The 57,671-nt window shown below is 50.7% G+C and carries 43 protein-coding genes (2 of these 43 cut by a window edge); 31 read left to right on the forward strand and 12 right to left on the reverse strand.

The genetic code is table 11. The features are described 5' to 3' along the window. The 4 genes in view from mdtD to HHI26_RS11690 are tightly spaced (at most 4 nt apart) and all read right to left on the reverse strand, a layout consistent with a single transcriptional unit that may run on beyond the window. On the reverse strand, positions 1-1,027 hold the 5' portion of the coding sequence (gene mdtD / locus HHI26_RS11675; RefSeq protein WP_133841513.1) for a multidrug transporter subunit MdtD. Its footprint begins 380 nt before the window's first position; 1,027 of the gene's 1,407 nt are visible here — the first part of the coding sequence; the start codon lies at positions 1,025-1,027; its stop codon lies off the left edge, out of view. 4 nt (positions 1,028-1,031) lie between these two features. Beyond that, on the reverse strand, positions 1,032-4,106 hold the full coding sequence (gene mdtC, locus HHI26_RS11680) for a multidrug efflux RND transporter permease subunit MdtC (protein WP_171149124.1): 3,075 nt from the start codon (positions 4,104-4,106) through the stop codon (positions 1,032-1,034). Further along, complete coding sequence (locus HHI26_RS11685) at positions 4,103-7,219, reverse strand: MdtB/MuxB family multidrug efflux RND transporter permease subunit (RefSeq protein ID WP_171149125.1); 3,117 nt, start codon at positions 7,217-7,219, stop codon at positions 4,103-4,105. The genes mdtC and HHI26_RS11685 overlap by 4 nt, the downstream gene beginning before the upstream one ends. Next, on the reverse strand, positions 7,219-8,466 hold the full coding sequence (locus HHI26_RS11690) for an MdtA/MuxA family multidrug efflux RND transporter periplasmic adaptor subunit (RefSeq protein WP_171149126.1): 1,248 nt from the start codon (positions 8,464-8,466) through the stop codon (positions 7,219-7,221). The genes HHI26_RS11685 and HHI26_RS11690 overlap by 1 nt, the downstream gene beginning before the upstream one ends. Positions 8,467-8,721: 255 nt before the next feature. On the opposite strand from HHI26_RS11690, the gene HHI26_RS11695 reads away from it, so the two are divergent. Next, positions 8,722-9,684, forward strand: coding sequence for an aldo/keto reductase (locus HHI26_RS11695; RefSeq protein WP_167863841.1), 963 nt, complete (start codon positions 8,722-8,724; stop codon positions 9,682-9,684). 128 nt (positions 9,685-9,812) lie between these two features. Here HHI26_RS11695 and yegD read toward each other — a convergent pair whose 3' ends face one another. Beyond that, the gene (yegD, locus tag HHI26_RS11700) at positions 9,813-11,165 is read right to left on the reverse strand and encodes a molecular chaperone (protein ID WP_133841517.1); all 1,353 of its coding nucleotides are present in this window, start codon (positions 11,163-11,165) and stop codon (positions 9,813-9,815) included. A gap of 188 nt (positions 11,166-11,353) precedes the next feature. Between yegD and HHI26_RS11705 the strand changes: the two genes are divergently transcribed. Beyond that, positions 11,354-12,769, forward strand: a complete 1,416-nt coding sequence (locus tag HHI26_RS11705) for a hypothetical protein (protein WP_159336327.1) — start codon at positions 11,354-11,356, stop codon at positions 12,767-12,769. Positions 12,770-12,791: 22 nt separating this feature from the next. On the opposite strand, the gene HHI26_RS11710 is transcribed toward HHI26_RS11705, so the two are convergent. Then, positions 12,792-16,130, reverse strand: coding sequence for a diguanylate cyclase (locus HHI26_RS11710; RefSeq protein ID WP_159336328.1), 3,339 nt, complete (start codon positions 16,128-16,130; stop codon positions 12,792-12,794). A 160-nt stretch (positions 16,131-16,290) separates the two neighbouring features. Further along, positions 16,291-16,920 (reverse strand): phosphatase PAP2 family protein, encoded by a 630-nt coding sequence (locus HHI26_RS11715; protein ID WP_346775678.1) that lies wholly within the window; start codon positions 16,918-16,920, stop codon positions 16,291-16,293. Between the two features lie 272 nt (positions 16,921-17,192). On the opposite strand from HHI26_RS11715, the gene udk reads away from it, so the two are divergent. From udk to asmA, 3 genes are all read left to right on the forward strand, one after another. Beyond that, positions 17,193-17,834 (forward strand): uridine kinase, encoded by a 642-nt coding sequence (gene udk, locus HHI26_RS11720; protein ID WP_133841520.1) that lies wholly within the window; start codon positions 17,193-17,195, stop codon positions 17,832-17,834. 24 nt (positions 17,835-17,858) lie between these two features. Further along, on the forward strand, positions 17,859-18,440 hold the full coding sequence (dcd, locus tag HHI26_RS11725; protein WP_133841521.1) for a dCTP deaminase: 582 nt from the start codon (positions 17,859-17,861) through the stop codon (positions 18,438-18,440). A 228-nt stretch (positions 18,441-18,668) separates the two neighbouring features. Next, positions 18,669-20,516, forward strand: a complete 1,848-nt coding sequence (gene asmA / locus HHI26_RS11730; protein ID WP_171149127.1) for an outer membrane assembly protein AsmA — start codon at positions 18,669-18,671, stop codon at positions 20,514-20,516. 48 nt (positions 20,517-20,564) lie between these two features. Here the strand turns inward: asmA and HHI26_RS11735 are convergent, their stop codons facing one another. Next, positions 20,565-22,130 (reverse strand): TerC family protein, encoded by a 1,566-nt coding sequence (locus HHI26_RS11735; protein WP_133841523.1) that lies wholly within the window; start codon positions 22,128-22,130, stop codon positions 20,565-20,567. 813 nt (positions 22,131-22,943) lie between these two features. Here HHI26_RS11735 and wbaP point away from each other — a divergent pair. The 26 genes from wbaP (at position 22,944) to HHI26_RS11870 (ending at position 55,397) form a co-directional block, all read left to right on the forward strand. Beyond that, positions 22,944-24,377, forward strand: a complete 1,434-nt coding sequence (gene wbaP / locus HHI26_RS11740) for an undecaprenyl-phosphate galactose phosphotransferase WbaP (RefSeq protein ID WP_133841524.1) — start codon at positions 22,944-22,946, stop codon at positions 24,375-24,377. 115 nt (positions 24,378-24,492) lie between these two features. Further along, the gene (locus HHI26_RS11745) at positions 24,493-25,626 is read left to right on the forward strand and encodes a polysaccharide export protein (protein ID WP_133841525.1); all 1,134 of its coding nucleotides are present in this window, start codon (positions 24,493-24,495) and stop codon (positions 25,624-25,626) included. A gap of 15 nt (positions 25,627-25,641) precedes the next feature. Next, positions 25,642-26,076 (forward strand): protein tyrosine phosphatase, encoded by a 435-nt coding sequence (locus HHI26_RS11750; protein ID WP_133841526.1) that lies wholly within the window; start codon positions 25,642-25,644, stop codon positions 26,074-26,076. Between the two features lie 11 nt (positions 26,077-26,087). Beyond that, a complete protein-coding gene (gene wzc, locus HHI26_RS11755; protein WP_133841527.1) occupies positions 26,088-28,268 on the forward strand; it encodes a tyrosine-protein kinase Wzc in 2,181 nt (726 codons plus the stop codon). An 89-nt stretch (positions 28,269-28,357) separates the two neighbouring features. After that, the gene (locus tag HHI26_RS11760) at positions 28,358-29,263 is read left to right on the forward strand and encodes a glycosyltransferase family 2 protein (RefSeq protein WP_133841528.1); all 906 of its coding nucleotides are present in this window, start codon (positions 28,358-28,360) and stop codon (positions 29,261-29,263) included. 36 nt (positions 29,264-29,299) lie between these two features. Then, entirely contained in the window at positions 29,300-30,424 is a 1,125-nt protein-coding gene (locus tag HHI26_RS11765) for an EpsG family protein (RefSeq protein ID WP_133841529.1), read from the forward strand. 236 nt (positions 30,425-30,660) lie between these two features. Further along, positions 30,661-31,413 (forward strand): glycosyltransferase family 2 protein, encoded by a 753-nt coding sequence (locus HHI26_RS11770; RefSeq protein WP_133841530.1) that lies wholly within the window; start codon positions 30,661-30,663, stop codon positions 31,411-31,413. 18 nt (positions 31,414-31,431) lie between these two features. Continuing rightward, positions 31,432-32,466, forward strand: coding sequence for a glycosyltransferase family 4 protein (locus HHI26_RS11775; RefSeq protein WP_133841531.1), 1,035 nt, complete (start codon positions 31,432-31,434; stop codon positions 32,464-32,466). A gap of 89 nt (positions 32,467-32,555) precedes the next feature. Continuing rightward, positions 32,556-34,769: a phage tailspike protein gene (locus tag HHI26_RS11780; protein ID WP_133841532.1), complete on the forward strand. Its 2,214-nt coding sequence runs from the start codon at positions 32,556-32,558 to the stop codon at positions 34,767-34,769. A 144-nt stretch (positions 34,770-34,913) separates the two neighbouring features. Further along, complete coding sequence (gene wcaK, locus HHI26_RS11785) at positions 34,914-36,164, forward strand: colanic acid biosynthesis pyruvyl transferase WcaK (RefSeq protein WP_159336331.1); 1,251 nt, start codon at positions 34,914-34,916, stop codon at positions 36,162-36,164. Between the two features lie 4 nt (positions 36,165-36,168). Next, positions 36,169-37,392 (forward strand): glycosyltransferase, encoded by a 1,224-nt coding sequence (locus tag HHI26_RS11790; protein WP_133841534.1) that lies wholly within the window; start codon positions 36,169-36,171, stop codon positions 37,390-37,392. Beyond that, positions 37,389-38,729 (forward strand): lipopolysaccharide biosynthesis protein, encoded by a 1,341-nt coding sequence (locus tag HHI26_RS11795; RefSeq protein WP_171149128.1) that lies wholly within the window; start codon positions 37,389-37,391, stop codon positions 38,727-38,729. The genes HHI26_RS11790 and HHI26_RS11795 overlap by 4 nt, the downstream gene beginning before the upstream one ends. Before the next feature lie 148 nt (positions 38,730-38,877). Continuing rightward, a complete protein-coding gene (galF, locus tag HHI26_RS11800; protein ID WP_133841536.1) occupies positions 38,878-39,774 on the forward strand; it encodes a UTP--glucose-1-phosphate uridylyltransferase GalF in 897 nt (298 codons plus the stop codon). Between the two features lie 46 nt (positions 39,775-39,820). Continuing rightward, the gene (gene galE, locus HHI26_RS11805) at positions 39,821-40,834 is read left to right on the forward strand and encodes a UDP-glucose 4-epimerase GalE (RefSeq protein WP_133841537.1); all 1,014 of its coding nucleotides are present in this window, start codon (positions 39,821-39,823) and stop codon (positions 40,832-40,834) included. Between the two features lie 590 nt (positions 40,835-41,424). Further along, the gene (gene rfbB, locus HHI26_RS11810) at positions 41,425-42,516 is read left to right on the forward strand and encodes a dTDP-glucose 4,6-dehydratase (RefSeq protein ID WP_167863637.1); all 1,092 of its coding nucleotides are present in this window, start codon (positions 41,425-41,427) and stop codon (positions 42,514-42,516) included. Continuing rightward, entirely contained in the window at positions 42,513-43,412 is a 900-nt protein-coding gene (rfbD, locus tag HHI26_RS11815) for a dTDP-4-dehydrorhamnose reductase (RefSeq protein ID WP_171149129.1), read from the forward strand. The genes rfbB and rfbD overlap by 4 nt, the downstream gene beginning before the upstream one ends. Before the next feature lie 33 nt (positions 43,413-43,445). Continuing rightward, a complete protein-coding gene (gene rfbA / locus HHI26_RS11820; RefSeq protein WP_171149130.1) occupies positions 43,446-44,318 on the forward strand; it encodes a glucose-1-phosphate thymidylyltransferase RfbA in 873 nt (290 codons plus the stop codon). 4 nt (positions 44,319-44,322) lie between these two features. Next, entirely contained in the window at positions 44,323-44,877 is a 555-nt protein-coding gene (gene rfbC / locus HHI26_RS11825; RefSeq protein ID WP_171149131.1) for a dTDP-4-dehydrorhamnose 3,5-epimerase, read from the forward strand. Further along, positions 44,877-46,118, forward strand: a complete 1,242-nt coding sequence (locus HHI26_RS25675) for a flippase (RefSeq protein WP_346775679.1) — start codon at positions 44,877-44,879, stop codon at positions 46,116-46,118. The genes rfbC and HHI26_RS25675 overlap by 1 nt, the downstream gene beginning before the upstream one ends. Positions 46,119-46,197: 79 nt before the next feature. Next, on the forward strand, positions 46,198-47,181 hold the full coding sequence (locus HHI26_RS11835) for a hypothetical protein (RefSeq protein ID WP_171149132.1): 984 nt from the start codon (positions 46,198-46,200) through the stop codon (positions 47,179-47,181). 86 nt (positions 47,182-47,267) lie between these two features. Further along, a complete protein-coding gene (locus HHI26_RS11840) occupies positions 47,268-48,263 on the forward strand; it encodes a hypothetical protein (protein WP_171149133.1) in 996 nt (331 codons plus the stop codon). Between the two features lie 1,442 nt (positions 48,264-49,705). After that, positions 49,706-50,692 (forward strand): hypothetical protein, encoded by a 987-nt coding sequence (locus HHI26_RS11850; RefSeq protein WP_171149135.1) that lies wholly within the window; start codon positions 49,706-49,708, stop codon positions 50,690-50,692. A 3-nt stretch (positions 50,693-50,695) separates the two neighbouring features. Further along, positions 50,696-51,796, forward strand: coding sequence for a UDP-galactopyranose mutase (glf, locus tag HHI26_RS11855; RefSeq protein ID WP_171149136.1), 1,101 nt, complete (start codon positions 50,696-50,698; stop codon positions 51,794-51,796). Further along, positions 51,790-52,695: a glycosyltransferase gene (locus HHI26_RS11860; RefSeq protein WP_171149137.1), complete on the forward strand. Its 906-nt coding sequence runs from the start codon at positions 51,790-51,792 to the stop codon at positions 52,693-52,695. The genes glf and HHI26_RS11860 overlap by 7 nt, the downstream gene beginning before the upstream one ends. Before the next feature lie 139 nt (positions 52,696-52,834). Continuing rightward, the gene (gene gndA, locus HHI26_RS11865; protein WP_159336338.1) at positions 52,835-54,241 is read left to right on the forward strand and encodes an NADP-dependent phosphogluconate dehydrogenase; all 1,407 of its coding nucleotides are present in this window, start codon (positions 52,835-52,837) and stop codon (positions 54,239-54,241) included. Positions 54,242-54,386: 145 nt separating this feature from the next. Continuing rightward, positions 54,387-55,397, forward strand: coding sequence for a Wzz/FepE/Etk N-terminal domain-containing protein (locus tag HHI26_RS11870; protein ID WP_171149138.1), 1,011 nt, complete (start codon positions 54,387-54,389; stop codon positions 55,395-55,397). 41 nt (positions 55,398-55,438) lie between these two features. Here HHI26_RS11870 and hisIE read toward each other — a convergent pair whose 3' ends face one another. The 4 genes in view from hisIE to hisH are tightly spaced (at most 5 nt apart) and all read right to left on the reverse strand, a layout consistent with a single transcriptional unit that may run on beyond the window. Continuing rightward, entirely contained in the window at positions 55,439-56,050 is a 612-nt protein-coding gene (hisIE, locus tag HHI26_RS11875) for a bifunctional phosphoribosyl-AMP cyclohydrolase/phosphoribosyl-ATP diphosphatase HisIE (protein WP_159336340.1), read from the reverse strand. Next, a complete protein-coding gene (gene hisF, locus HHI26_RS11880; RefSeq protein ID WP_133841551.1) occupies positions 56,044-56,820 on the reverse strand; it encodes an imidazole glycerol phosphate synthase subunit HisF in 777 nt (258 codons plus the stop codon). Before hisF ends, hisIE begins: the two co-directional genes overlap by 7 nt. Continuing rightward, the gene (gene hisA / locus HHI26_RS11885) at positions 56,802-57,539 is read right to left on the reverse strand and encodes a 1-(5-phosphoribosyl)-5-[(5-phosphoribosylamino)methylideneamino]imidazole-4-carboxamide isomerase (protein ID WP_159336341.1); all 738 of its coding nucleotides are present in this window, start codon (positions 57,537-57,539) and stop codon (positions 56,802-56,804) included. Before hisA ends, hisF begins: the two co-directional genes overlap by 19 nt. Positions 57,540-57,544: 5 nt before the next feature. Continuing rightward, positions 57,545-57,671, reverse strand: the 3' portion of a protein-coding gene (gene hisH / locus HHI26_RS11890) for an imidazole glycerol phosphate synthase subunit HisH (protein ID WP_133841553.1). Its footprint extends 464 nt past the window's final position; the window shows 127 of its 591 coding nt (coding positions 465-591); the start codon falls outside the window, past its right edge; its stop codon occupies positions 57,545-57,547.

Genomic DNA, 57,671 nt, shown 5'->3' on the forward strand with positions numbered 1-57,671 from the left:
AGAGCACCACCAGCGCCAGTGCCAGTGTCGACCCCATCAACACATGGCGGTAGCCAAAGCGGTTAACGATCTGCACCACAATGCGCTTCATTCCCATATTGCCCAGCACCATCGGGATCATCATTAATCCCGCGTGCAGCGGGCTGTAACCCATGCCGATTTGCAGAAAAATGGGCGTCATAAACGGCAGCATGCCACTGCCGATACGTCCGGTCAGGCTGCCAATCAGGCCAATAGAATAGATGCGATTGTCGAACAGTTTCAGGCTGAACAGTGCGCCATCGTTGTGACGGGCATGCAGCAGATAAAACAGCAGGCTGAAGACGCCGCAGAGGATCAGCAGACACAGCAGCAGGGGGGAGAGACCGGAGCCGCGCTGGCCGTCCAGCGCCAGCGTGAGCGTGGCCATACCGGCTGCCAGCAGCAGATAGCCGGTAAAATCGAAGCGTCGGGTTTGCAGGGTAAAGTTTGACATCAATGTCAGCGTGGCAATCGCCCCGATAATCCCCACCGGGATGTTGATCAGGAAAATCCAGTGCCAGCTGGCGTACTCCACCAGCACACCGCCCAACGCCGGGCCGAGCAGCGGGCCAATTTGTCCCGGCAGGGTGACGAAGGTCATTGCGGCCATATAGTCGGCACGCGGCACCAGCTTCATCACCGTTAAGCGGCCCACCGGTACCATCATTGCCCCTCCGATGCCCTGTAACACGCGTGAGAGAATCAGCTGGTCCAGCGTGGTGGAGAGCGCACAGCAGAGCGAGCCCGCACTGAACAGCACAATGGCGCTGAAGAACACATTTCGCACCCCGAAGCGGTCTGCCAGCCAGCCGCTGATCGGCAGCATCACCGCCACCGTCAGCACGTAGGAGACAATCACCGAATGCATATTCAGCGGGCTTTGATGCAGGCTGGCCGCCATCGAGGGCAGCGCCGTATTGACGATGGTGGTATCCAGCGTCTGCATAAAGAAGCCGAAGGCCACTATCCACAATTGCCAGCGTACGGAGGCAGGAGGTGCGTTCATGGCATCAGCTTTCCCCGGTGACGGCATCAAAGCGCGGTTTACGCCGCAGTTTGTCCATATACAGATAGACCACCGGCGTTGTGTACAACGTCAGTAGCTGGCTCATCACCAGCCCGCCGACGATGGTGATCCCCAGCGGCTGGCGCAGCTCGGCACCGTCACCGCTGGTCAGCACCAGCGGCAGCGCACCAAACAGCGCGGCCAGGGTGGTCATCATAATCGGGCGGAAGCGCAGCAGGCTGGCCTGGAATATTGCGTCACGCGCCGTCATTCCGCCGTTGCGCTGGGCGTCCAGCGCGAAGTCGACCATCATAATGGCGTTTTTCTTCACGATGCCGATCAGCAACAGGATGCCGATCAGCGCGATCAGGCTGAACGGAGCACTAAACAGCTCCAGTGCCAGCAGGGCGCCGACCCCCGCGGATGGCAGAGTGGAGAGGATAGTCAGGGGATGAACGTAGCTCTCATACAGGATCCCCAGCACGATATACACGGTGGCAATCGCCGCCACAATCAGCCACAGCTGGCTGCTTTGGGTTTGCTCAAACACCGCCGCCGTGCCGGAAAAACTGCCGCGCACGCTGGATGGCACGCCCAGCGAGGTGACGCTGCGGTCAATGGCCTCTGAGGCCTGCGACAGCGATACTCCTTCGGGCAGGTTAAACGAGACAGTGGAGGCGGCAGACAATCCCTGATGATTCACCGACAGCGGTGAGTTCGCCGGCTGCCATTTTGCAAACCAGGAGAGCGGGATGGATTTCCCCTCGCTGTTAATCACATACATCTGGTTAAGGGCGCTGATATCCTGGGTGTAGCGCGGATCGACCTCCATCACCACTTTGTACTGATTCAGCGGTTGATAAATGGTGGAGATCTGCCGCTGACCAAAGGCGTTATTGAGCAGGTTATTGACATCGGCGACATCAATGCCGAGCCGGGCCATGCTGGCGCGATCGTAAGTCAGTGCCATCTCAGCGCCTTTGTCTTCCTGATCGGAGTTCACATCGGCCAGCTCGGGCAGGGCAGCAAAGGCGCGGCGGATTTTAGGCTCCCACTCACGTAAATCATCCAGGCTGTCTGAGAGCAGCGTGTACTGATATCCGGCGTTGGACTCGCGCCCGCCGACGCGAATATCCTGCACCGCCATCAGAAACAGGTTGGCGCCCGGTTCTTTTGCCAGCTTGCCGCGCAGTCGGGCGATCACCTGTTGGGCGTTTTCGCTGCGCTCACTGAGCGGCTTTAGTGAGATAAACATCGAGCCGCTATTGGTGCGAGAACCTCCGGTAAAGCCCACCACACTTTCGACGGCCGGATCGGCGTGGACGATACGCATAAAGTCTTCCAGCTTGCCGCGCATCGACTGGAACGAGATGCTCTGGTCGGCCTGAATAAAGCCCATCAGCCGCCCGGTGTCCTGCTCCGGCATAAAGGTTTTCGGGATGGAAACGTACAGATAGAGGGTCAGCCCGATGGTGGCGAGAAACACCAGCAGCGTCCAGCGCGCATGGTCCATCACCCGGTGCAGGGTGCTGCCATAGCCCTGTTGTACCGCCAGCAGCACGCGGCCAAAACCGCGAATGCGCGGCTGCTCATGTTGGGGTTTATTACGTAGCAGCCAGGCACACATCATTGGCGTCAGGGTAATGGATATCACGAGGGAGATGGCGATGGCCACCGAGAGTGTGACGGCAAACTCTCTGAAAAAGCGACCAATAATGCCGCCGAGCATCAGCAGCGGAATAAACACCGCCACCAACGAGATACTCATCGACACCACGGTGAATCCGACCTCGCGTACCCCCTGCAATGATGCCTGCAGCGGCTTCATGCCAGCCTCAACATGGCGTGAGATATTCTCCAGCACCACAATGGCATCGTCGACGACAAAACCGGTCGCCACCGTCAGCGCCATTAGCGACAGGTTGTTCAGACTGAAGCCACAGAGATACATCGCGGCAAAGGTGCCGATCAGCGACACCGGTACGGCCACTGCCGGGATCAGCGTGGCGCGGCCGGAGCGCAGGAAGGCAAACACCACCAGGATCACCAGGCCGACAGAGATCGCCAGCGACTGTTCCACCTCGTGCAGTGAAGCACGAATGGTCGGAGAACGGTCCTGCGCCACTTCCAGCTGAATCGAGGCGGGAATAATCTGGCTCAGCTCAGGGATTTTTCCCCGGATCCGATCGACGGTATCAATGATATTGGCTTCCGGCGCTTTACGGATTAGCACCAGGATCGCCGGGCGGGCGTTTGACATCCCGGCGTTGCGCACATCCTCGACCGAGTCAGTCACCGTGGCAACGTCCTGCAAACGTACCGCCGCCCCATTGTTGTAATGCACCACTAACGGCTGGTATTCGGCGGCGGTTTGCAATTCATCGTTGGTTTTCAGCCACCAGCGTTGGTGATGATCTTCAACGGCACCCTGAGGTTTACGCACGTTGGCGCTGGCAATGGCCGTGCGTACCGCGTCGAGCGACACGCCCTGATGGAACAGAGCTTGTGGATTGAGTGCAACACGCACCGCAGGCAGTGAACTGCCGCCGATGGTGACATCTCCCACCCCGTCGATTTGCGACAGCTTCTGCGCCAGCTGTGTCGAGGCGTAGTCATATAACTGACCCGGAGACCAACTGTCTGAGGTGAGCGTCATGATCATAATCGGCGCGTCAGACGGGTTCGCTTTGCGGTAGGTCGGTCGGCTGGGCATCCCGGTCGGCAGCAGGCTCTGCGCGGCGTTGATTGCCCCCTGTACATCGCGCGCCGCGCCGTTGATATCGCGTTCGAAATCAAATACCAGGATAATCCGCGTGCTGCCAAGCGAACTGGTGGAGGTCATTTCAGTGATGCCGGCCACCCGGCCCAGCGCGCGTTCCAGCGGCGTGGCAACGGAGGACGCCATGGTTTCCGGCGAGGCGCCAGGCAGCGATGCGCTGACCATGATCACCGGGAAATCCACCTGTGGCAGCGGGGAGACCGGTAGCAGACGGAAACCGAGGATCCCGGCCAGCAAGATCGCCACGGTCAGCAGGCTGGTGGCGATCGGACGATGAATAAACAGGGCGAAAAATTTCACTCTGCCTCCCGGCGTGCCAGGCGGCGGGTCGCGCGCGACAGACGATCAAACAGCAGGTAGATCACCGGCGTGGTAAACAGCGTCAGTACCTGGCTGACAATCAGCCCACCGACCATCGCGGTTCCCAACGGACGACGCAGTTCCGCACCGACACCAGTACTCAGCATCAGCGGCAGCGCACCAAACAGGGCGGCCAGGGTGGTCATCAGGATCGGACGGAAACGCAGCAGACAGGCCTGGTAAATGGCCTCATACGGCGTCATACCCTGTTCACGTTCTGCCGCCAGTGCGAAATCGATCATCATGATGGCGTTCTTCTTGACGATGCCAATCAGCAAAATAATGCCAATGATGGCAATCACATCCAGCTCGCTACCGCTCAGCAACAGTGCCAGCAGCGCACCGACTCCTGCCGTTGGCAGTGTGGAAAGAATGGTTACCGGGTGGATCAGGCTCTCATACAGCACGCCAAGCACGATATACATTGCGACAACCGCCGCCACAATCAGCCATACGGTACTGGAGAGCGCGGCCTGGAAGGCGAGGGTGCTGCCCTGGAACTGCGTCATGATTTCTGACGGCATCGAGAGATCTTTTTCCGCCTGGGTAATGGCATTCACCGCCTGCTCCAGCGAATAGCCATCGCTGACGTTAAACGAGAAGGTGGTGGACGGGAACTGGTCGAGGTGATTGATGCTCAACGCACCATGACGCTGCTCTACGCTGGCAATCGCGCTGAGTGGCACGCTGCCGCCATCGGTACTGTTCAGGCGAATGGATTGCAGCGCTGCCAGGCCTGGCGTGGCTGCCGTGTCATGCTCCAGCACCACGCGGTACTGATTCGCCTGGGTATAAATGGTCGATATCAGTCGCTGACCAAAGGCGTTATACAGCGCGTTATCCACATCGGCCAGGGAGATCCCCAGGCGACTGGCGCTGTCACGGTCAACGCGGATATACGCTTCCAGCCCCTGGTCCTGCCAGTCACTGCTCACCTCTTTGAGTTCAGGCAGTGTGGCCAGCCTGGCCTGTAACTTCGGTACCCAAAGGCTCAGTGAGTCCAGCGATCCGGCCTGCAGGGTAAACTGATACTGCGTGCGGCTGGCCTGGGTATCAATGGTCAGGTCTTGCACCGGTTGCAGCCAGAGGTTAATGCCAGGGATTTTCGCGATCTGCTGTTGCAGACGGGCCATCACCACCGGGATACGATCGTCACGTTGATCCAGCGGTTTCAGGTTGATTTGCAACCTGCCGCTGTTGAGTGCGGCGTTGGTGCCGTCCACCCCCACGAAGGACGTCAGGCTTTGTACCGCCGGGTCCTTCATGATCACCGAAGCCACTTCCTGCTGGCGCTGCGCCATATTGCTGTAGGAGACCGACTGCGGAGCCTGAAGGGTTCCCTGAATAATGCCGTTATCCTGCAGCGGGAAGAAGCCTTTGGGGATCACCATCCACAGCAGCACGGTCAGCGCCATGGTGCCGAAGGCGACACCGAGTGTCAGCCACTGATGTTTCAGTACCTTCTGCAACAGGCGGCCATAGCGGGCAATAATCCGTTCGAACAGGGCTTCACTGGCACGCGAAAAACGGTTCTGTTTGCGCAAAGACTCAACGCTTAACATGCGTGCGCACATCATCGGCGTCAGCGTGAGCGACACAATGGCCGAGATAAGGATCGCTACCGCCAGGGTAATGGCAAATTCGCGGAACAGGCGGCCAACGATATCCCCCATAAACAGCAGCGGGATCAGCACCGCAATCAGCGAGAAGGTCAGGGAAATAATGGTAAAGCCAATTTCACCTGCCCCTTTCAGCGCAGCCGTCAGCGGTTTTTCGCCTTTCTCGATATAGCGTGAAATGTTTTCGATCACCACGATGGCATCATCGACCACGAAGCCGGTGGCGATCGTCAGCGCCATCAGCGTCAGGTTGTTGACCGAAAAACCGAAGAAATACATCACCGCAAAGGTGCCCACCAGGGACAGTGGCACCGCCACGGCGGGAATAATGGTCGCCGCGACGTTGCGCAGGAACAGATAAATAATCATCACCACCAGCGCCAGCGCCAGTAGCAGTTCAAACTGTACGTCGTGGACCGAAGCACGGATATTGGTGGTTCGGTCGGTCAGCAGCTTCACGTCTACGGACTTGGGCAGTGAGGCGGTGAGGGCGGGCAGCATTTGACGAATATTGTCGGCGGTGGCGATGATATTGGCCCCCGGCTGACGCTGGATATTCAGCACAATGGCGGGCTGGCGGTTAGCCCATGCCCCGAGCCAGCTATTTTCGGCCCCTTGCTCTACGGTGGCCACATCCCCGAGCCGCACCGGCGCCCCATTCTGGAAACTGACAATCAGCTGGCGATAGCCTTCGGCGGTTTTGATCTGGTCGTTGGCCGAGAGCGTAATCGAGCGTTCCGGGCCATCCAGGCTGCCTTTCGCTGAGTTGACGTTGGCATTGCTGATGGCGGTACGCACCGTCTCACTGGTGATATTCATCGCCGCCAGCGCCTGGGCGTTCAGTTTCACCCGGACGGCCGGACGCTGACCGCCGGCGATCGTCACCAGCCCCACACCGGAAACCTGCGATATCTTCTGTGCCACACGGGTTTCCACCATGTCGGCAACCTGGGTCATTGGCAGGCTGGTGGTGGTGACGGCAAGGGTCATGATCGGGGGATCGGCCGGATTGACCTTGCTGTAAACCGGCGGGTTAGGCAGGTCGGAGGGCAGCAGGTTGGTGGCGGCGTTGACCGCGGCCTGCACTTCCTGCTCGGCCACATCCAGCGGCAGCGTCAGTTGGAACTGAAGGGTGACAACCGAAGCCCCGCCGGAACTTTGTGACGCCATCTGTTTCAGACCGGACATCTGGCCAAACTGGCGTTCCAGCGGTGCGGTAATGGCTGAGGTCACCACGTCCGGGCTGGCACCGGGATACAGCGTGACCACCTGAATTGTCGGATAGTCGACCTCTGGCAGCGCCGAAACCGGCAGGGCGCGATAGCCGATAATCCCCGCCAGCAAAATAGCGATCATCAGCAGCGTGGTGGCGACCGGGCGCAGAATAAACTGGCGGGATGGACCACCGCCTGGCGTTGGGGGCATAACCTGCATCAGTCGCTGGCTCCCTTCGCCGGTTGGGCGGTTTTACCGGATGTCAGCGGGGTGGCCTGCGGGGCGACCACTTCCACCGTTGCCCCGTCTGTCAGACGATCGATACCGTCTGTCACCACTTTTTCACCGGCTTCCAGCCCGGCCTTGATCACCACTTTTTCGCTGTCCTGGAATTCAATGGTGACGATTTTCTTACTCACTTTGTTGTCGCTGTTGACCACCCAGACAAAGCTGCCCTCATTACCCATTTGCAATGCGGCTGCCGGGATGACAATCGCATCCTGCAAGGTGCTGACCTTCAGACGGGCGTTAACAAACTGATTGGGGAACAGGCGGTCGTCCTGATTCTCGAAACGCGCTTTCAGCTTGACGGTGCCGGTAGTGGTATCGATCTGGTTATCCAGGCTCAGCAACGCCCCGGTGGTCAGCAGCGTTTTATTGCTGCGATCCCAGGCTTCTACCGGCACTGCACCCTGTTTTTGCGCACTGAGGATGGCGGAAATATCATTTTCCGGCAGGCTGAAAATCAGGTCGATGGGATGCGTTTGCGTGATCACCACAATGCCAGTGGTGTCGCCGCTGCTGACATAGTTACCAATATCGACCTGCTTCAGGCCCACGCGTCCGTCGATCGGTGACGTCACGCGGCTGTAGGTGAGGTTGAGCCGGGCGCTGGCCACGCTGCCTTCATCGGCTTTGATGGTGCCCTGGGTTTCACTGACCAGCGAACGCTGGGTATCCAGCTCCTGCTGTGAGACCAGGCTGGTTTTCGCCAGCTTTTCATAGCGTGCCAGGTCGCGCTTTGCATTGGCCAGCGTGGCGTTGCTTTTTGCCAGCTGCCCTTCGGCCTGGATCAGCGCCACCTGATAGGGACGCGGGTCGATCTCCGCCAGCAGTTGCCCGGCTTTCACTTCCTGGCCTTCGTTAAAATAGAGGGCGATAAGGTCGCCGTCGACGCGGCTGCGCAGCGTAACGGTGTTTGCCGCCGTTACGGTCCCCAGCCCGGTAAGGTATTGAGGCACGCTCTGACGTATGGCGTCGGCAGCCTGCACCGGGGCCATCGCCGCACCCATTGCACCCCCGTTCCGCCCACCGCCGCGATGACCTTTGCCACGGGATTGCTCTGCGCCTTCGGCAGGCTGTGCCTGGGAAGCGCTACTGTGGCTGTACCACCAATAGCCGCCGCCTGCGATCAGCGCAACAGCGATAACCAGGGGGATGACAGGGAAACGACGCGGTGTTTTCATGTTTTTTGCTCTCAGTAAATCTGGTGAATACCCAGGCGGGACAAAAAGGTGCCCCGAATCTTAAAAGAATAGCGAACTTCAACCGCTGAAAAATGAAGGAATTAAGAATAACGGGTTAGCGATACGCTGTCGCGTGAGCATGAAATGATTTTAATCACTTCTCGCAAATTCATTACCATTATTGAACCAAGCGTGCTCCAGGTTCTTTGTTAGACTTAGGGACTGCTTTATTGACATCCAATCAGGAGAATCATGATGAGTACTTTAGAACATCGCCAGCTGGGCCGTTCCGGCATTCAGGTTCCGGTGCTGACGTTTGGCGGCAATGTGTTTGGCTGGACCATTGACGAAAAGACCTCGTTTTCTCTGCTCGACGCACTGGTGGAGAAAGGGCTGTATTTTATTGATACCGCTGATGTGTATTCTCGCTGGGCACCGGGTAACAAAGGTGGCGAATCGGAAGTCATTATCGGTAACTGGCTGAAAAAAAGCGGTAAGCGCGATAAGATCGTGCTGGCGACCAAAGTGGGGATGGATCTGGGTGACGGGAAAACCGGCCTGGCACCGAACTATATTCGTCAGGCGGTAGACGCCTCGCTGGCGCGTCTGCAAACGGATTATATCGACCTGTATCAGGCGCATCGCGACGATGCGGATACGCCATTGCAGGAGACGCTGGCGACATTTGACGCGTTGATTAAAGAAGGTAAGGTCCGTGCCATCGGTGCCTCTAATTATTCTGATGACCGCCTGAACGAGGCGCTGAAAATCAGTGCTGAAAATGGGCTGGCGCGTTATGAAACCCTGCAACCCGAGTACAACCTCTACGATCGTCAGGGTTATGAGAGCGGTCTTGAGCCGGTCGCCAAAGAGCACGGTCTGGGGGTGATTAACTACTATTCTCTGGCCAGCGGCTTCCTCAGCGGTAAATACCGCAGTAAAGCGGATGCCGCCAAAAGCGCGCGCGGTCAGGGTGTGGTCGAGAAGTATCTGAACGATCGGGGTCTGAAGATTGTGGATGCGCTGGTGCAGGTGGCAGAAGCACATCATGCTTCGCCTGCGCAGGTTGCGCTGGCGTGGCAGATTGCCCGTCCGTCGATCACCGCGCCGATTGTTAGCGCCACCTCACTGGCACAGGTTGATGAGCTGGCGAAAGCGGCGGTATTGAGGCTTAAGGACGACGATCTGCGTCTGCTGTCGGAAGTGAGTAGTTATTAATTATTGCCAACAGTGAACACGGGTCGGGCATGCCCGACCCCTACAGCACGACCGCGCAGGGGTGAGCCAGGCTCAATCCCTGCGACAGTATCTCGTAGGGGCCAGACATGCCTGGCCGGGTTGTTTCGTTACCGGAACATCACCTGCGCCCAGCGCGCCAGGCCCGCCGTTACGGAACCGAAGTCATCTCCGCTTGCCAGCGGAATATCCGGTAATTGCTGTTGCAGTGCCGCACGCAGTACTGGCGAGCGGGCGCTGCCACCCGTCAGATAAATCACGTCAGGACGTGTGCCACTGGTGTTCAGCGCCAGCGTCACCTGCTCCTGGATACGTTCCAGCGGCTGACTGATCGCCGCCTGAAGGCCCGCCACACTGATTTCGGTTTCCAGCCCATTATCAATAAAGTGCATGGCCGTCATCACCTCATCACGATCTGACAGCGCAATTTTGCTCTCTTCCGCTGCCCGCACCAGACGATAGCTCAGACGTTGTTGCCACACTTTCAGCAGGCGCTGCACTTTTTCTGGTTCGGCCGCGTCACGGATCAGATCCTGCAACTGCTTACGCGATGCTGTGGCATAGAAGTCGCTCTGTGCAGGAACGTCGTTGATGGCAACGGCATTCCACCACGGCAGGGCCGGAAGTCCGGTACCTTTCACGGTTTCGCCACCCAGACCGAGCAGTGGCATCAGTTCTTTAAAGGCCAGCATGATATCCAGATCGTTCCCGCCGACGCGGCAGCCACTGTGGCCCAGCAGGCTGTCGCCACGATCGGCTTTATCGTGCCACTGCGGCCCCATCAGCAGCATAGAGCAGTCGGTGGTTCCCCCGCCGATATCCACGACCAGCACACGCGTTTCTTTTGTCAGCGTGGCTTCAAAGTCCAGACCCGCGGCGACTGGTTCAAACTGGAAGATCACATCCTGGAAGCCGGCACGGCTGGCCGCGCGCGCCAGGATGCCTTCAGCCTGTTGGTTGGCCTCATCGCCGCCCAGTCCCTGGAAGTTAACCGGACGGCCAATCACCGCCTGGGTGACGCTGTCATTCAGGGTGCTTTCTGCTGTTTGACGGATATGCAGCATGGTGGCGCACACCAGGTCTTCAAAGAAGGCGACCTGCTGTGGTTTTAGTCCACTGGCTCCGAGGAAAGATTTGGGTGATTTCACAAACCACACGTCTTCCGGGTCATCCATATACTGTGCCAGTGAGGCAAGGCCAAATTTGACGCTGGCAGGCAGAACCTCAATATCTTCTTCGCGGTTAAAAGCCAGCGCGCGACGTAACAGCGCCTGGTTTTCTGCCTGCGGGGTCGGTACCTGGTGATGACGGAACAGCCATTCGCTGACCGCATCACGGGTTGGCGCACACAGCATTGAGGGTAAATAAGGCGAGCTCTGCTCTAACGGCAGCAGCTTAGGTGCGCCGTTTTCCATGATGGCAATAGAGCAGTTTGCCGTACCGTAGTCGAAACCGATAAACATCGTTTCCTCCGCTGAGTGTGAAAAAAGGGGGCGACTTTAGCTTGAGAGCGTTGGCGGTGCAAGCGACAAGATGAGGCCGCACGCGGGGACTCGAATTATTTTGGGTATATTTGCCTGCTTTGTATAGAATCACGCCCTTCACATGGAATCACCGCCTTGCCGTTTGGCCGGGGGGCAGGGAGAAATAAATGGACTGGTCTGTACTGATATTATTACTGGCATTGATGCTTGCACCACTGATGCTTGCCGTTACGGCCATCTTTACCGTGGTGTTATCACAGCGAGCCCGGTCACGATGGGTATTACTGGGCGCGTTGTTGCCTCAATCCCTGATGATTGCCTTGATACTCTGGCCGGGTGGCCTGAAGGTGGTGGAGTTCTCCAGCGAAATTCTCATGTGGCTGGTCACGCTGATAACCTGGCTGACGCTATTTCTGGCACGCTGGCAGCGCCGGGGCACACCGCCCATCCCTGCGCTGGTGACCAGCTGGCTGCTGTTTATTGTCCTGGCTGCCGCCTTCTATTTTAATCCCTCCAATCAAAGCACGATGGCCTGGAAACGCCACGAACAGCAGATGCAGCATAATTTGGTACTTCTGGAGCAGGGGGCTCGTTCGCAGCTGGACAGGCTTTCGGATGAGAGTGCGCGCGAGCTGTTCTATCGGGCTGCGGCAAAAGAGTATCCTGAACAGACGCTGCGCTATTTTATCCGTCGTGGCCTCTCACCGCTGGATAAAGGTGAAAATGGCTATAGCGCGTTAAGCAATGCCATCGAAAGCCATAATACGGTGGCGCTGAAGCTGTTCCTGTCGGTGCTCACCCCGGCGCAGATTCAGTCATTATCCTTCGATTACGACCCGCTGCGCGATCTGCGCCAGGACCCGCCAGCGGGTGAGGCAGAACAGCAGCAGTTTTATGACAGCATGGCGCTGTTACTGGCGGCACGCCCGGACTGGATTCACCCGCGTGACAAGCGCGCCGCCTCTTACCTGACCCGTGCGATTTTTAACGGCAACGGTCAGAGCGCAAATTTCTTACTGAAGTATCTGCCCGCGCCGGAAGGGCTCTGGCGGCTGGCACTGCTGGCGCTCAATGAGGACACGCAAACGCTGATGGCCGCACTGCGTGAGCAGCCGACACAGCTGGAACAAACATTGTCTGATGGGGAAGGGCGTCACCTGAACCTGATGGCGTGGATGATCAAATATGCCCCGCCAGCCACCCGCACCGCGCTGCTGAACAGCAAATTAATCGTCTGGGATCATTACCAGGAACCCTCTCCCCGTGACGGGAAGGGCGCAATGACCAATACGTTGATTGATGAATCCCGTGGCAACTGGCGTTTCCGTGAAGAGTCACCCAGCGTGTTACAGCAGGTGCTGGCCAGTGCGATCGCCCAGGGGGTGACCTTATCGCCTCAACAGATGCTGGCGGTTTTTCGTTATGAAGATGGGCCCGAGACGCTGGCCGTTATGCGCAAGGCAGGATTGCCCTGTGGCCCGTTGATGTCGGCCAGCGCAGAGCTGTTAACTGATTCGGTGCAGGACAGCCTGGTCCGGCGCTGGGTCAGTGAGTCCTGCCTGCGTCAGCCCGGCGGTCAATAACACCTGTATTGCGGTGAGGGGGTTATTTTATCGCGAAGTAGCTGTTGAGCAGCAGTGTCGACAGCGGCTGGCGTGGCGCAATCACCTCACCCCAGACGACATCAATCCCAATGTTCGACAGCGTATTCAGTGCCACCGGCAGTTCTACTGGCCCGGCGAGGGTGCTGATCCCCAGACGCTGGGCGTGGCCGTGAATGATCGACACCATCATTTCGTCCATCAGGTTGCAGTGAACGTTGGCGACCAGCTCACTAGCGAGGATCAGATAGTCGATCTCCTCGGCCGGTAGCTGGTTAAACGCATCAAGATTACGGCCAAAATTGCGCAGTACAATACGGCTTCCCGTGGCGCGCAGACGGGCAATATTCTGGTGCAGTACGACATCATGCTGGCTCAGTACATCGGCGTTGATCGCGAACCAGATAAGGTTGGCCGGAACGTCGTAGCGTGCAAACTGTGCGAGTGTCTCGTTGATAAAGTGCGGATCACGTAAACCAAAACCTGAAACCGGTAGCGCCAGCGTTAACCCTTTGCTCAGCGCACCCTGCGCATAATGCTGGAAAAACTCTCTAATCAGTTTACGGTCAAGGGCCACAAACAGATCACCATCCTGTAACCCGGCGCGGAAGCTGGCCTCATCAATCTCTTGTCCCTCCGGTGTAAACAATTGCATCTCCGCCAGATAGAAGCTGGTGGCATGAATTTTCCCAGGCGGTGCGGCGGCCCAGACGTGCAGCCGCATCGGCTGCTGAGCGATGATTTGTTCGTTTTCAATGCGACTCATTACGGGTTTCAGGCGCTTCAGCAGGTGGCTTTCATACACGGAAAGCTGGCCGCGTCCGTTATTTTTGGCGTGATAGCAGGCGAGATCGGCCTGTGCCATCAGTTCACTGGCGCTGGCATTCTCCGGGCTGATAAGCGTCAGACCTGCGCTGGCACCAACATGATGCAAACGGCCCTCCCACAGGAAACCATAATCGTTCACGGCGTGAACAATACGGTCGATTACCTCACTGGCCTGTTCCAGTGAGCAATCTGGCAATAATGCACCGAATTCGTCACCCCCCAGGCGGGCCAGGAAATCGCTAGCGCGCAGATGCTGCTGCATCACGCCAGAGACTTCACGTAACAATGCGTCACCCGCTGCATGGCCCGCGGTATCGTTGACCGCTTTAAAACGGTCGAGGTCAATAAAGACCAGCACATGTTGCTGCTGTTCTGTGCAAGAGAGGATAAGACGTTTTAACTGATGTTCGAAACTGACGCGATTGGGAAGGCGGGTCAGCATATCGTGAGAGGCGCTGTAGCTCAGACGCTTAAGCATCGCACGTGATTCGCTGACGTCCTGAATGACCATCACGCTACCGATATTTTCTCCGGTCAGCGTTTTCAGTGGCGACAGACTGTAATGTATGGCGAACTGTTCGCCGGAACGGTTATGCAGCACCAGTTCGGCATCAAGATCGCCCGGTATTTTTTGCTGGGGTAAGTCGCACAGCAGCAGATTTTCACGCTCGGGACCCTGGCTGCCGTGAGTGATATGCAGAATATTGCTGATATGTTGACCCGATGCCTGATGTTGCAGCCAGCCGCTCATTTTTTCCGCCACCGGGTTCATAAAGATAACGCGCATCTCTTCATCGGTGCTGATCACGGCTTCACCGATAGCATCGAGAGTAATATGCATGCGTTCTTTCTCTTCATAGAGCGCATCGGTTAACTGGCGCAGCGGGGTCATATCCTGATTGATGCCCAGCATACGTTCGACGTTGCCTTTTTCATCCAGCACGATACTGCACTGCGCGCGGATATGGCGGATGCCGATGTCGGTCTCAATGCGAAATTCAATATCGACGGGCGTGGCATTCTTAATCGCGTTGTCGAAAGTGGTGATGGCCTCATCGCGGTCGGCAGGGTGCAGGCTGTTTGCCCAGGTCAGATAGGTCGCCTGCGCATGGGTGGGGAGTTGGTATATCTGGAACATGCGCTTATCCCAGTTCATGGTTCCGCTTTGCAGGTCCCACTCCCACACGCCGATACCGCCAGCTTCATTCGCCAGGGTGATGCGTTCCATCAACTGCTGATTGACCTTCGCGGTTTTCTTCAACTCGGTAATATCTTCAATTTGCGCAATAAAGTAGAGCGGCTGCTGCTCATTATCACGAACCAGCGAGACGGCCAGCAGTGCCCAAAGGGTTTGCCCGTTCTTACTGAAATAGCGCTTCTCCATGCTGTAACTTTGAATATCACCTGCCAACAGGGTATGTAACTGAACCAGGTCTGCATCAAGATCGTCAGGATGCGTCAACTGCTGGAAGGTCATCGCATAGAGTTCCTCGGGCGTATACCCCAGCAGTTGGCACAGGGCTTTATTGGCCTGCATCCACTGACCACGGGTAGAGACCAGTGCCATACCGATAGCTGAATATTCCATCGCGTGACGGAAACGGGTCTCGCTCTCAGAAATATGTTTGCGCTCCTCGCGAAACGAATGCATCACCAGCGTCATCATATGGCTGGGGATCAGCGCCAGCAGAAAAGGCACCCATGGCATGGAGGAGAGCAGCTGTGCACTGGTGTTGTCCGTTGGGATGAGGTGAAGCGCCAGCATCAGCGACATCATGGAAATGGTCGCGAGATAGATAACAAAGGCTTCAAAGCGGGGCAGTCGCACCGCACTGTAGAACAGGATCACAATCACAAAAGTGAACGGCCAGGGGGCATAGCGCAGCGTTACCCAGCACAGGAACAATGTGATGACCAGAGTCAGCAGCGTTTCGAACAAGACATTCTGGCGTAAGTGACGGCGAACATAATCAGGCTGCCACAGCAGACAAACCGGCCCCAGAGCCAGCATGCCGATCACCTCGGAAATCGTCCACGTGGTAAAAAAACGAAATGAGGCATGGCCGTTGATATCCAGTATCCAGGTGGCTAACAACCCGCCTGCCAGTGGCGTAAATATGCCGATGGAAACGACCATCTTGCACCAGCTGTACAGGGAGTTGAGCGGCGCACGTCGGTCAAGCAGCTGGCGAAGCAGTATTCCCCCCATCAATGCCTGTAGCAGGTTAACCAGGGGGAATTTTAGATTGGAGAACGACAGACCCAGCACCGTGGCATTAGCGCAGGTGACCCCCAACACGCAACCGAACAGAAGCACAGGCAGATCGCGCGAAGGATTGCGGAAAACCACCATGGTCATCAGGGCGGTGGAAAACCACAGCGGGGAAATTTGCCCGCTGACTTTAATCAGCTCAAGGCAGAAAAAGGTGACGACAAAACTCAATAATCCCAATAGCAGCCCGTTGACCCAACGTGGGCGGGAGAGGGCTATTCGTTGTAACGTTTCTGTCGTCATTACATATCCAGCGCAGCGCCGATATAGGCGTAATCTCAATAACTAATGCCATGCTAGCATAAGGAATAGACGATGCAGCGGCAAATGCACAATCAAAAGATCGTCTTATTCGGACGATTGAAAGGGGGGCAATATCGCGTCAGGGGGAGGTTTTGCGCCATTACTGGCGCAATTTGAGCAACTCTTCACGGGTCCAGGCATGGTCGATACCGGCGATCTGTACGGACAGGCGTTGCAGGAACTGCTGGGTGGTGGCGATGCGGCCATGCCCAATCAGCAGCAGCGGCACCAGAAGGGCAATGCTCAGTTGCCACAGGGAAAATCCGCGCGGGCGGGTGTGACGCTGGCCGATCAGGAATGCGCTGCTCAGTGTAAAGCCGAGGATTAATCCACAGACCACTTCACTGACGGAGTGATAATGTAGTACCAGGCGTGAGATGCCGACCATCAGCGGGATCAGATAGCCGATAGCGATGGCTGAAATACGCCAGATTGCCGGCAGACGCGCACTCAACAGCCAGAGCATCACCGGCCAGAGGGTGGCAGACATCGCGCTGTGGCCGCTGAAGCCGGTGAAATTGAAACGTGCGCTGCCAATACCAAACCCCAGGAAGGCGATTTTTGACAGGCTGACCACCGTGCCTGCGGTGCAGAAGGCCAGCAGCCAGTACCAGGCCGTGCGTTTATTGTCACTTTTCCGGTGGAGTAATAACGCCATAATGGCAGCGGTGGGGATCAGCAACATGCTGTCGCCAAAATAGGTCAAAATATGGACGATATGCCAGGACACACGGTTTCCTTTTTACTGTTTTTCTGTCCATCAGTTTAACGATGAAACTGATTGTCGCCTAACGGGAAAGTCTGAAAAAGTTGCAGGCGCTTTTTACTGGCATCAACAGGGGTAACTCCCTATAATTGCGCCCGCTATGCCCTTCATTTTTCAAGCCGCAGGCGTTTTTATTGGCGTTTTTTGTCTGCGCTAACATCAGACCCTAAGAGGGGGCTCGAAATCTGCCGGGTTATGCTTACCCTTATATTGTCTCAGAACCAGGTCTTTAATATATGACTGACAAGTCGCATCAGTGCGTCATCGTAGGTATCGCAGGCGCTTCAGCCTCGGGAAAAAGTCTTATTGCCAGTACGTTGTATCGTGAAGTACGCGATCGCGTGGGCGATGAAAATATTGGTGTCATCCCCGAGGATGCCTACTACAAAGACCAGAGCCACCTCACTATGGAGGAGCGGGTCAAGACGAACTACGACCACCCCAGCGCTATGGACCACAATCTGCTGCTACAACATCTGCAGATGCTGAAAGCCGGGCAGGCGATTGAGCTCCCCGTCTACAGTTATGTGGAACATACTCGCACCCAGCAAACCATCTGCCTTAAGCCGAAGAAAGTGATCATCCTTGAAGGGATTTTGCTGCTGACGGATGCGCGACTGCGTCAGGAGATGAACTTCTCTATCTTCGTTGATACCCCGCTGGACATCTGTTTGATGCGTCGTATGAAACGTGATGTGAACGAGCGCGGGCGCTCAATGGACTCGGTGATGGCACAGTATCAGAAGACGGTGCGCCCGATGTTCCTGCAATTTATCGAACCTTCAAAACAATACGCTGACATTATTGTGCCGCGTGGCGGCAAAAACCGTATTGCCATTGATATCCTGAAAGCGAAAATTAATCAGTTCTTCGAGTAATCGAAGCGTCTGTTGGAGTGCACCATGAGATTATGTGACCGCGATATAGAAGCCTGGCTTGATAATGGCAAACTGGGCATTGATCCCCGCCCGCCGGTTGAACGTATCAATGGTGCCACCGTTGATGTCCGCCTGGGCAATCAGTTCCGCACTTTTCGCGGTCATACTGCTCCTTTTATTGATTTAAGTGGACCGAAAGACGAAGTCAGCGCGGCGCTGGAACGCGTGATGAGCGATGAAATTGTGCTGCCGGAAGGCGATGCCTTCTATCTGCACCCTGGTGAACTGGCGCTGGCGGTGACGCTGGAGTCGGTGACCATCCCCGACGATCTGGTGGGCTGGCTGGACGGTCGCTCTTCACTGGCGCGTCTTGGGCTGATGGTTCACGTGACCGCTCATCGTATTGACCCGGGCTGGCAGGGCCGGATTGTGCTGGAGTTCTATAATTCAGGTAAACTGCCATTAGCGCTGCGCCCTGGCATGCTGATTGGCGCACTGAGCTTTGAGCCGCTGTCGGGGCCGGCAGCGCGTCCTTATAACAGCCGCCAGGATGCCAAGTACAAAGGGCAGCAGGGGGCGGATGCCAGCCGCATCGATAAAGACTGATTACCCGGCATCATTCAAGCTGAGCTTACACTATCAGTCAGTGACTGGGATGAGGGACGGCAGCCAACACCGCTGAGCGGAAAGAAGAGTGATGAAACCCTTTAGATTTCAGCTTGCAGCAAGGCGGCAACTGAGCGAATCCCCAGGAGCTTACATCAGTCAGTGACTGGGGTGAGGGAAGGCAGCCAACACCGCTGTGAGCGGAAAGATGAAGGGTTAAGGAGAGGCATGAAAAGATTTATAACGACCCTCGCCATTCTACTGGTGGTGATGGTGGCGGGTATGACCGCGCTGGTCGTGCTGGTTAATCCTAATGATTTTCGCGCCTATATGATTCGCCAGGTGGAGCAGCGTAACGGCTACCAACTGGCGCTCAATGGCGATTTGCGCTGGCATGTCTGGCCGCAGCTCAGCATCCTTTCCGGGCCGGTGACCCTGACCGCGCCGGGTGCCGCACAGCCCGTTGTCAGTGCGCAAAATATGCGGCTTGACGTCGATCTGTTGCCGCTACTTTCCCATCAGCTTTCCGTCAAGCAGGTGATGCTGAAAGGTGCCGTTGTGCGCCTGACGCAGGACAGCGAAAGCCAGCGTCCTGCCGATGCACCTATCGGTCCCGTCGATAAAGGTAACACTGCTTCCGTCAGTGACGTAACGCATGGCTGGAAGTTCGATATTTCCCATCTGCGCATTGCTGACAGCCTGCTGGTTTGGCAGCAAGCTAATGGTGAACAACTGAACGTGCGTGATTTTAATCTGGCGCTGGATCAGACGCAGCCTCGCCGTGCACACATCACGCTGAGCAGCCGGATAAACCGTGACCAGCGCGAGTTGCAGGTGAGCATGGACAGCGATCTGGATATTACCGATTATCCACGACACATCGGCGCGGTCATCAATCAGTTCGATTACCAACTCAAAGGGGCCAATCTTCCTCAGGACGGCGTGAAAGGCAGCGCCCGGATGAAAGCCCAATGGACGTCACCAACCCGTCAGTTCAGTCTTGAAGATATCAGCCTCAGTGCCAATGACAGTCAGCTCACTGGCACGGTGTCAGGTTCCCTGGGGACGCGCCCCCAGGTGGTTGCCAGTCTGCACGCGGCCAGTCTCGATCTGGATGCCTTACTGGGCCTGAACCCCGTTTCTGCGGGGGGCGCCTCTGGGGCTGAACAGCGTACCGGCCCTGCACCGGTGATTGCTGCGTTACCAGAGTATGATAATGCCGATTCCCCTCTCAATGCGATGGACGGTCAGCTCTCCCTGGTGGCCGACAAACTCAACTGGCGCGGGCTGCAGATGAACAATGTGCAGTTGGACGCCGCCAGTGAAGGGGGGTTACTGACGGTGAACACCTTCAGGGGCCAGGCCGCTGACGGCAGTTTCTCTCTGCCGGGTACGATTGATGTGCGTAGCGCACAGACCAAAGTGGCACTCCAGCCAGACCTGAAGCATTTTGCACTGACGCCGTTGTTGAAAGGGTTTGAATTGCCAAACAACGTCAGTGGTGCACTTTCGCTCAAAGGGGACTTTCACGGTGAGGGGCTGACTGTCGACGCTGTTAAGCGACAGTGGCAGGGCAGTGCGGACCTGAGTATTCGGGACGCGCAGTTTGCCGGTCTTAACTTCCAGCAATTGATCCAGCGAGCGGTGGAGAATAACAGCACCAAAGTACGCGGCCAGAATGAGGAGAACCAACCCAACCTGCAACAAATCCAGGGGCGGCTGGCACTCAATAATGGCGTGTTTAATTTTGGTCGCCTGGATGCCCGTTCCGATCAGTTGAACTATACCGGCGCTGGCATCATTGATGTGGTGAAAAGAACGCTGGATATTCGCTTTGGCGTGACGGTGACGCAAGGGTGGGTTGGTGACAGTACGCTGGTGCAACGTCTGCAACAAACGCCAGTGCCGTTACACATCTTTGGTCCGTGGTCGGCGATTAACTACAATCTGAGAGTGGATCAGGTTCTGCGTGACCAGTTACGTGACGAAGCCCGTCAGCGTCTGCAGCAGTGGATTGAACGTAACCCGGATAGCAACAACAAAGACGATATGAATAGATTGCTGAAAGGTTTGTAATGTTGTCGGGGTCGATGGGAACAGGATCGACCCCGACATTGGCTGACATTATCCGGCCTCATTCTGCGGGATAATCAGCACCTTCTGTACCCGATGACTCTCAACCTGTAACGTCCGGAACAGATAATCTCCCACCTGAACCTCTTCCCCTTCCTGCGGTATGCGCTGCAAATGTTCCATCAGTAATCCTGCCAGCGTGAGGTATTCGCGCTTCTCATCCAGTACCAGCGGCAGATGCATGGCCAGATCGTCGAGTGGCATATGGCCATTTGCCGTCCAGCTGCCGTCAGCATTCTGTTGAATGTCGTAGCGCGGATCAATCTTCTCCCCTTCATTTGGCAGGTTGCCGGCGATGGTTTCCATCACATCACTCAGCGTCACAATGCCTTCAACCGATCCAAACTCGTCGACGACAAACGCAAAATGGGTACGGGCGGTACGGAATTGTTCCAGCGCGGGCAGCAGGGCAAGTTGCTCAGGGAAAACCAATGGCTGGCGGATTAGCGCGCGCAGATCAAGGTCATTGCCATGCAGGGCCTGCTTCAACAGATCAATAACGTGTACCACACCGAGCGGTTCATCGCTGTTTTCGGTAATGATCAGTCGTGTGTGCTGATTATTGTCCAGCAGCGCCATGATTTTTTCCGGCGACTCGGCCAGGTCAATATGCTCAATATCATGACGTGAGGTCATGATGCTGCGAACGCTGCGCTGGCCCATGGCCAGCACGCGAGCAATCATCATGCGCTCCTGCTTGTTGAAGATGGCTTTGCGCCCGGCATTATCGGCAATCAGTGATGAGGTTTCCGCATCCAGTTCAGCCTGCTCGTGGTGGCCGCGCAGTAGTCTCAGTACCGCTTCTGCGGTGCGTTTACGCAGCGGCGATTTTGCAGAGAGGAAACGACGGCGATTAAACTGCGCCAGCTGGTTCAGGGCTTCAATAATCACTGAGAAACCGATGGCAGCGTACAGGTACCCTTTAGGAATATGGTAGCCAAAACCATCGGCTATCAGGCTGAAGCCGATCATCAGCAGGAAGCTGAGGCAGAGAATGATAATGGTCGGGTGGCCGTTAACGAAACGGGTTAGAGGCTTACTGGCCAGCAGCATCAGGAAGATGGCAATAATCACCGCTGCCATCATCACAGCGAGGTGGTCAACCATACCTACCGCGGTGATCACTGAATCCAGCGAGAACACCGCATCCAGCACCACAATCTGTGCCACCACAGGCCAAAAGCGTGCGCCACGTTTTTGCGGGCCTTCTTCTCCATCCTTACCTTCCAGACGCTCGTTCAACTCCATTGTGGCTTTAAACAGCAGGAAGACGCCGCCGACTAGCATGATCAGATCGCGTGCACTAAAACCGTGACCGTTGACGCTAAACAGGGCATCGGTCAGTGATGACAGCCAGGAGATCGAAGCCAACAGGCCAAGGCGCATCAGCAGAGCCAGCATCAGGCCGGTGACGCGAGCACGGTCGCGCAGTGCGGGGGGAAGCTTTTCAGCCAGGATGGCTATAAACACCAGGTTATCAATACCCAGGACCAGTTCCAGCAGGACTAGCGTGACCAGGCCGGCCCAGATTGACGGGTCGGCGATCCATTCGAACATTGTTTTCACCTGAACAGCATATGAGATCATCAATGATGAGTCGGAATCGCCACCATTTCAACCTGTAATCCGGGCGTATTGTCTTTATGGCTTCGGGGATGGACCATAAATCAACCTTATCGGCGGATTAATAACCATCGGTTACCGAAATTCTTAAACTGTTTCTTTTCAGGATTAATCGTATAGGGCCAGATTGATTAAAGAGTAATACTTATAACCTGAATACACGGAAGTAGGATTATTCTTAGTTTTCGACAGGGAATTAATCTTAATTTTACTGTGAGAGGAGTAGGGCAATGAGTGGTACTGACGCAGCAGCAACGTAGTCTTATTCCTAAAAGAAGGTACGGGCGAGGGGAGCCTCTTGTAAACAGGCCAGTTATAACTAGTATAGCAACGTGTTACTGAATGTCTGCGTGGATGTTGTATTTAGCGCAGTACTGACGGATTAAATGTTGATTTATGTGAATGATGACGCATTTCCGTCGATAAAAACGCTAAAACCTGACGCTTAAAATGGCAGGTGAACAACATGAAATGGCAACATTACAGCGCATTGGCAGCTACAAGCCAGGGGCGGTAGCGTGTCCTGACGAGTCTTGAGACTGTTCAGGAAGCGCCGCGGAACAGTAAACGTTCATGTTGATTTTCTTGCCAAAATCTCTAGCCGCTATGCCAGCTACGATGACCTTTTTGTCAGACTCCCTAAATAAGTTTCCTGTGTAATAACTGATGTGTTGATTAAATACTCATCTCACCAGGTCAGAGACCAATAAAACACAGGCTTCCTAAGATAAAAATTACGAGTTAACTATGCGCGATATTGAATTTACCTTTAAAGGGTTGTTAATAAAACTGTCATTGGCTCTCTCAGATCTCATCTGTTTTAATGCGGCACTGGCTGTGGCCATTCTGCTCATTAATAGTTTTCCAGGTGATATTCTGTCGGATATACCTGCCATCGATTTCAAATTGACTATTGTTACACATATTCTCCTTTCTGTTGTTTGTGTGGGATGGTTCTGGGTGAGATTACGCCATTACACTTACCGCAAACCCTTCTGGTTTGAGTTAAAAGAAGTCTTCAGAACCGTCTTAGTATTTTCGATTATTGCACTTTCAATCAGCGCATTATCTAAATGGGAATTGTCCCGTTGGATTTGGGTATTAACCTGGTTGCTGGCGATGGTGATGATCCCGGTGGGTCGTGCCGTTGTGAAACGCGTGCTTAATCGAAACAATCTGTGGAAAAAGCAGTCGATTATTTTAGGCAGTGGTAAAAATGCCGAAGAAGCGTATCAGGCGCTGCAAAGCGAAGAAGTGATGGGCTTTGATGTGGTGGCTTTCTTTGATGTCGATGGCAGCCAGCCCGCTCATGAACTCTTCGGTATCCCGGTTGTGAAAGACGAGCAGACGCTGTGGGCAATGGTGAACAGCGAAACGCAGTTTATCGTGGCAGTGGAATATGAGCAGAGCCAGTCACGCGATCTGTGGCTGAAGAATCTGGCCAAACATAACTGCCGTTCAGTATCCGTCATCCCTTCACTGCGTGGTGTGCCACTTTATGGCACAGATATGGCATACATCTTTAGCCATGAAGTGATGATTCTGCGCGTGAACAACAATCTCGCCAAGCGCACCTCGCGCTTCCTGAAACGCACCTTCGATATCGTTGGCGCGCTGGGGATTATCACTATGCTGTTGCCTGCATTAGCGGCGCTGATATTTATGGTTTCCCGCGACGGTGGTGCCCCTATTTATGGTCATGAACGCGTTGGCTTCAAAGGCCGCAAATTTAAATGTCTGAAGTTCCGCTCCATGGTGGTGAATTCGAAAGAGGTGCTCGAAGAGGTGCTGCGCACTGACCCGGCAGCGCGTGAAGAGTGGGATAAAGACTTTAAGCTGAAAAATGACCCGCGCATTACCCGCGTTGGACATTTTATCCGTAAAACCAGCCTTGATGAATTACCGCAGTTATGGAATGTCGTGCGCGGTGAAATGAGTCTGGTGGGGCCACGTCCGGTGATTGAAGCCGAACTGGAACGCTATGCGGGTGATGTGGATTACTACTATATGGCTAAACCAGGCATGACCGGATTGTGGCAGGTGAGCGGACGTAATGATGTTGATTACGAAACGCGCGTCTACTTCGACTCCTGGTACGTGAAAAACTGGTCACTGTGGAACGATATCGCCATCTTGTTCAAAACCGTCGGTGTGGTTCTGAAACGGGATGGGGCTTATTAAAACAAAGCAGGGGGCCTTACAAATAAGTACCTGATTTGCAGTATTAGCAACTTTTAGACGCTACACAGCGGCGGTCTCGCCATTCACATTCAAATTACTGATAGCGATAAACCAGATGATTAAAATCAAAACTAAATTGATACCCCTGCTGGTCTCAGCAGCGTTCCTTTCCGGCTGTACCATCGAGCCGGGCAGCCACCTTTCCACCACGGGTAAAGATGTTGTCAAGCAACAGGACAGTGATTTTGACATCGACAAATACGTTAATGTCTTCCCGCTGACGCCGGGCCTGGTTGAACGCATGCGACCAAAACCGGTTGTGGCACAGGCGAATGAAGCGCTGCAGCGTGAGTTGCAGGCTTATGAGTATCGTATCGGGGTCGGTGATGTTCTGACGGTGACCGTCTGGGATCACCCGGAACTGACAACCCCATCTGGTCAGTATCGTAGCGCCAGCGACACCGGTAACTGGGTCCATTCCGATGGCACGATCTTCTATCCGTATATCGGAAAAGTGCGTGTAGCGGGTCGCACGGTGCAGGAAATCCGTGATGAGATCGCCCGCCGCCTGTCCCAGTACATTGAAAGCCCGCAGGTCGATGTCAGCATTGCCTCATTTAAATCACAGAAAACCTATGTGACCGGTGAAGTGACGACGTCTGGCCAGCAGCCGATCACCAACGTGCCGTTGACCATTCTTGATGCCGTCAACGCCGCGGGCGGGTTAACCGCCAACGCCGACTGGCGTAACGTAGTGCTGACGCACAACGGCCGCGAGCAGCCTATTTCATTACAGGCGCTGATGAAGAACGGTGACCTGTCGCAAAACCATTTGTTGTACCCTGGCGACATTCTTTATGTGCCGCGTAATGACGACCTCAAAGTGTTCGTTATGGGTGAAGTGAAACAGCAGGCCACACTGAAAATGGACCGCAGCGGCATGACGCTGTCGGAAGCGCTGGGTAATGCTCAGGGCATGGATCAGGCCGCTGCTGATGCAACGGGTGTCTTCGTGATTCGTCCAACTAAAGGACCTAACCGCAGCAAAATCGCCAACATCTATCAGCTCAATACTAAAGATGCCGCCGCGATGGTAATGGGTACCGAGTTCCAGTTAGAACCTTATGACATCGTTTATGTCACTTCTACGCCGCTCACCCGTTGGAACCGCGTGATTTCACAGCTCGTTCCGACCATCAGCGGTGTTTACGATGCGACACGTACCGTGCAGACGCTTCATAACTGGTAACCGCCGGGAAACATTATGATTAATTCAATCTTAGTTGTTTGTATCGGAAATATCTGCCGTTCCCCCACCGGGGAACGACTGCTGAAATCCGCACTACCTGAGAAGAATATCGCATCCGCGGGATTGGGGGCCATGGTCGGCCACGCTGCTGACGACACTGCCAGCAGCGTGGCCGGTGAAAATGGTGTGTCACTGCAAGGGCATGTGGCACAGCAACTCACGTCGGGCATGTGCCGGGATTACGATTTGATCCTGGTGATGGAAAAAAAACATGTCGACCAGGTCTGCCGCATCAACCCTTCCGTACGTGGCAAAACCATGCTGTTTGGACACTGGATCAATCAGCAGGAAATCGCCGACCCGTATAAGAAAAGCCGCGATGCCTTTGAGGCCGTGTACGGAATCCTTGAAAACGCTGCCCAGAAATGGGTCAACGCATTAAGCCGATAGTTGGGACTTCCATGAAAATAAAAAGTAAGGCACCGTCAGCGCCTCAAGACGATTCAAACGGGTTCGATCTGGCGCATCTTGTGGGACAGTTCATTGACCATCGCTGGATAATCGTTGCGGTTACGGCGTTATTTATGTTGATGGGCACGCTTTACAGCCTGTTCGCCACGCCGATTTACAGCGCGGATGCCATGGTGCAGGTTGAGCAGAAAAATGCCAACACCGTGTTGAATGACCTGTCGCAGATGATGCCCAATGCACAACCTGCGTCAGCGACTGAAGTGCAAATTGTTACCTCACGCATGGTGTTGGGGAAAACGGTGGCAGATCTCGGCCTTGATGTGCTGGTGCAGGAGGATTATTTCCCGGTGATCGGTAAAGGCCTGTCACGCATGATGGGCAATAAGCCGCAGCAGATTGCCATTTCTCGCTTGAAAGTGCCGGCTATCTGGGATAAACGCCAGCTAACGGTCGAAGTCGATGGGCCGGACAGCTACACCGTCAGCAAAGACGGCGATGAGCTGTTTAAAGGTAAAGTCGGCCAGTTTGAACAGCACGGCGATGTCACCATGCTGGTCAGCGACATTCAGGCAGAAGAAGGCACCAGCTTCACCGTGTCTAAACTGAGTGACCTGCAGGCCATCAAACTGATCTACAACAACCTGACCGTTGCGGATATGGGCAAGGACACCGGCGTGCTGGGCCTGACCTATACCGGTGAAGATCCAGTATTGATCAGCCAGGTGCTGAACCAGGTGATTAATAACTATCTGTATCAGAACGTTGAGCGCAAATCTGAAGAAGCCGAGAAGAGTCTGGCCTTCCTGAAGAACCAGCTGCCTGATGTTCGCAGCAAACTGGATGTCGCAGAAGACAAGCTGAATACCTTCCGTCGCCAGAATGACTCCGTCGATGTGTCGCTGGAAGCGAAGTCTGCGCTCGACTCTTCTGTCAGCATTCAGACACAGCTGAACGAACTGACTTTCCGTGAAGCGGAAGTGTCACAGTTGTTCAAGAAAGATCACCCGACCTACCGCGCCCTGCTGGAAAAACGCGCCACGCTGGAAGGTGAGCAGAAAAAGCTGAACGGCAAAATCAGCCAGATGCCGCAGACTCAGCAGGAAATTGTGCGTTTAACGCGTGATGTGCAGGCAGGGCAGGAAATCTACATGCAGCTGCTGAATCGTCAGCAGGAACTGAGCATCAGTAAGGCCAGCACCGTAGGTGATGTTCGCATCATCGACCATGCGGAAACCGCTGGTACGCCGGTCGCACCGAAAAAACTGTTACTGATTCTGGCCAGTCTGGTGGCAGGCCTGGTGGTATCGGTGGGTCTGGTGCTGCTGAAAGCCCTGTTCCATCATGGCATTGATAACCCTGAACAGCTGGAAGAGCTGGGCCTGAGCGTGTATGCCAGCGTACCGCTTTCCGAATGGCAGCGTAAGAAAGATGCCGAAGCACTGGCGAAACGTAACCTGAAAGGTAAAACAGACCCGCACAACACGCTGCTGGCACTGGGCAATCCAACGGATCTCTCCATCGAAGCAATCCGCAGCCTGCGCACCAGCCTGCACTTCGCCATGATGGAAGCGAAAAACAACATTCTGATGATTACCGGTGCCAGCCCGGGAATAGGTAAAACCTTTATCTGTTCTAACCTGGCAACGCTGGTGGCGAAAGCCGGTCAGAAAGTGTTGTTTATCGATGGCGATATGCGTCGCGGTTACACCCATGATTTGCTGGGTGCTGACAGTAAAACGGGTCTGTCGAACATTCTGTCCGGTAAGACACCCTTTACCCCGGATCTGATCCAGCGCGGTGATTACGGTTTTGATTTTATTGCGCGTGGTCAGGTGCCGCCTAACCCGTCTGAGCTACTGATGCACAGCCGCATGAATGAGCTGCTTGACTGGGCCAGTCAGCACTATGACCTGGTGTTAATTGATACCCCACCGATTCTGGCTGTGACCGATGCGTCTATTATCGGCAAGCTGGCGGGAACCTCCCTGATGGTGGCGCGTTTCGAAACCAACACCCTTAAGGAAGTGGAAATCAGCTACAAACGTTTCGCCCAGAACGGTATCGATATTAAAGGGGTGATCCTCAACGCCGTAGTACGTAAGTCAGCTAATGCCTATGGTTACGGCTATGACTATTACGACTACAGCTATAAGCAGGATGCAAAGAGCTAATATCCCTGAGGAACCTTTATACCGAAAGGGTAAAGGTTCCTTTTTTTCTGGTGAGTGTTTGTTTGTAACCGTTTAAAAGGTGCCTGGTAATGAAGGATATTTTCTTTTCGATCGTCATTCCTGCATATAATGCATCCGAATCTATTGTAACCACGCTGGATTGTGTGGCGGCGCAGAGTTACCAGAATTTCGAAGTGATCATCGTTGATGATAAATCGGCTGACGCCGATAAGCTGGCCGAGCTGGTGCAGTCAGAGCGTTACCGCCAGCTGAAGATTAATCTGGTGCTGTCGCAGGAAAAACTGAACGGCTCCGGTGCGCGTAACAAAGGTATCGAACTGGCAACGGGCGATTACATCAGCTTCCTTGATGCGGATGATGAGTGGCACAAAGACAAGCTGACTGAGACCCTGAAGCTGATTCATCAGTTGGAAGGGCAGGGCAAGCAGAAGTTCGTGATTTACAGCCAGGTCAATATTATTCAGGATGGGCAGTTCCTGAAGGTGTTGCCATTGCAGCAGGTGGGGCGCCATGAAACCGTGGCCGAGTATCTGTTTGGCTGCTATGGCTTTATCCAGACCAGCACCATTGTGCTGAAACGTGAATACGCGCAGGATATCCGCTTTGATCAGAAGTATATCCGTCACCAGGACTACGACTTCTGCATCCGTGCTGACAAACTCGGCTACGAGTTTGTGATGATTGACCAGCCGCTAGCCAACTACCATCTGGTCACCAAATTTGGTTCTAAACATAAAGGCGAGTCGGTGAAGTATTCCTTCTTCTGGCTCGACAACATGAAGCCGTATCTCACCCGGCGTGATGTTCACACCTATAAAGCGTACAAACTGCCGCTGCGTTATAAGATGGACGGTAAGTCGTTCCAGGCCAGCCTCAGCTTTGCCCGCTACTTTTTCTTAACCAATAAAGATAACCGCACTTACTTCCTCAATCGTGTGAAAGACAAACTTCGGGCAAAACTCGGAGGGAAGTAACGTGAGCAGAAGAATAATAATTGGGTGGGAAACACTATGGCAATATATTGGATAGTCAGTTACAGCATTCTGATTTTATGTTTCTTTGAACTGGCGACGATTAACCAGGCGAATGAGCCAAAAATGAAGCGCGTGACCACCTACTTCTTCTTTATCGCGGTGGTGGCGTTGATTATGTTTGCGGGCTTCAGGGGCCCCAACTCCGGTATTGATGACTGGCAGTATCTGGGTTTCTTCTACGATTTTTCCCGTCAGTCGAGTATCAGTGGTTATGAAACCGTGGCGGATATTTACCGTTACGAAAACCTGTTTATGTTACTGGCATGGATATTGTCGTGGTTCACCCATGAAAGCTACTTTTTCCTGCTGTTCATCAGTTTTATTGCCGTATCAACCAATGCCTGGATTTTTAAGAAGTATTCACCGTTGATCCTCTGTTCGCTGTGCCTTTACTCAGCGCACCTGTTCATCAACAAGGATATGAACCAGATTCGTTTCGGGCTTTCCAGCGCCTTCGCGGTGGCCTGCATCTGTTCGGCCGCCGGGCGTAAATATTTTCTGGCGTTTGTTTTTCTGGCGTTCAGCACCCAGTCACACTCAACCGGCTATGCGGTACTGATGGTGTTACCGTTCCTGTTCCTGCGTGAGCGTAAATACTTTGGTATTGCGATGGTACTGGCGGCGATCCCGCTGGGGCTGATCGGCGGGAAAAAGCTGTTCCTGGACTCACTGGGGATTGTTCCGGTGATCGGGGACCGAGCGATGGGCTACAGCGGGACGGTATTTGATGCCGCCTCACCGGTCTTTGGTCTGGCGAACTTAAAAAACATCGCCTTTATTGCCTTCTTTACCGTGGTTTATTTTAACCGTCCGATTAAAGAAGAAGACCGTATTGCCTACATTCTGTTTATCGCTTACTCGGCCGGTGCCGCCGTGCGTATCATTTTCTCGGACTTCTCCATTATCGGTGGACGAGTCGGGAACCTGTTCCTGCACTGTGAACCGTTATTGCTGGCGTTTTTGATGATGCGTATCCGTCACACGCTGCTTAACTTTGGGCTGCTGTTTGCCATGACCTCTTATTATCTGGCGTACAACACCATTCTGTCAGTGCAGTCCATCAATGGTTACAGCATTGCACCGTTATTCCGTCTTTTTTAACGCCAGCGGGCGAGGCGTGCCTCGCCCCTGCGTTTCCCCAAATATATTTCGTAGGGGTCAGGCATACCTGGTCCGTAATCTTCGACAGATGTATTTCGTAGGGGGCAGGCCTGCCTGGTCCGAAATCTTCGACAGATATATTTCGTAGGGGTCAGGCCTGCCTGGTCCGTAATCTTCGACAGATATATTTCGTAGGGGTCAGGCATGCCTGACCCGTAATAAAAATAGGGTATCAGATGAATAATCAAATCGGCACGGTAGGGATTATTATCCCGATGTACAATGCGCGCGCGACCGTTTTGCGTGCGGTGCAGTCGGTGATTGATCAAACGTATACCGACTGGCGGATCTATCTGATTAATGATAAATCCACCGATGACTCACTGGAATTTGTGCAGCAGCATTGTACTGACCCGCGGATTACTCTTCTCAGCAATGACGTCAACCTCGGTGCAGCAGAAACACGCAACGTGGGATTAAAAGCCGCGACGGAGCCGTTTATTGCCTTCCTCGACAGTGACGATGAGTGGGCCAGCGATAAGCTGATGTTGCAAACCGCCTGCCTGGCGGCCGGTGATGACCTGGTGATCAGTCATTATCACTATCAGTCACGCACGAAATCCTACGAGGTCCGTTACGGTAACCCTGTGTTGCTGAAGGATAACTTCGTTAAAAAGCAGTTCCGTATCTGCTTCTCTTCTGTCTGTTATCGTCGCCCGGCGCGTCAGGTGCTGTTTAAGAAGAAAGGGCATGAAGACTTTCTCTTCCTCTATGAGCTGTTCGAGCAGTACAAGCAGGCGCGGGTGATTGATAAAAATCTGGTGACCTATTATGAAATGGGGGACTCCCTGTCGCGTAATAAAAATAAAGCAGCGAAATGGCACCTCGATTTACTCAAGTACATTTATAAAAATAACCCGCTGAAGGTTTATTACTACTACGTCTGGTACATGGTTAATGGCGTGTTGTTTACCTTAAAACATCGCTGATCTGAGGTGGCTGAAATAATGAAAAGAATCGTACTGGTCATCAAGGATGCGTATTCCTATGCCGGAACTGAGAATATCTGTAACTTCATGTCAGAGTGCTTCGGTGAGCAGCATGAGGTGACCATCTATTCACTGGAAGGGTCGGGAGAACCGTTTTATCCTTTCAGCCAGGTACAGCAGATCGTCAGCTTCGCTGGCGAAAAAAATCCGCTTAAGGCCGCCGTGAAGCAGATTCAGCAGCAGCAGTTTGACGCGGTGTTTCTGATCAGCATGGGGCGCCTGAGCGTGATGTTTGCGCTCTACAGCATGATGACCCTCAAAAAGAAAACCGCCCGCGTCTATGCCTGTGAACATGTGGCGATTAACTCCTTCAGTAAACCGATCAAACTCCTCAAGTACCTGATGCTGCGTTATTACGACCGCGTGATCGTACTGACCGATAAAGATCATCAGGTGTTCAACGGCTGGAATATCGCCAGCAAAACCATCCCCAATCCTGTGGTGTACAAAAATCTTCAGCGCACAACGCGGCACTATCAGGCGCTGGCGGTCGGACGTTTGGATCATCAAAAAGGTTTCGACCTGTTGCTGGATGTCTGGCAGGGCTTTGTTGCCAGCAATCCTGACTGGACGCTGGTGATTGCCGGTGACGGTGAGCTGAAAGATGAACTGATCGCGCAGGCAGCAAAGCTGAACATCAGCGACAGCGTTAATTTCGTTGGCCGGGTGAGTAACATCAACGACTACTACCGCGACAGCGATATGGCGCTGATGACGTCGCGCTATGAAGGTCTGCCATTGGTGTTGCTGGAAGCCAAGTCCTGGTCACTGCCTGTTGTCGCGTACGATTGCCCGACCGGGCCGCAGGAAATTATTAATCATCAGCAGGATGGTTTCCTGGTGGCGATGAACGACAAAGCCCATTTCATTGCCAGTATGAACCAGCTTGCTCATGACGATGACCTGTTCTATGCGATGAGCGCCAGTACCCAAACCACGGCCCTTAAATTTGACGGCCGCGTGATTAAAGAGAGCTGGCTGTCCCTGGTGTAAGGGCGGTTCAGGTTCCAATTGAGTATCTCTGGACATCCGTTTCCTGCCTGCTTTGCAGGCTCCAAAAAATTGACCATGGGATAACACCAATGAAAAGAAGAGAATTACTCACGGCGTTCTCGTCGATTCTTGCCGGACTCTCTGTCAGCTCTATTTCCAGTGCGGCGGCGAAAAGCGATCCCTCTCTGGCGTTAAAAGGGATTACACCCGGTGAGCTGCCGAAAGGCGATGTGCCGATTCTGACGCCAGAGAATGTCTACACCATGCCAGACCAGTTCTGGAAGAATTTCAACGGTAAACTGTTTATCGGTAAAGCGGGTACGGACCCGACCCAATCCGGAAATCTGATTAACCTCTATCTGCGCGATGCCTCTGGCAAACTGTCACAGGTACAGCAGCCCGTTGCCTTGAATAAGGGCAACTTTGAGCAGTTTATCGCTGACAATGCAGCACTGATTGCCGATCCTTCGCACTCTATGGCGGTGGTCGATGATGCCGGAAATACGCTGTTTAATATTCCGGATGTAACCCGTGGCGCGAATAATTTCAGCCAGCGTCTGGCGCAACCTGCCGGATATCAGCTGATTGGTGAAATTCCTTCGGTTGACGATCTGCGTAAAACGCGCCCGCTGTTTAGTGGTGCAAAAATTAAGCTGAAAAGCTGGCATGAGGGGCTGGAAGTGGGCGGCGGTGAGTTCGTTGGCACACTGGAAGCCGCCAAAGACGACGGAGGGGTAACGATCTCCTCCGGTGCGGATTACCACTGGCGCCGCGTGGTGGAGGACTTCAACCGTCTGACCTTGTTTGACTTCGGTGCGATTGCCGATGGTAAAACGGACAGTGCTCCGGCGATCAAAGCGATGTATCAGTGGGCGCAGGATGCGAACCAGCAGATCTGCCTGCAATTCCCGGCGGGCACCTTCTTCGTCAGCGCCTGTGACTTCTCGCAGCAGCAGACGCGTTTCTTCCGCGTCTCCGGTGCGATGGTGAACTTTGGCTATTTCCCGGCCACCACCATCGTCTCCAACGGCGATTCTGACTTCATTTTCAAGGTCAACACCCGCTGGGTGGAAGTCAGCAACCTGCAATTTAACGGTCGCACCGACACCCAGCCGAACAAGCAGGGCTTCTTCGATAACCAATGCGAAGGCGGCCAGTATTTCCGTGGCGCCTGCCTGCGGTTTGTTCGCGTTGGCGGCACGGCGATCAGCCTGATGGATACCCTCGACTGCAAAATTGATCAGTGGTATGCGCTGCGCTGTAGCGGCGACGTGATCAAGTCTGTCTGGTCCAATGCACCTAAGGGTAAGTGGGATCACAGCACGGCCATCGAGCTGTCTAACTTTAATGCACAATACTGCACCGACGGTAAGGTGCTGAACCTGCAACGCTGCGGTCAGTCGCTGATCCACAACGGCTGGATTGAACACACCGAATTCCCCGGTGATATCTCGAACGGGCAGTGGATCATTGATGCGCTGAGCCTGGAAACCTGTAAAAACCCGCTGATTGCGCACAACTCGCGTCTCAATATGCGTCAGACCAATCTTCAGGCCGGTAGCTGGATTGATAATTCGCTGGCGGAAGGCGAGTGGCTGGGCGCCTGGGAACGCGGTTCCACGCGCGTGGAGTCTTACGGCGTGGCGGTTGATGGCAGTATGAAATACAACTATCTGACCTCACGGTTCCGCATCGAAAACAACAGCGACCAGCAGAAGTGGGTGGAGCTGGGCAATATCTATACCCCGGATGTCGGCGATGCCTGGGAGATTGAAATCTTCGGCCAGTCCTCCTTCAGCAACGGCAGCGGCAATGCGCCGCTCAACAAAGTAGTGGGTGACAAAACCACCGGCGGTAGGGCGATTGTCAGCCTGCAACGTAAAACCCACAAGTTTGAAGCGTCCTGGCATGCCGAAGGGGCCAGCCCGGTGCTGGATGTGATGATTGTGACGCCGCACGACACCGATGTGCGGGTGTTTGTCAAAATCGATGGCTGGGTCGCGTCGGCCGGTGTGTTGATCAAAACCACCGCAAAAGACCGCTTTAAGACCGGCCGCTGCGCACGTTTCGACAGCAAAATGGCATTTGGCAACGCCCCCTCGGGCAAGGATGTCAGCCGCGCAAGTCAGCGTTTCAGCTTGCATAACGGCAAGGCCGGAATCGGCGCGAATGAGGCGGGGGATTTGCTGATGGCTTCCCGTCCACTCACCGCCGACCAGGTCAATACGGATCACCCGGAAGGCTTTGTTTCTATCGTGCTGAATGGCCGCCAGGTCGCCATCCCGTACTTTTCACTGAAATAAGTGTCGGTTTTCCGTTAAGACCAGGCAATTTCAGAGTTATCAGGCTGTTTTTCCTCGGGCAGGACAGGCAGCCTGTTTTAAACGATTCAGCTGCATTGATGGGCGTTAGCCTGTAAAAATTACAAAAATTTTTCTGGAGTAGTTATGAAGATTTTATTAGTTGGCAATCATACATGTGGAAATCGTGGTGATGGCGCTATTTTACGCGGGATTATTGATTCGTTGAACCTGGCAAGGAACGATATTGATATCGACATTATTAGCCGTTATCCAACCAGTTCTGGTTACCTGCTCCAGCAAGACATTCTGCCTGATGCGCTCTTTTTGCAGACCAAAAAGGGCAAAAACAAGATCGTCGATAAGATCAAACGCCGCCTGATGCCAAAAATTATGATGGCGCATATCGCGAATAAGGGCGTGTTCAAGCTGTTCCCGGTGCCGCAGTATTTACAGGAATTCAGCGACAACCTGAAGCAGTACGATGCGATTATCCAGGTTGGCGGTTCGTTCTTTGTGGATCTTTACGGTCCGTTGCAGTTTGAGCATTCACTGTGTGCGCTGCTGGCGAAGAAACCGATCCATATGATCGGCCACAGCGTGGGCCCGTTCCAGAAGCCGCGTTTCAATGAAATTGCGAACTTCGTGTTCGACCGCGTCGATAGTCTGGTGCTGCGCGAAAGCGTCAGCCTGGAGATGATGAAGCAGGGCGGTATCACCACCGGGAAAGTGGTAAAAGGTGCTGATACCGCCTTCCTGGTCCGTGCGCGTGAGGTGGAAGAACCGGGTCATAACCTGGTGCACTGGCAGCAGGTCATTGGCCAGCAAAAAACGATCGCCATTACCGTGCGTGAACTGGCACCTTTCGATAAGCGCCTTGGGGTGACCCAGCAGCAGTACGAAGCGGCGTTTGGACGTGTGATCAACGCGATGATTGCACGTGGTTATCAGGTGGTCGCCTTCTCCACCTGTACCGGCATCGACAGCTACAACAAAGATGACCGTATGGTGGCAATGACACTGAGCGATCATATTGAGCAGAAAGATAAGTACCACGTGATCATGGATGAATTTAACGACCTTGAGCTGGGTATCCTGCTGGGTCAGTGCCATCTCACGATTGGCACCCGTTTACACTCCGCAATTATCTCAATGAACTTTGGGACACCAGCGGTGGCGATTAACTACGAGCACAAATCTCTGGGCGTGATGAACCAACTTGGGCTGCCAGACATGGCCAGCGATGTGAAGAGTCTGATGGACGGCAGCATTATCACGCGGGTGAATAATGTGCTGGATAACTATGAGGCGGTGAAGCAGCAGGTTGATACGGCTGTGGAACAGGAACGGATCCTGGGTAACCGTATCACTGACGACGTGGTCAAACGCTTAGGGTGAACCAATGAAACTGACATTTTTCACGATGCGATTTCCGGTTTCCTCGGAAACCTTCGTACTGAACCAGGTGACGCATTTTATTGATATCGGCTACGACGTTGAGATCATTTCGGTTTTTCCGGGCGACCTGGTGAATCGACACGGTGCGTTTGACCGTTATCATCTGGCAGAGAAGACCCACTATCTGCTGCCAGAAGAGAAGGTCAGTAATGCGGATAAATTGAAACAGCGTCTGCAAATTGTGCTGCCAAAAATCCTCAATACCGCCACGTTAAAATCCTTCAATATCGGGCGCTATGGCGCCCAATCCAGCAAGCTGCTGCTGCCGGCAATTGTGGCCGCCAACAAAACCCCGTTCGTTGCCGATGTGTTTTTAGTGCACTTCGGTTATGCCGGGGCGCTCGCCAATAAACTGCGTGAACTGAATGTTCTGCAGGGCAAGCAGGCGACCGTCTTCCACGGTGCCGATATTTCACGCCGCCATATCCTCGACGAGCATAAAGATGACTATGCACGCCTGTTTACCCAGACCGATTTGCTGCTGCCTATCAGCCACCTGTGGGAGAACAAGCTGATTAGCATGGGCTGCCCGGCAGAGAAGATTCATGTAACGCGCATGGGCATCGAGCCGGAGAAATTTAATCTCAAAATCAGGGATTCTCTCCATCAGCCGCTGCGCATTCTTTCCGTGGCGCGCCTTACCGAGAAGAAAGGGCTGGGCGTGGCAATTGATGCCTGCAAAATCCTTAAAGCGCAGGGCGGACAGTTTGAATACACCATTGTCGGCAACGGTGACCTCGAAGAGGAACTGCGTGCCACCATTGCGGCGGCCGATCTGACTGACTGCGTGAAAATGGTCGGCTTTAAGCCGCAGGAAGAGATCAAACGCTATCTCGATGAAGCCGACATCTTCCTGCTTCCGTCGCTGACCGCAGCGGATGGAGACATGGAAGGGATACCGGTGGCGTTGATGGAAGCGATGGCCGTCGGGCTGCCGGTGGTGTCCAGCGAGCACAGTGGTATTCCTGAACTGATTGAACACAATGTGTCCGGCTGGCTGGCACCGGAAGGCGATGCGAGCGCTCTCGCCGCCATTCTGCTGAAACTGTCACAGGGTGAGGCCGATATCGCACCGGTGGTGGTGGCCGCACGGCACAAGGTAGAAACCGAATTTAACCAGCATATCGCCTACCGCGAACTGGCAGAGATTCTGGAGCAATTAGCGTGAGTAGTTTAAAAAATCAGGCCGTATGGCTGTTTGGTGGTACCTGTTTCGCCGCCGTGTTACAGGTGATACAGCTTGGGGTGCTGGCGCGTAAGCTGGAGACCCACGAGCTGGGTATTCTGGCGATTATTAACGCCATTCTGGCCGTGGCGATGGTGTTGCAGGATATGGGGATGAGCAGCTACATCGTCCATCGCCAGAACATCACCCGCAAGGAGCAGAGCACCATCTACTGGGTGAACGTTTTACTCAGTCTGATGACCGGATTGCTGTTGATCGCCATTGCCTGGCCGATCGCGCATTTCTACCACATTCCGGAACTCACCGGGCTGATCATGCTAACCAGCATTAACTTCCTGGTACTGGGATCGCTGTCGCAGTATCAGGCCCATTTCGTTAAAGCCAAACGCATGGTGCTGCTGGCGAAGATCGAAATGGTCACCAAGTTTCTTGCCTTTGCACTGACGGTGGGGCTGCTTTACTACTCGCCGCTCAATGTCTCTGCGGTGATCCTCGGCCTGTTTGCCAATGCCGCGATGCGTATTCTGTGCATGATTTGGTTTGGTGAAAAGTCCTGGCGGCCGACCTTCGAGTTTGATAAATCGACGTTCTTCAGCTCGATGAAGTACGGTGTGTATCAGCTGGGCTCACAGACGATTAACCAGTTACGTACTCAGGCCGACTCCCTGATCGTCGGTAAAGTGATGGGCGCTGAAATGCTCGGGGTATACTCACTGGCGAAAGAGCTGGTGCTGCAACCGCTGAAACTGGTGACGCCGGTCATTAATCGCCTGGCACTACCCCGCTTTGCTGAGAAACAACACGAACCTGCGCAGTTGCAGAAGTTGTTCCTGAAAGGCACCTTCATGATCATGCTGTTCAGCAGCCTGATGTATCTGGCGATTGGTATCCTCTCCCCGGTGGTGGTGCGCGTGCTTTACGGCCCGGCACACGAGGCGGTTGGGCATTTGATCCCACTGATGCTGCTGTTCGGTATGCTGCGTCCGATGGGCGGGCTGACCGGCGCGATATCTCAGGCTAACGGCCGTACCAACGTCGAGTTCTGGTGGAATGTGGTGGCAAGCATCATCGTGGTGCTGGTACTGGCAACCACCTGGATCTGGCCGAACGTCTGGTATGTGGCGCTGACGCTGTCGATTTCTCAGGTTCTCATTTCTGCCTTTGCCCATCCGTTCTTTATCAAACCGGTGATTGGCATTCCGTTTATCCCCTATGCCCGTCAGTGGATGTCGGTGGCGGTGGTGTTTGTCGGGATCATGGCGCTGGTGAGTTATTTCAATCTGTTTATCAGGCCGGAATGGTTCACTCACTGGCTGTAACCCGGTAATAAATATAAGGTCACCGTGATGGTGGCCTTTTTTATTGCTGGCCCTGGCTGCTTATTTTTCAGATTAAGATTATACTTGTGAATCATCTCTTTAATGCATAATCAATGGACGTTTTTTACTTCATTTATATGGAAACACTATGACCAAGCTTAAAGCAGTTATCCCGGTTGCGGGTCTCGGTATGCATATGCTCCCTGCTACAAAAGCCATTCCTAAAGAGATGTTGCCTGTTGTCGACAAGCCGATGATTCAGTACATCATCGACGAGTGCGTGGCAGCGGGTATCAAGGAAATTGTCCTGGTCACTCATGCATCCAAGAATGCGGTTGAAAACCACTTTGATACGTCCTATGAGCTTGAAGCCCTGCTTGAAGCGCGTGTGAAACGTCAGCTCCTGAGTGAAGTGCAGTCTATCTGCCCGCCGGGTGTGACGATCATGAACGTGCGTCAGCCACAGCCGCTGGGCCTGGCAAACTCCCTGTTATGTGCCCGCCCGATGCTGCATGATGATGCCTTCGTGGTGGTCCTGCCGGACGTATTGCTGGATAACGCCAGTGCCGATCCGCTGCGTTACAACCTTGCCGCGATGGTGGCACGCTTTGAAGAGACTGGCCGTAGCCAGGTACTCGCCCATCATATGCCTGACGTGGATTTGTCTGAATACTCCGTGATCACTACCGAGGAGCCACTGGACTTCCCAGGCAAAGTCAGTTCTATTGTCGAATTCGTGGAAAAACCAGAGCAACCACAGACCCTGAATTCTGACCTGGCTGCCGTTGGCCGCTATGTATTGTCTGCGGACATCTGGCCAGAACTGGAAAACCTTGAGCCGGGTGCCTGGGGCCGCTATCAGCTGACCGATGCGATTGCCAATCTGAACAAAAAACAGCCGGTTGATGCACACCTGCTGAGTGGCGACAGCTTCGACTGCGGTCGTAAACTGGGCTATATGAAAGCGTTTGTGACCTGGGGCCTGCGTAACCACGCTCAGGGCCGCGAGTTCCGTGAAGAAATTCAAAAAATTCTGGCGAAGTAATCTTATTTGATTATGGCCGCGCCGGGCGTGGTCTGAAGGAGTCAACATGGCAATTTTAGTAACGGGCGGGGCGGGCTACATCGGTTCCCATACCGTGTTATCGCTGCTGCAACGTGGTGATGATGTTGTCGTACTGGATAACCTGAGCAATGCCTCACGCGAATCGATTAACCGCGTAGAGAAGCTGACGGGTAAAACGGCCACCTTCTGCGAAGGGGATATCCTCGACCGTGCGTGCCTGCGCGATATTTTTGCCAGTAACCGCATCGATGCCGTGATTCACTTTGCCGGCCTGAAAGCCGTGGGCGAATCCACCCGCAAACCACTGGAGTACTACCAGAATAACGTTACCGGTACGCTGGTGCTGTTGGAAGAGATGCGTGCTGCGGGTGTGAATCAGTTTATCTTCAGCTCTTCTGCTACCGTCTACGGTGCTGATGCGCCGGTTCCTTATGTGGAAACCACGCCAATTGGCGGCACAACCAGCCCGTATGGCACCTCAAAGCTGATGGTTGAGCAGATTCTGCGTGACTATGCCAAAGCGAACCCGGAATTCAAAACCATCGCGCTGCGTTATTTCAACCCGGTGGGGGCGCATGAGTCTGGCCAGATCGGCGAAGACCCGAACGGCATCCCGAACAACCTGCTGCCGTACATTGCTCAGGTGGCCATTGGCCGTCTGGAAAAGCTGGGCATCTTTGGCGGAGATTACCCAACGAAAGATGGCACCGGCGAACGCGACTACATTCACGTGATGGATCTGGCTGAAGGCCATCTTAAAGCGCTGGACCATATTGCTGCGGTTGATGGCTATAAAGCTTACAACCTCGGTGCCGGGGTAGGGTACTCGGTGCTGGAGATGGTGAAAGCCTTTGAGAAAGCCGCAGGTAAGCCTGTGCCTTACCAGATCTCACCGCGCCGTGATGGCGATCTTCCTGCGTTCTGGGCGGATGCCTCGCTGGCGGACAAAGAGCTGGACTGGCGTGTGTCACGCGGTATCGATGAGATGATGCGTGATACGTGGAACTGGCAGTCGAAGAATCCTAATGGGTATCGTTGAATAAAACGTGAAATCCCTTGTGTATAAAACTCCCTGATCTGGGAGTTTTTTTGTTTGTGGGCTGTGGCAATGGTATATTTTAACCCTCTATATTTCCAATAGTTACTGTAGGTAGAGCGTGCGTAAGAGAGCACTTGCTAAGGTGAGTTAGAAAATAACCTATCAGTGTTGCTTAATTGTCCATTAAATGTCGAAAGCGTCAAACCCACAAAAAAATAGAGATTAGGCTTGTATGGTCCAGTACTTAGTATAAAAATTGGCGCTGGATTTTGTGAGGCTTTATGTCTGATTATTTCCAGGACTAATCTGGTTATGAAAAGCACGTCGAGTGACAGGGTCAGGCTATGCTTGTGTAACGAGGTAAGAGACAGCTATCTGGTGGCTACAGCCAGTGGCGGTAGCGTGGCCAGGCGAAACAGTATGCACATTTGATAACAACAATTCTGGTCATCACCGTATACCTGTTGATGTTATACGCCATAAAAGTACGGCAAAAAATGACTGTGACTTCACCACGCTGTTTGACGGCCCAATGACCATCAGCGAGCATTCTTAGCATTATTGATATTAGCCAAAGAGAGAACGACGGCGTGAAAATTCTAGTGACCGGCGGCGCCGGATTTATTGGTTCAGCAGTAGTTCGCCATATTATTACGCAGACTACAGACAGTGTCGTGAACGTTGATAAACTCACGTATGCGGGCAATCCTGAGTCCGTAGTTGGTGTCAGCAATGATGCGCGTTATGCTTTTGTACAGGCCGACATCTGTGACAAAGATGCCATTAGTGCGATTTTCAATGAACATCAACCTGATGTGGTAATGCATCTGGCGGCTGAAAGCCACGTAGACCGCTCCATCAGCGGCCCGGCTGATTTTATTGAAACCAACATTGTCGGCACTTATATCATGCTGGAGGCAGCGCGCAGTTACTGGAGCGGGCTGGATTCTACGCGCAAAACGGCTTTCCGTTTCCACCATATTTCCACCGACGAAGTCTACGGAGATTTACCTCATCCGGACGAGATGAATGATGACTCAGCTGCGCTGCCATTATTTACCGAAACCACCGCCTATGCACCCAGCAGCCCGTATTCGGCATCAAAAGCCTCCAGTGACCATTTAGTCCGTGCCTGGCTTCGTACCTACGGTTTGCCAACGATAATTACCAACTGCTCAAACAATTACGGCCCTTATCACTTCCCGGAAAAACTGATCCCTTTAGTGATCCTGAATGCACTCGACGGTAAGCCTTTGCCGGTTTACGGACGTGGCGATCAGATCCGCGACTGGTTGTATGTGGAAGACCATGCGCGCGCACTTTATACGGTGGTAACAAAGGGTAAGATAGGTGAAACCTACAATATCGGCGGCCATAACGAAAAGCAGAATTTAGAGGTGGTAGAAACCATCTGTGATCTGTTGGATGAGATGGTGCCGAAAGCCACTCGCTACCGTGAGCAGATTACCTATGTTGCCGACCGCCCGGGGCACGACCGTCGCTATGCGATTGATGCCTCTAAAATCAGTCAAGAACTTAACTGGCAACCACAGGAAACATTTGATAGCGGGATCCGCAAGACGGTGCAGTGGTATCTGGACAATACCGAGTGGGTGAGTAACGTCAAAAGCGGCGCCTATCAGTCATGGATTGAACAGAACTACAGTGAACGTCAGCCATGAATATTCTGCTGTTCGGTAAAAATGGCCAGGTCGGCTGGGAATTGCAGCGTGCGCTGGCTCCACTGGGGAACGTTACCGCGCTGGCCACATCATCAACAGAATATTGCGGTGACTTTGCTGATACCAAGGGAATTATCGCTACGATCCGCAGCATCCGCCCTGATGTGATTGTGAATGCTGCGGCATATACTGCCGTCGATAAAGCCGAGAGTGAGCCTGAGCAGGCGCATCGGGTCAATGCATTGACCGTGGAAGCTATTGCTAAAGAGGTTGAATCGCTGAGTGCCTGGCTGGTTCACTATTCGACTGACTACGTGTTTCCGGGACAAGGTGCGCAGGCCTGGGAAGAAGACGATTCCACTGGGCCGCTTAATGTGTATGGTGCCAGCAAACTGGCCGGTGAGTTGGCCATTCAGCAGTATTGTTCCCGGCATCTGATTTTCCGCACCAGTTGGGTGTATGCCACCAAAGGTAATAATTTTGCCAAAACGATGCTTCGTCTGGCGAAGCAGCGTGATGAACTGTCAGTGATTAACGATCAGCATGGCGCACCAACCGGGGCTGATCTGATCGCGGATTGTACGGCTCATGCTATTACTGCTGCGATGCGCGATCCGTCGGTGGCGGGGTTATATCACCTTGCCGCAGCGGGCACTACGACCTGGTATGATTACGCTAACGTCGTGTTTGCCGAAGCAAAAGACGCAGGTGTTGAGTTAGTCTTGAAGACGGTACATCCGTTGAACACCAGCCACTATCCAACGCCCGCGCAGCGTCCGCTTAACTCCCGGCTGGATACACGTAAATTTCAAAACACGTTTGGTCTGACCTTGCCCGACTGGCAACGCGGGGTTCAGCGGATGATGGCTGAGTTAGCCGCGTTTAATGCGCTCTGACCTCATTAACCCGATATAAATTAGAGATATCTCATGCGTAAAGGAATTATTTTGGCAGGGGGGTCTGGAACCCGCCTGTATCCGGTCACTATGGCCGTCAGCAAGCAACTGCTGCCCATCTACGATAAACCCATGATCTACTACCCTCTCAGCACGCTGATGCTGGCAGGCATTCGCGATATTCTGATTATCAGTACCCCGCAAGATACGCCACGTTTTGAACAGCTGCTGGGCGATGGCAGCCAGTGGGGGCTTAACCTGCAATACATTGTACAGGAGAGCCCCGATGGCCTGGCACAGGCCTTTATTCTGGGTGAAGAGTTCATTGGTGAAGATAGCTGTGCACTGGTGTTAGGCGACAATATCTTCTACGGCCACGACCTGCCGAAAGAGCTGCAAGCGGCAGTAAGCCAGACCTCCGGCGCGACGGTATTTGCTTACCATGTTAACGATCCTGAGCGTTATGGCGTGGTGGAGTTTGATAAAGACGGCATTGCGGTCTCTCTGGAAGAGAAACCGCTGGAGCCCAAGAGTAACTATGCGGTTACCGGGCTCTATTTCTACGACAATAGCGTAGTGGAAATGGCGAAAAGCCTGAAACCTTCACATCGCGGCGAGTTGGAAATTACCGACATCAACCGCCTGTATATGGATCAGGGCGACCTGTCGGTGGCGATGATGGGGCGTGGCTATGCGTGGCTGGATACTGGTACGCACCATAGTCTGATTGAGGCGAGCAACTTTATTCAGACCATTGAGCAACGTCAGGGGCTGAAGGTCTCTTGCCCTGAAGAGATTGCCTACCGTAAAGGCTTTATTGATGCCGAGCAGGTGAAGAAACTGGCTGCCCCATTAGCGAAGAATGAATATGGGCAGTATCTGCTCAAGATGGTGAAAGGATACTGATGCTATGAACGTGATTAGAACAGAAATACCGGATGTGCTGATTTTTGAGCCTAAAGTGTTCGGGGATGAGCGAGGTTTCTTTTTTGAGAGCTTCAGCCAGAAAGTGTTTGAAGAGGCCGTAGGGCGTAAGGTCGAGTTTGTGCAGGATAACCATTCTAAGTCTTCGAAAGGCGTACTGCGTGGACTGCACTATCAGCTAGCGCCTCATGCGCAGGGGAAGTTGGTACGTTGTGTAGCGGGCGAAGTGTTTGATGTGGCAGTAGATATTCGCAAAGGCTCGCCAACCTTTGGTCAGTGGATAGGAGCGAATCTTTCTGCTGAAAACAAGCGCCAGATGTGGATCCCTGAGGGATTTGCGCATGGATTTTTGGTATTGAGTGAAAATGCAGAGTTTGTATATAAAACGACAAATTACTACCATCCTTCTCATGAGGGAAATATCATCTGGAATGATAGTGATATAAATATCACCTGGCCCTTAGATGCAGTGGATTTTATAAATTTATCGCAAAAAGATAAGAAGGGACTTACACTTTCTCAAGTGGAATTATTAAAATAGTGGAAAAAAAATTATTTAAAAATATTGCTTCGCTCACTTTAGTTCAAGGGGGTAATTACATTATCCCTTTAATCACATTACCATATTTAGTTAAAACTTTAGGACCATTCTCATATGGTGTATTAGGGTTTTCGTTGGCTTTTTTGCAGTATTTTAATGTTTTTATAAACTATGGATTTAATCTTTCAGCTACTCAAAAAATTGCCTTAATTGCTGATGATAAGAATGAAGTAAGTAAGGTTTTTTGGAGCGTTATCGCTTGTCAATTATTATTAACAATTTTGAGTGTAATGATTGTAATAATCGGCGTTACCACGAGTGTTTTTTTAGCAAAGCAATCAATAATAATTTTTGCATGCATGGGAGTGCTACTGGGGAATGTTCTTTTCCCTGTTTGGTTGTTTCAGGGAAAGGAGTGTATGGCTTTATCTTCAGGGGTTAATATAGCCTCAAGATTGCTTACAATTCCATTAGTATTCATTTTGGTAAAGGATAGTAATGATGCATGGATTGCGGCATTGATAATGTCATTAACAAGTGTATTAAGTGGAATCCTTTCAATAGCTATATTAATAAAAAATAAATGGATTACATGGCGTCCATTTAATCTATCAGATATACGAGAGCAATTTTCTGAGGGATGGTATTTATTCTTATCTACTGCGGCGATAAATATTTATACATCTAGCATAACTGTGTTATTAGGGTTTATATGTGGTCCTGTAGTTGTTGGATACTTTGTTGCTGCTGATAAGTTGAGACTCGCTGCCCAAGGTCTGATTATACCCGTATCACAGGCGTGCTATCCTAGAGTGGTTTCACTTTTAGCAAAAAATAAAATGCATGGCATTAATTTCATCAAAAAATTATTTATATTTCAAGGCGGATTAGGGTTATTGATAAGCCTTATGATTTTTATCACTGCCCCATTTATTATTGTGATTCTTTATGGGACTGATTACGACTCATCAGTAAATGTCCTAAGAGTTTTAGCATTTTGCCCATTTTTAGTCGGAATTAGTAATGTATTAGGTATTCATACAATGTCCGCAATGGGGTATAAAAAACAATTTTTCAGGATTTTGGTTACTGTAAGTGCTATATGTATTGCTATGCTATACCCACTTTCTAAGTTCTATATGGAAAACGGTGCTGCATTCACAGTACTGGCTTCAGAAGCGTTGGTGACGCTAATGATGATCAAATTTGTGTCTACTAATAAAATTCTAAATAGGAATTAATTCACCTGAAATTTAATCAAAATAGCGTAAGTTAAAATTCTTAATGTTAATACCACGAGTCTACTTTAAACGGTGTGAAATGAATTTCTCTAGTGTATATATATGTTGTCCAGCAAATGTAGTGACTGGAGGCCCAGAGTTATTACATCAATTCGCAAGTAAACTACAGGATAATGGTGTCGATTCGTATTTAATCTATTACCCATTCGAACATAATTTTGACACTCCTAAACAGTATAAGCACTATAATGTTCGTGTTGCCACTCTCGGTAGCGTAAAAAATGATTCATTAGTGGTACTACCGGAAACAGCTACCGTTTTGGCAAAAAAATTCAGCCACCAGCAGTTAGCAATTTGGTGGTTATCTGTAGATAATTATTACGGTTGCCCCCCTGAGAGTTTTGGTTTGCCGAAGTTTAAGCATCTTGCTGCTTTAGTTCGTAATAAAAAGCTTTCTATAAATAAAATGAAAGGTTTTATTCACCTCCATCAGAGCGAATATGCAAGGTTATTACTTGCGAAGCATAATATTCATTCTATGCAAATGACCGATTATATTAGCTCTTTTCATTTTAGATCAGAAACAAAAAATAGTTTGGAAAATAAAAAGAAAATCATTTCTTATAATCCAAAAAAAGGAGTTGAAATGACTCGAAAAATAATAACGGCGTGCCCAGAATTTACATTTGTGCCTTTAGAGAATATGACTGCTCAAGAAGTTAATGAAACATTATCTAACTCAATGATATATATAGACTTTGGTAATCATCCCGGAAAGGATCGTTTTCCACGTGAGGCTGCTCTGGCCAATTGTTGTATTATAACGGGGAGGCGAGGGAGTGCAAAAAATATGATTGATGTAAGTATCCCTGAAAGATTTAAGTTAGATGAGAATGATGATAATTTAATTGATATTTATAAAAAAATGTGCAATAAAATTTTCAAAGATTTCTCTATACAAATAGAAGCATTTGAAAAGTATCGTGAATCTATAAAATCTGAGGGTGAGCGTTTCGAACAAAACGTTAATGAATTCATGCGAAAATATATAATCTCAAAATAATTTAGATTCTTTGAGAGTTGTCTATCTTTAGAAGGAGGGGGGTTATTGTGTTTTGTAATGGAAAGGTAAATAGTAAGCCATGCAAGATGTTAATCTATAATGATAAACATTATCTTGCTGAATTTGTTTTTGGTAAATTGAAAAATGAACATATTGATGTTAAATCTATAGCCGCTAAACCGAGAGAATTTATTAATTTAAGTTTGGTTAATAGATTATATAACGCATTAATTAAAAGACGTTTGCTACCCTATTTCTCAATTATTTTTTCGTTACTGAATAGAAATTTTAGTAGTGGAAATGATGAGTATGATGAACTACTAGTTGTAGGTATTGAAGACTTATCGGACTTCGCTCCGGTATATAAAAAATACGGCAAGGTGAAAAAATTATATTTTTGGCAATGGAACCCCGAACCTTCAGATAGATTTAAAAATATAGATTTCGCCATTAGAATTAAATTGTTGAAGATGTGTGGCTTCAAAATCGCTACCTTTGATAAAAATGATTCAATTAAACATAATGTTTCTTATCATCCTCAGATTTATTCAAAAGAAATAATAAAAGATTTAGAGGTAGAGAAAAAATCAGTATTAAATAAGGCGTTGTTTATTGGAAAAAACAAAGGGCGTGCTCATAAACTTAATGAACTGGCGTTAATGTTACAGAATGTAGGGGTTGAGCCAGATTTTAGAGTTGTGCAGGACAGGATACCCGTCATAGCAGATGACTTTCCACAAATAGACTTGATATCTGAACCAGTAAATTATCAATCATATTTAAAATTATTGAATGATAAAAATATTATAGTGGAGTTGAACCAGCACGGACAGGTAGGATTGACTCTTAGGTCACTTGAATCCGTTTTTTTTAACAAAAAGTTAATCACTGATAATAAAGATATAAGATCATATGACTTTTATAAATCCAGTAATGTTTTAGTCTTAGATATAAATGAGAATTTTGAAACTACAAATACTAAGCTCGCAAAATTTGTTGAGGCCCCTTATGAATTAATTAGTGAAAATGTTCGTAATAATTATGATGTTACTTCATTAATTGAACATTTTCGCGCGTTATAATTAATTTATTCCCTGTAGAGCTATGAAAAAACCAGCTTAATAAACAAGTTAACGGTCACCCTAACAATGATTTTTTTTCTTATTATGCTATCCTCAGCGTCATTTTTAGCCATATGTCGCAACAGAGTTACATTTTTATTCTGGGTGTTTCTTGCTTTGGTATCTGCATTCAGATATGAAGTAGGGTCGGATTATATCAGTTATACTGCCTTGTATTATGATATTAAAACAGGTTATCAGAGTTATCTGCATCTTGAGCCATTCCATTTGGTTCTAACGCAATTCGCTAACTATTTCGATCTCGGCCCTCAATTTGTTTTTTTGATATATTCTCTATTGACTTCTTACTTTTTTGGCGTCTTTTTCTATAAAATGTCGAATGAGTTTAAAGACCTAAATGGCAGATTGATTTTTTCATTATGCACAATTCTTTATTTAGGTAATTATTACTTCCTTACTTTAAACAGTATCCGTTCTTGTCTGGCTGCCTCTTTATATGCATTAGCAATGCTCTATTACATTAACAATAAAAGATTGCTTATGTTATCACTCTTGATTGTTGGTGGGACTATACATTTCAGCCTTATTCCGGTTGCTTTAGTAAGTGTGTTTTTATTGAAGTTTATTCTTCCTGTGAAGAATAAATGGTTTTACCTCTATATATTAATTATATTAACGAATCCTCTCAGTATTGTGAAATATATATTCGTGACATATAAGCTCATGTATTATAATTACTTCCTTTCAGACACTTATGCTGTTCCAGCAAACTTTATTGGTCAGATTTCTGCTTATGGTGGTGTAGCCCTAACTATCATGTTTTATTATTTTTATGTTCGTATATTAAAATTAGAAAATATCAGAATGATGGCAGTTCTTCAACTGTCAGTGATCTTATTCATAGCATTTAGAATTTTCTCAAGTGAATTATTTATTTTTGCTCGCATGTCGAGATATTTTTCACCAATACTATACTTATTCATTTCCGTTGCAATTGTTTATTATATTCAGAAAAAAACCATTATTAATTTAAGACCACATTTGTTAGGTGGCGTATATTTAATCCTGATTCTATCAAACATTATTATGTTTATTCCTAGGGGGCTCAATGATCCCTCATATGGTAATTACAAGATAAATTACTGTATTGAAAGTACAGTTGTTTGTGATATTTCTATCTCAACGCTAAATTAGTTATTGTGATGATAATTTAAATGAGGTCTTAGTGGTGTATGTTATATGTTTTAGTAGATGATATTTTAAAGGCCAAGTTTTTCCTAGGTTTTTCAGCATGCAATGAAGTCACGTTTATTACGAATAAATTCTCGTGTTACATATTCCTTAAGTTTAAAACTAATAAGAAGATAGTTCTTCTACTTAATAAAAGATGTGCTAGCTTCAATATTAAAGTTGATGATTCAGCATTGAGGAATACTATCTCTGTGCTTAATGGAAGGCAGTCATTAAAGGATGCTTATGAAAATTATAAACAAATCACGCACTCACTTGAAAATAAGATGTTTTCTTCTATCTACGAAAGTGACACTCTTATTGTTTTCAATGGTAATCATCCGACAGCTATCGCTACTACGAATTTTTTTAAAAAATTTAATGCCAAAATACTATATGCTGAAATTAGTAATTTACCAGGGAAAATGATCTTCGATCCAAGAGGTGTTAACGCACAATCTATATTATTCGAGCGACCTGAGATACTTGATTCTTTACCTGCTATTTCTGAGGATCTCCACCGTTCCTGGATAGAAGGTTACATACACTATAAATTTAACCCATTGCCTCAATCAAAAATAAGTATAAAAAATTATTCAGTTATTGCCTTTGATGACCTTTTATCAAGATTGATGCCTTTTTTCATCCGAGAAGACTCTCTTAATTTTTCAAAAAAAGTAAAAATGTTTTTGGATAAATACAAATCTAAAAAAATGCTAATGAGTAGTAACCATGCTGACCTCAATATTGACTATATCTTCTATCCATCACAGGTTACCTCTGATACACAATTGAGAATTAATAGTGACATCGATAATATTTCTGCTATAAATAAAATAATTAGTGAAGAAAAGCATAAGGTTATTTATGTTAAAATCCATCCAGCAGAGTCTGATATAACTACAATAAATTATTTTATGCAACTTTCTGCGAAAGGTAAGATAGTGCTCGTTAATAATAATACTATAGAGTTAATAAAAAACGCATCGTGTGTTTATACTATAAATTCTACTGTTGGATTAGAAACTCTTATTTTTGATAAGAAACTAATAGTTTTAGGAAGAGCCATTTATAGTAATTTTAATTCATTGCGTCTGCGTCAATACATACACAATTACCTAATTGATTTAGATTATTTTAATGAGAATACTTTAACCTCTAATCATATTGATAAACTGAAAAAATTAACTGAGATTTAAAATATGCTTGATTATCTGATAGTTGGTTCTGGTCTGTTTGGATCTGTTTTTGCCCATGAAGCATTGAAACGTGGGAAAAAAATTAAGATCATCGAAAAGAGAAATCACAAAGGTGGTAATATATTCTGTGAGAATATTGAGGGCATAAATGTTCATAAGTATGGCGCGCACATTTTCCATACTAATGATAAGTTTATCTGGGACTATGTTAATAGTTTTGTTGAATTTAATCGTTTTACTAACTCTCCGGTTGCATTGTCGAATGGTAAACTTTACAACTTACCTTTCAATATGAATACATTCAACCAACTTTGGGGCGTTAAAACACCAGATGAAGCAAAAGCTAAAATTAAAGAGCAAAGGTCAGAAATAGAAGAAGATCAAATTACTAATTTAGAAGAACAGGCGATTTTCTTAGTCGGACGAGATATTTACCAAACCATGATTAAAGAATACACTGAGAAGCAATGGGGGCGAGAATGCAAGGATTTACCTCCTTTTATTATAAAAAGATTACCTGTGCGTTTCAACTTTGATAATAACTACTTTAACGATCGTTATCAGGGTATTCCTATCGGTGGATATAATGTTCTTGTTGATGCCTTGTTGGAGGGGGTGGAGGTTGTCACTGACGTTGACTTCTTTGAAAATAGAGAAGTTTATGAGAAGAGTGCACGTAAGATTGTTTACACAGGGCCGATAGATAAATTTTTTGATTATCGTTTTGGTAGGCTTGACTATCGTTCTTTGGAATTCAATACGGAAATTTTGGAAACCGATAATTTCCAAGGTAGTGCTGTTGTAAATTATATAGATAAAATCTACCCTTTCACACGCATTATTGAGCATAAGCATTTTGAATTTGGTACTCAGGATAAAACAGTCGTTACCAAAGAATTCCCTAAAGAATTTGAAGAGGGAGATGAATATTATTATCCGGTTAATGACAAGAAAAATAATAGTGTATTTAGTAAATATAAATCATTAACTTCGGACGTTGAAAATGTGATTTTTGGTGGGCGTCTCGCTGAATATAAATATTATGATATGCATCAAATTATAGCATCTGCTTTGAAGTGTGTTGAAAAGGAGTTTCAATGTTAGATGTTATAGCACTTGTTGTTACCTATAAAAGAAAAGAGTTGTTAACTCAGGTTTTAAAATCTTTACTTGGGCAAACTCATCGCTTAAAAAAAGTTATTGTTGTTGATAATAATAGTAATGATGGAACCGATATAATCGTTGATGAATTTTCTCGAGATCATCAGGACGTTTTTGAGTACTATAATACTGGGGCTAATCTCGGAGGCGCCGGAGGTTTTTCTTATGGTTTCAGGTTATTAAAGGATCGTGATTATCATGCTCTTTGGTTAATGGATGATGATTTGATGCCTGCATCAGATTGTTTAGAAAAACTTCTGACATGCCCTCAAGGTGATATCATCCAACCTTTAAGAACAAACAAAGATGGCTCATTGGCTGAGTTAGCCCCTATCCAATTTGATCTTGACGACTTTCTTACGATCTCGCCTAAAAAGGAGAATGTTTCTCAGTACATTAACAGAACAGGATTAAATTCTGGAGCAATAAAAATTGCTGGTGTACCTTTTGAAGGCCCTTTAATCAAGAAGACAGTTGTAGATCAAGTTGGAATACCTGACGCCAGATTCTTCATTTTTTATGATGACATGGATTATTCACTACGCTCTACTGAGCTGGGATTTACTATTTTTTGTGAACCCTCAGCAAAAGCCACACGACTTTTGAATAACAACCAGAAAAACGATCTTTCCTCTTGGAAAGGCTATTTTATGTTGAGGAACTTATTCCGTTTATATTTCATTCACGGGAAAAACCCATTAACAAAATGTAAGCCTTTCATACTGGCATTTGGTTACTGCTTCTTATCTCTCCTTAGATTTAAGTTCAGTGAGGCGAGAATTTGCCTTGCTGCACTCAGGGACTCGCTCACTTTTAAGACAAATCAAAAATATATTCCCTAATAATATTAGGAGATTAAGCTGAAAAAACTTATCACACTAATTACTATTCACTCGATGTCTTTGTGAGTTAATATCTGTAAGACATGATTCTGCAGCAGTTCAGCGCTGCTGCATAGGTATCCATAGACAGGAGTAGGTAATGTCCAAGCAACAGATCGGCGTTGTAGGTATGGCTGTAATGGGCCGTAATCTGGCACTCAACATCGAGAGCCGTGGCTACACAGTTTCTATCTTCAACCGCTCGCGTGAAAAAACCGATGAAGTCGTGGCTGAGAACCCAGGTAAGAAACTGGTTCCGCACTACAGCATCGAAGAGTTTGTTGACTCTCTGGAAAAACCTCGTCGTATCCTTTTGATGGTTCAGGCCGGTGAAGCCACCGACAAAACCATCGCCTCCCTGACGCCACACCTCGATAAAGGCGATATCCTGATCGATGGCGGTAACACCTTCTATAAAGACACCATTCGTCGTAACCGTGAACTGTCCGAGCAGGGCTTTAACTTCATCGGTACCGGTGTTTCCGGTGGCGAAGAGGGCGCGCTTAAAGGCCCATCTATCATGCCTGGCGGCCAGAAAGAAGCGTACGAGCTGGTTGCGCCAATCCTGACTGAGATTGCAGCTGTCGCTGAAGGTGAAGCCTGTGTGGCTTATATGGGTCCGGACGGTGCAGGCCACTATGTGAAAATGGTTCACAACGGCATTGAATACGGTGACATGCAGTTAATTGCTGAGGCCTATTCACTGCTGAAAGGCGCACTGAACCTGAGCAACGACGATCTGGCTAAAACCTTCAGCGAGTGGAACGAAGGCGAGCTGAGCAGCTACCTGATTGACATCACCAAAGATATCTTCACTAAAAAAGATGAAGAAGGTAACTACCTGGTTGATGTGATTCTTGATGAAGCCGCGAACAAAGGTACCGGTAAGTGGACCAGTCAGAGTTCTCTGGACCTCGGTGAACCACTGTCACTGATCACTGAATCTGTGTTTGCCCGCTACCTGTCCTCACTGAAAACGCAGCGTGTTGCCGCATCTAAAGTGCTGAGCGGACCTAAAGTTCAGACCGTTAGCGGGGATAAAGCCGAATTCGTTGAGAAAGTGCGTCGTGCACTGTACCTGGGTAAGATCGTTTCTTACGCACAGGGCTTCTCTCAGCTGAAAGCGGCCTCTACTGAAAACAACTGGGATCTGCACTACGGTGAAATCGCTAAGATTTTCCGTGCTGGCTGCATTATTCGTGCCCAGTTCTTGCAGAAAATCACCGATGCTTATGCTGTTGATGCTGACATTGCTAACCTGCTGCTGGCTCCGTACTTCAAAAATATCGCTGACGAATACCAGCAGGCGCTGCGTGACGTTGTTGCGTGGGCTGTCCAGAACGGTATCCCAACACCAACCTTCTCTGCAGCTATTGCCTACTACGACAGCTACCGTTCAGCGGTACTGCCTGCGAACCTGATTCAGGCGCAGCGTGACTACTTTGGTGCGCATACTTACAAGCGTACTGACAAAGACGGTGTGTTCCACACCGAATGGCTGGACTAAGTCAATGCCTAACCTCCCGTTTTACGGGAGGTTATTTTCCTTCTTCTCCCCGATTTTAAGACTATCCTTCTGGCGCTCTGCCAACTGCTCGGCTATCTTTTATTCGCATAACCATAAAAACGATACCAATTTTTTAAGTTGAGTCATGATGAGCAAAAAAAACACAACAAACTTTGAGCAATTTGAATCTGTAAAGCATGATGAACTGGACCTGTTGGACATTTTTTTCCAGTTATGGAAAGGTAAATGGATCATCATTGCACTGATAGTTGTTAGCCTTATTGGCGCGGGGATATACCTTGCTTCAGTTAAATCTAAATGGACGTCAACAGCCATCCTGACGCAACCTGATATCGGCCAGATGGCCTATTACAGTGGTGTTTTGAATCAAGTCTATGCACTGAATGACGTTGATAACAATGGTAATAACACTCAGAGCACACCAGGACAATTTTCTCCGGATATGCTCCAGAAAAACCTGTTTAATCGCTTTAGTGCTTCGCTTGCCGCATCAAACTTAGTCGATATTAAAGTCGTAGACAAATCCCTCAACTATCCCCTGAGCATCTCACTAACGGCCGATTCCGCCAATCACGCGCAAGAGCAGCTTTCAAGCTACATTCAGCAGGTCAATACCTCTTTGATGAATGATTATCTCGCTGAAATCAAAACTAACCTTATTGCAAAGCAAAGCGAACTGACCGCATCGCTGGAAGCGCAGAAAAAAATCGCGGAGCAGCGTAATGCGCATCGTATTGAGGTTATTCGCTATGCGTTGAAAATTGCTGAAGATTCCAATATTTCCAGTTCTCAACTGACTCAGGCTGAGAACCTTTCGGATGATACGTTATATCTGCTGGGTACCCATGCGCTAAGTGCGATGATTGCTAATGAGGCCAACAAGCCTGCCGTACTGGATAAACAGTATTTCGATACACAAACCCAGCTCCTGGCACTCTCACAGTTGAAGCCTGACGCTGAAAAGTTACAACCCTTCACGTACATCACTCAACCCGACTTACCTGCGGCACCTGTCAATCCTAGAAAATCGTTAGTGCTGTTGCTGGCCGCCATTTTGGGCGCGATTGCAGGTTCAGCGATTGTTATCGGGCGTAATGTGGTCGCTGATTATCGTTTGAGGATGAGAGCAAAATAGGGTGCAGGCCGGGCATAACCCGGCCTGATAATGAGAGGGGCTTACTTATGACGCTGACGCAGGTTCTCAATCACCGTTGACAGGTTCAGATCCTGGTCCTGTAGCAGAACCAGCAGATGATAGACCAAATCAGAGGCTTCATTGGTCAGCTCATGACGGTCGTTGACGGTGGCAGCCAGTGCCACTTCCACGCCTTCCTCACCGACTTTCTGTGCAATGCGCTTAGTGCCGCTGGCGTACAGGCTTGCAGTATAGGAACTTTTTGGGTCAGCGTGTTTACGCTCGGCCAGGACCTGCTCCAGTTGATAGAGGAAAGTCCAGTCTGTCGCTGCGGGCGAGAAACAGCTTGTCGTGCCACGATGGCAGGTTGGGCCGACCGGGTGGACCAGCACCAGCAGCGTATCGTTATCGCAGTCTGGCGTGATGCTGACCACATTCAGAAAGTGCTCCGAGGATTCGCCTTTCGTCCACAGGCGCTGTTTGGTGCGTGACCAGAAGGTCACTTTGCCAATCTCCAGCGTCTTCGCCAGTGCTTCCTGATTCATATACCCATGCATCAGCACTTCACCAGACACCGCGTGCTGGACGATAGCGGGCATCATGCCGTCGGTTTTCACCCAGTCAAGCTGGGACAGTTGTTGTTCTGTTAACACGCGCGAATCTCCACACCTTTTTCAATCAGATAACTTTTCAGCTCACCGATATTAATAATCTGTTTATGGAACACCGATGCCGCCAGTGCGCCATCAACGTCAGCATCGCGGAAGGCTTCATGGAAATGCTCCATGGTGCCCGCGCCGCCGGAAGCAATCAGCGGTACTTTACAGCGTGCGCGTACTTTTTGCAGTTGTACCAGGTCGTAACCATTGCGCACGCCATCCTGGTTCATCATGTTCAGCACAATCTCACCCGCACCACGCTTCTGCACTTCTTCCACCCAGTCGAGGGTTTCCCACGTGGTGACTTTGGTCCGGCTTTCATCGCCGGTGTACTGATTCACATGGTACTTGCCGCTTTCGCTGTCAAACCAGGTATCGATGCCCACCACAATGCACTGCACGCCAAAGCGATCGGCCAGGCGGGTGATAAGGGAAGGATCGGCAAGCGCCGGGGAATTAATCGAAATCTTATCCGCGCCGAACGAGAGCAGCAGGGCGGCATCTTCAACCGACTTAATGCCCCCAGCCACGCAGAAAGGAATATCAATCACTTCTGCCACGCGTGAGATCCAGCTTTTATCCACCACACGGCCATCACTGGATGCGGTGATATCATAAAACACCAGTTCGTCGGCCCCTTCCTGCGCATAGCGCTGCGCCAGCGGCACGATATCGCCGATGATTTCGTGGTTGCGGAACTGCACGCCTTTCACGACCTGGCCGTCACGTACGTCCAGGCAAGGGATTATCCGTTTTGCCAGCATGAAATAGCCTCCGATGCGGTGAATTTATCTTCCAGCAGAGCGCGACCTACGATCACGCCCCGAGCGCCACAGCCGCGCAGGGCAGCAATATCGTCCAGAGAGCCGATGCCACCGGAGGACTGGAAAGCAATGCTCGGGTAGCGGGCAGACACTTCGCGATACAGTTCAACGTTAGAGCCACTGAGTGTGCCATCGCGTGAAATATCCGTGCACAGCACGTGTTTCAGGCCGAACGGCAAAAACTGCTCAATCACTTCTTCCAGCGTGATGCCGCTGGCTTCCTGCCAGCCGCTGATCGCCACTTCTTTACGGTTACTGGCATCAATGCGTACGTCCAGCGCCAGCACAATCGCTTCCGCGCCGTATTGTTTAAACCACTGCTGCACTTCTTCCGGCTGTTTCACCGCCGTAGATCCCACCACTACGCGTGTGGCACCCGCCTTTAACAGCGCGTCCACATCCTCTTTAGTGCGGATACCGCCGCCCACCTGGACCGGGACGGTGACGCCTGCCAGCAGTTTGGTCAGCAGGGGGATCTGACGTGCGGCCGGATCTTTTGCCCCGGTCAGATCGACCAGATGCAGCACCTGCGCACCCTGTGCTTCATAATCCTGTAAGCGCGGCAGCGGGTCGCTGCCGTAGTCGCGTTGCTGGCCGTAATCGCCCTGATGCAGACGCACCACCTTGCCATCAATTAAATCTAATGCCGGGATAATCATGCCGGTTACATCTCCAGGAAGTTTTTCAGCAGCTGCGCGCCAGCGGCACCGGAACGCTCCGGGTGGAACTGCACGCCAAAGAAATTATCTTTCTGCACGGCGGCGGTAAAGGCTTCGCCATAATTGCACTGG

The sequence above is a fragment of the Erwinia sp. JH02 genome (assembly GCF_013074405.1).
GTDB lineage: Bacteria > Pseudomonadota > Gammaproteobacteria > Enterobacterales > Enterobacteriaceae > Erwinia > Erwinia rhapontici.

What these genes read in the sequence shown, in the direction of transcription:
- hisF (WP_133841551.1), bottom strand. Translation starts at nt 56,820, where the DNA reads ATGCTGGCAAAACGGATAATCCCTTGCCTGGACGTACGTGACGGCCAG.
- HHI26_RS11765 (WP_133841529.1), top strand. Translation starts at nt 29,300, where the DNA reads ATGGCAATATATTGGATAGTCAGTTACAGCATTCTGATTTTATGTTTC.
- HHI26_RS11695 (WP_167863841.1), top strand. Translation starts at nt 8,722, where the DNA reads ATGAGTACTTTAGAACATCGCCAGCTGGGCCGTTCCGGCATTCAGGTT.
- HHI26_RS11775 (WP_133841531.1), top strand. Translation starts at nt 31,432, where the DNA reads ATGAAAAGAATCGTACTGGTCATCAAGGATGCGTATTCCTATGCCGGA.
- rfbC (WP_171149131.1), top strand. Translation starts at nt 44,323, where the DNA reads ATGAACGTGATTAGAACAGAAATACCGGATGTGCTGATTTTTGAGCCT.
- rfbA (WP_171149130.1), top strand. Translation starts at nt 43,446, where the DNA reads ATGCGTAAAGGAATTATTTTGGCAGGGGGGTCTGGAACCCGCCTGTAT.
- yegD (WP_133841517.1), bottom strand. Translation starts at nt 11,165, where the DNA reads ATGTTTATCGGTTTCGACTACGGTACGGCAAACTGCTCTATTGCCATC.
- rfbD (WP_171149129.1), top strand. Translation starts at nt 42,513, where the DNA reads ATGAATATTCTGCTGTTCGGTAAAAATGGCCAGGTCGGCTGGGAATTG.
- gndA (WP_159336338.1), top strand. Translation starts at nt 52,835, where the DNA reads ATGTCCAAGCAACAGATCGGCGTTGTAGGTATGGCTGTAATGGGCCGT.
- HHI26_RS11750 (WP_133841526.1), top strand. Translation starts at nt 25,642, where the DNA reads ATGATTAATTCAATCTTAGTTGTTTGTATCGGAAATATCTGCCGTTCC.
- HHI26_RS11780 (WP_133841532.1), top strand. Translation starts at nt 32,556, where the DNA reads ATGAAAAGAAGAGAATTACTCACGGCGTTCTCGTCGATTCTTGCCGGA.
- galE (WP_133841537.1), top strand. Translation starts at nt 39,821, where the DNA reads ATGGCAATTTTAGTAACGGGCGGGGCGGGCTACATCGGTTCCCATACC.
- HHI26_RS11835 (WP_171149132.1), top strand. Translation starts at nt 46,198, where the DNA reads ATGAATTTCTCTAGTGTATATATATGTTGTCCAGCAAATGTAGTGACT.
- HHI26_RS11690 (WP_171149126.1), bottom strand. Translation starts at nt 8,466, where the DNA reads ATGAAAACACCGCGTCGTTTCCCTGTCATCCCCCTGGTTATCGCTGTT.
- wzc (WP_133841527.1), top strand. Translation starts at nt 26,088, where the DNA reads ATGAAAATAAAAAGTAAGGCACCGTCAGCGCCTCAAGACGATTCAAAC.
- HHI26_RS11685 (WP_171149125.1), bottom strand. Translation starts at nt 7,219, where the DNA reads ATGCAGGTTATGCCCCCAACGCCAGGCGGTGGTCCATCCCGCCAGTTT.
- HHI26_RS11760 (WP_133841528.1), top strand. Translation starts at nt 28,358, where the DNA reads ATGAAGGATATTTTCTTTTCGATCGTCATTCCTGCATATAATGCATCC.
- hisA (WP_159336341.1), bottom strand. Translation starts at nt 57,539, where the DNA reads ATGATTATCCCGGCATTAGATTTAATTGATGGCAAGGTGGTGCGTCTG.
- wbaP (WP_133841524.1), top strand. Translation starts at nt 22,944, where the DNA reads ATGCGCGATATTGAATTTACCTTTAAAGGGTTGTTAATAAAACTGTCA.
- HHI26_RS11745 (WP_133841525.1), top strand. Translation starts at nt 24,493, where the DNA reads ATGATTAAAATCAAAACTAAATTGATACCCCTGCTGGTCTCAGCAGCG.
- udk (WP_133841520.1), top strand. Translation starts at nt 17,193, where the DNA reads ATGACTGACAAGTCGCATCAGTGCGTCATCGTAGGTATCGCAGGCGCT.
- HHI26_RS11735 (WP_133841523.1), bottom strand. Translation starts at nt 22,130, where the DNA reads ATGTTCGAATGGATCGCCGACCCGTCAATCTGGGCCGGCCTGGTCACG.
- asmA (WP_171149127.1), top strand. Translation starts at nt 18,669, where the DNA reads ATGAAAAGATTTATAACGACCCTCGCCATTCTACTGGTGGTGATGGTG.
- HHI26_RS11840 (WP_171149133.1), top strand. Translation starts at nt 47,268, where the DNA reads ATGTTAATCTATAATGATAAACATTATCTTGCTGAATTTGTTTTTGGT.
- dcd (WP_133841521.1), top strand. Translation starts at nt 17,859, where the DNA reads ATGAGATTATGTGACCGCGATATAGAAGCCTGGCTTGATAATGGCAAA.
- HHI26_RS11710 (WP_159336328.1), bottom strand. Translation starts at nt 16,130, where the DNA reads ATGACGACAGAAACGTTACAACGAATAGCCCTCTCCCGCCCACGTTGG.
- wcaK (WP_159336331.1), top strand. Translation starts at nt 34,914, where the DNA reads ATGAAGATTTTATTAGTTGGCAATCATACATGTGGAAATCGTGGTGAT.
- HHI26_RS11860 (WP_171149137.1), top strand. Translation starts at nt 51,790, where the DNA reads ATGTTAGATGTTATAGCACTTGTTGTTACCTATAAAAGAAAAGAGTTG.
- HHI26_RS11770 (WP_133841530.1), top strand. Translation starts at nt 30,661, where the DNA reads ATGAATAATCAAATCGGCACGGTAGGGATTATTATCCCGATGTACAAT.
- HHI26_RS11870 (WP_171149138.1), top strand. Translation starts at nt 54,387, where the DNA reads ATGATGAGCAAAAAAAACACAACAAACTTTGAGCAATTTGAATCTGTA.
- glf (WP_171149136.1), top strand. Translation starts at nt 50,696, where the DNA reads ATGCTTGATTATCTGATAGTTGGTTCTGGTCTGTTTGGATCTGTTTTT.
- HHI26_RS11790 (WP_133841534.1), top strand. Translation starts at nt 36,169, where the DNA reads ATGAAACTGACATTTTTCACGATGCGATTTCCGGTTTCCTCGGAAACC.
- galF (WP_133841536.1), top strand. Translation starts at nt 38,878, where the DNA reads ATGACCAAGCTTAAAGCAGTTATCCCGGTTGCGGGTCTCGGTATGCAT.
- HHI26_RS11705 (WP_159336327.1), top strand. Translation starts at nt 11,354, where the DNA reads ATGGACTGGTCTGTACTGATATTATTACTGGCATTGATGCTTGCACCA.